Origin of the sequence: Nocardia sp. (assembly GCF_025465275.1) — a bacterium.
Lineage (GTDB): Bacteria > Actinomycetota > Actinomycetes > Mycobacteriales > Mycobacteriaceae > Nocardia.
Window position 1 is genome coordinate 112,879 of sequence record NZ_JAODNK010000051.1, and the last position, 50,778, is coordinate 163,656.

The following is a 50,778-nucleotide window of genomic DNA, read 5'->3' on the forward strand; positions in this document are numbered from 1 at the left end:
AACCGGCCGTACCCCGACCGAGGCCGAGCGCATCAAGGCCATGGTCGCCATAGCCCGCAAGGCCGAAGAGGTCGGCCTCGACGTCTTCGCCACCGGTGAGCACCACAATCCGCCGTTCGTGCCCTCCTCGCCGACCACCATGCTCGGCTATATCGCCGCGAGCACCGAGCGCCTCATCCTGTCCACCGCGACCACCCTCATCACCACCAACGATCCGGTGAAGATCGCCGAGGACTTCGCCATGCTGCAGCACCTGGCCGACGGCCGGGTCGACCTCATGCTGGGCCGCGGCAATACCGGGCCCGTCTACCCGTGGTTCGGCAAGGACATTCGCGACGGCATTCCACTGGCCGTCGAGAATTACGCGCTGCTGCACCGGCTCTGGCGCGAGGACGTCGTGGACTGGGAGGGCCGGTTCCGCACACCGCTGCAGGGCTTCACCTCCACCCCGCGCCCGCTCGACGGCGTCGCGCCGTTCGTCTGGCACGGGTCCATCCGCAGTCCGGAGATCGCCGAGCAGGCCGCCTACTACGGTGACGGCTTCTTCGCCAATAACATCTTCTGGCCCACCGGGCACTTCCAGCGGCTCATCGAGCTCTACCGCCGCCGCTTCGAGCACTACGGTCACGGCTCCGCCGATCAGGCCGTCGTCGGGCTGGGCGGACAGGTCTTCATGCGCAAGAACTCGCAGGACGCCATTCGCGAATTCCGGCCCTACTTCGACAATGCCCCCGTCTACGGGCACGGGCCGTCGCTGGAGGATTTCATGGATCAGACGCCGCTGACCGTCGGCAGCCCGCAGCAGGTCATCGACAAGACGCTGACCTTCCGCGAGCACTTCGGCGACTACCAGCGCCAGCTGTTCCTCATGGATCACGCCGGACTGCCGCTGCAGACCGTGCTCGAGCAGTTGGATCTGCTGGGCGAGGAAGTAGTCCCCGTGCTGCGCAAGGAATTCGACGCACTGCGTCCGGCGCACGTACCGGACGGTCCCACCCACGCTGCGCTGCTGGCCGCACGGAACACCGAGGGCGCGGCAGCCGACCAGACCTCGGAGGTGCAGGCATGACCCGTATCGCGGTGCTCTCCGCAGGGCTCTCGCAGCCCTCGTCGACCCGGTTGCTGGCCGATCGCCTGGCCGCTGCCACCGGGGTGGCGCTGACCGGGACTGATCTCGAATTCGACATTGTCGAGCTGCGCGATCACGCACACGGGCTGGCCGACAATCTTGTCACCGGGTTCGCGGCCGGGGCCTTGCGGGAAGCCATCGACAAGGTGGTGACCGCCGACGGCATCATCGCGGTCACGCCCATCTTCAATGCCTCCTACAGCGGCCTGTTCAAGACCTTCTTCGATGTGCTGGAACCGGATTCGCTCATCGGAAAACCGGTGCTCATCGCGGCCACCGGTGGTACCGCACGGCATTCACTGGCGCTCGAGCACGCGGTACGGCCGCTCTTCGCCTATCTGCGTGCGGTGGTCGCGCCGACGTCGGTATATGCCGCGTCCGAGGACTGGGGGTCCGGAAGTTCCGGCGCGGACACCGGCCTGAGTGACAGAATTCTTCGTGCGGCAGGAGAATTCGCCGATCTGGTGGCACAGCGCCCAGGGCGCGTGACCGCTGATCCGTACGACGAGCCGGTGCCCTTCGCGCAGCTGCTGGGCGGGGACCGGGTGCGAGCCGATCGGCGTACGGATGTTATAGCTACTTAGTAGCTGAGTAGGCTTTGCGGCGGCTGCCCGATACCGGCCGCCCCGCACTGCCGGCCTCGAACACGAACGTCTCGACGAAAGTGGGTAGGGACATGGGCGAGTCCGCGGGAACCAGCACGCTGGGCCCGGCGACGGGGGAGGCGCTGCCCGCGCTGCCGCTCGACGCGTGGCGGCCGACCAAGGAGACGCTGCACCGCTTTGTGCAGATCGTCGGCAAGGTGGCCCTGGCCAAAGGTATCCGCCGCAATCACTGGTGGCATATGACCTACCGCGTCGATGCGCGCGGATGGACCACCGTGCCGCTGGGCACCGCTACCGACGGTCCCGTGTTCACCTGCGCCTTCGATTTCTTCGACCACGTACTGCGCATCTCCAGCGACCGCGGCACCCAGGAGGAGATCCCGCTCGGTGGCCAGTCGGTGGCCGGCTTCTACGGCGAGGTCCTGCGGGCCCTCGACAACCTGGGCATCGAGGTCACCATCGCGCATCCGACGCCTTACGATCTGCCCGATCACGGCCGGCCGTTCGCCGAGGACGAGGAACATCACCACTATGACCCGGTCGCCGCACAGCGCGCCTTCCATGTCACCAGCCAGGTCGCCCGCGTTCTCGAAGAGTTCAGCGCCACCTATTCGGGCAAGATCAGCCCGGTTCAACTCTTCTGGCACACCTTCGATCTGGCGGTGCAGCGCTTCTCCGACCGCAAGATCGAGCTGCCCGCCAGCGTGGATCCCGTGACGCGCGAAGCGTATTCACGCGAGGAGATCAGCGCCGGATTCTGGTTCGGCGACAGCAAGGTGCCCGAACCCACCTTCTACTCCTACACCGCACCGGAACCCGAAGGGCTGACCGAACTTCCATTGCAGCCGGCTGAGGCCCACTGGGTGCCGTCGGGTTCCGCGCACGCCGCGTACTACGCCTACGATGCCGCCCGGCGCAGCGAGGACCAGGTCGGTGCGGTCCTCGATTTCCTGCACTCCGCCTACGCCGCGGGATCGCGTCTCGCAGGGTGGGACGCACCTGCTCTGGCCTGCCCCGGAGGCATTACCGACCCCGTGCTCGAGAGTCCGTGGCGGGGATGGCCGGAATAACTGCGTGCTTCGAATCGTCTCTCCCGCATAGTGTGTTGATAGGGACCGAGGAGGATCACCATGGGGAGAAGACTGGTGAGCGGGCCGCATAGCAAGCAAAGGAAGCGGCATGTCTGATGAGAATATGGCGGTACGGACCTCCGGCCTGACCGCCTATAGAGAGACCGTTTTCACCGCTGGACCGGGCACTCGGGTCCCGCTCATAGGTGCCCTGGTGCTGGCCAGCCTGGTACTGACGTGGGCGGCCGAACGCGCGTCGAGCCAGGGCAACGACCACGGCTGGTTCGTGGCGGTCTCCATTGCCGGACTGTTCGTGGCGCGCGGGCTGTACCTGCGGCGGCCACTCACGCTCCCGCATCTCACCGCGGCCGCCATTGTGCTGGTGATCGCGAACTTCAGCTACCGCACCGACCACGCGGGGGTCGGCTTCCTCTTCCTCGCCGCGACCGGGCTGATCCTGATGGCCCCGCAGAACAGCAAGCCGCAACCCGAGCAGCTGCCGCGCGTGGCCGAACTGGTGCGGCGCAGCACGGACGATCCGGTCGCGCCTTTCGCGCTGCACTCGTCCAAGAGCTACTACTTCAATGCCGATTCCTCGGCGGCCGTCGCCTACCGGACTCGCCTGGGCATTGCCGTCGTCGCGGGCGATCCCATCGGTGACAAGGGCAGATTCCGCGAATTGGTCACCGAATTCTCGGAATTCGCCAGTGATCACGGCTGGCGCATCGCGGTACTGGGAGCGAGCCCGGAACTCACCGAGATCTGGCAGCACCGCGCCCTGGAGCACCGCGGCCTGCACGCCGTCCCGATCGGGCGGGACGTGGTGATCGAGGTCGCGAAATTCGACATGGTGGGACGCCACTACCGCAATCTGCGCCAGGCGGTCAGCCGCACCCGCAACTTCGGTGTCACCACCGAGGTGATTCCAGAGGCCGCGCTCACCGAACCACAGCGGGAAACGCTGCTCGCCATTGTCGACGAATGGGGGCACGGGCGGCAGACCCGCGGTTTCTCCATGATCCTCGACCACCTGCTCGACGGACGGCATCCGGGCATGCTGGTGGTCATGGCCCGCGACGCCGACGGCCAGGTCGCCGGGTTCCAGCGCTACGGCGTCTCCGGCGACGGCCGCGAGCTGAGCCTGGACGTCCCGTGGCGGCGCAAGGACGCCCCCAACGGGCTCGACGAACGCATGATCGTCGACCTCGTCGAGTACGCCCGCGCGCACGGCATCACCCGAATCTCGCTGGCCTTCGCGGCTTTTCCGGAACTCTTCGCGGAGAAGGGGCGCTCCCGGCTCGGGCAGACGGCGTATATGGCTGTGCGACTCGGTGATCCGCTCATCCGGCTGGAATCGCTGTACCGGTTCCTGCGCAAATTCAACGCCTTCGGCGATCAGCGCTTCGTACTGATCCGCTGGCGCGAGGTGCTGATCGCGGCGGTCGCACTGCTCACCCTGGAGTTCGTGCCGCACCGCCGCCAGTACTGAGCCACTGTCCCGGCTCGGTGCCGAGAGCTATTGCGGCTCAGCGCAGGAACTCCACCAGGGCTGCGGCGAAACCGGGATCCGCGGTGGCCACCAGGTGATCGCCGGGCACCGTCACCAGGCGCGCGTCCGGGAACGCGGCGGCCAGCCGCTGCGGTTCGGCCGCGAACGGATCGGCATCACCGGCGACCACCAAGGTGGGGATCGTGATGTCGGCGACGGTCTTGATCGGCGCCTCGTCGAGACCTGCCGCCAGTGCCGCGATCGCCTCGCGATCGGTGCCGAGTACGTCGGCGAGCATGCGGAACATTCGCGCCTGCGGGGCGGCCGTGGACCCGTCGCCTGTCATGGCCGCGGCGATATCGGCGGCCTCGATGACCCGCCAATCGATGCCGCCGCAGTCCACCACGCCGGACCCGATGCCGCCCACCGCCAGCTGTTTGACCCGATCGTCGGCCTGCGCCACCAGGATCGAGATGATCCCGCCCATCGAATATCCGACCAGCGCAACCTCGTCCAGGCCGAGCTCGTCGAAGAGCACCCGCATATCCGCGGTCATGGCCTGCCAGGAGTAGCGCGCCGGATCGTGCGGCTTCTCCGAGCGCCCGTGCCCGCGCGCATCGAGCGAGATGATGTGATGCCCGGCGACCTGCAGCGCCGCCACGATACCGACACTCATCCAATTCGCATTGGTGTCGGCGACAACGCCGTGCTGCAGCACGACGGGCCTGCCCTCGCCCTCCCACACGCGGTAGTTGAGCTGTAAGCCGTCCCAGGTCGTGAACTTCGCCATCGGGCCGATGCTAGTGCTGCGACCGCCGCATCAGGATGGTATTTCAGGCCATTCGCGCCCTAACCTCGCAGGCGGCAATCATGCGGTGCGGCCTAGCTCGGTGACTATCCGCGCCAGATCCGACCACATCACCGGACGATCATGCTGTTCGTCCTGGGCCAGGTCGCGTTCGATCAACGAGCGGATGTAGGCGCTCTGGCTCATCCCGAGCCGCAATGCGCGAGCCTTGCATCGGGTGTCGAGCTCGCCTGGCAGTTTGATCGATCGTGGAACAAGGTCGGCCCCGGTGTCCTGGCCGGTCTGAACCGGCACGTCCACCGGTTCGTCGTTGCGGTAGGTGAGTCGATCCATGATGGCGTTCATATCGTCGGCGTTGGTGGGGTACGGGTCAGTCATTGCGGGTCGCCTCCCATTTCTCGAATTCGGTGACCTGTTCGGGGCGTAGGTAGTTTGCGCCGCAGATGTAGAGATCAGGGCCCATGACGCGGGCCAGGACCGCGAGCGGACGACGCTCTCCGGTGCGTGCCCACAGCACTACGTATCGGATACCTGTAGCGCGGTCGTCCGCAGGCCGCAGCCATACCGGGCGTTCGCCGGCCAGCCAAGCATTCACCAGATCGAATACGTCGTCGATGTCGATCCCGGCGCGGGCCAGTACCTGAGCCAGCGCAAAGTACCACTCGATTGCCACACTTCAGACTACCATAAGACTACCGCTGTTCAGGGGCTGTTTCTGGTTCGAGAGTGGGTAATGAACTGACAATTGTCACTAAGACGAGCCGGTGCTCAATGGATTGGGATCCGGTCGCCAGGCGCCGCAGTTATCGGTGCGGAATGCGACATCGGTAGCTTTGATAACGATATGCAGGGGATGCTGGCGGGTGAAGTCGCTGGCGATCACGTAGTAGTTCGGATCGTTGTAATCGGTATCGGTCTGCACATGCCAGAGCCGCCGCCAGAAACAGGCGTCCGCATTGCCGGTGCCGTCGGAGACGTAGTTACCCGGCTTGATATCGACATTCACCAGGTAGAGGCCATCACCCGGGATCTGGTCCGCCGGGGTGGCGGCGGCCGTTCCGGACATTGACATAAGCACCGCGGAAGTTATGGCCCCCGCGGTCACGAGCGCGCGTGCACGCACAGTGTTTCCCTCCTCGAACTCACAGAATCGGCGCGGCCTCGCGAACGCGCACGGTCTGGGTGATCCCCGTATCTCCCGGGAGGGGTCTATCAGAAATCGGGCGTCCGTTTCGGGCGTTCCGCGTAATTGATTGCGTACAAACCGGTTTCGATTGTGCGATTTGCCGCCGAAAATCCGGTACCGAACTTCGATGCTCTTCTTGCCCCTGCCGACGATATTCAGATATGAGAAGTCTTCGCCCGCTCGCGGACGGTGCCGGTACCGGCCCGCTCACCTGCGCCACCGACTGCGCCCGGCTCTGTACCGACTCCGGTCTTTCCGACGTCCTCACCTCGGACAAGGCGCTACTGCACTGGCGGGCCCTGCGCCGGCTCGGCGATACCGGGCTCGCCGAACATGCTGTTCAGGAGACCTTGCTGCGGGCCTGGAAGGCCTGCGCCAGCTATGACCCGAACCGCGGCAGCGTCCGCACCTGGCTGCTCACCATCGAGCGCAATATCCTCACCGACATCGCCCGGGTGCGCACCGCCCGGCCCGGCGACGCCAACTGGGACGAGATCACCGATGTCGCCGAGGGCCGCTGCGCCGGACCCGACTTCACCGATCGGCTCGCCGACGGCCTCCTGGTCGCCGAACTCCTCGCCCACCTGCCCGGACCGCAGCGCGACGCCGTCGTCCAGGTCATCCTGCGCGACCGCGCCTACCAGGACGTGGCCGCCGATCTGGGCATCCCCGTCGGCACGGTCAAGACCCGCGTGCACTACGCCCTGCGCTCGCTGCGCCGCCTGCCGGTCAGTGCCTGAGTGAACCTCCGGCGGGGCTGCGACGTCACACAGGTGTGGACGGCACTCGTCCGCACTCGATCGAGGAGTAAGCCCATGACCGAACAGCATGTGGCGCCCGGCGGCTTCCGGCTGGATCGCCGGACAGCACTGGTCGTGACAGGAGTGGCCGCTACCGCGCTGACCGTGGCGGCCTGCAGCAGTACCAGCGCAAGCGAAAAAGCATCAGCCGCGCCGAACGGACCGCAGGACAAGCCGAACGGACTTGCGAATACGAAGCAGGACGGCAGTGTCGAACTGGCCAAGACCGCCGAGGTGCCGGTCGGCGGTGGGGTCATCAAGGGTGACACCGTCATTACGCAGGCGAGTGCCGGCGCTTTCGCCGGTTTCTCCTCCACCTGCACCCACCTCGGCTGCAAGGTCAGCGAGGTCACCGACGGGCTGATCAAATGCCCGTGTCACGGCAGCACTTTCCATCTCGACGGCAGTGTCGCCGGCGGGCCCGCACCGCGTGCGCTGGATGCCAGGGCCGTGCATGTCGATGGCGATGCCGTCGTGTCGGGCTAGCGCTACCCGGATACGAATATTCGCTTCCGTGCGGTCGGACCAGCTCTGACGGGAGATCCCCCGGTCCGCGCGCGGTGGCGAAGCTCTGTGTTTGCCCAAGTGGCCGCAAATCGGTTCGGCATATGCATATTGGGCGCTTGACCACAAGTAACAAGTTGATCACCATGCTTGCCAGATGATAACTGGTGGGGCCACAGTGAACTGCTGGGTTTGGTGTTACTAGTGGGAAGGGAGGGGCGCCCCGTGCCCAGGGAGCGCCGCCGCGTATGAAGCCGAACATGGTCAAGGCCGGTATCTTCACCGCCGTAACGGCCGCGGCATTTTCGACAGTGGCCGGGTTGATCCCGGCGACAACTCTCGCATCGCCCGTTTTGCCGGACCTGCCGCAACGGCTGGCCGGGAAAACCGTCTTCCTGGACCCGGGTCATCAGGGCCCCAACCACAATCAGGATGTCGCCAAGCAGGTCAATGACGGCCGCGGCGGCACCAAGGCATGCCAGACCACCGGCATGACCAGCCTGCACGGAATCGCCGAACACACCATCAACTGGGATGTCGCCCAATTGGTGCGCACCTCGCTGGAGGGACTCGGGGCTCATGTCGTCATGAGCCGCCCCGATGACACCGGCTGGGGTGGGTGCGTCGATGAACGCGCCCATGCCGCAAACCAATCCGGCGCCGACATCGCTGTCAGCATTCACGCCGACAGCGCCGCCGCCGATGCGCGCGGCTTCCACCTGATCATCCCGCAGCTGCCGGTCTCGGATCCCAAGGCCAATGAGGTGCAGTCCGGCGCGGGCCTGGCGGCCAGCAAGGCCATGCGAGATGCGTACGCGCAGGCCGGATTCCCGGTCGCCGCCTACAACGGCGCGGTCGATGGGTTGCAGTCGCGCGCCGATATCGCCGGACCGGCACTGACCACGGTGCCGGATGTCTTCCTCGAAATGGGGAACGGCGCCAATGCCGAGGACGCGGCCCTGCTGGAATCGCAGGAGGGTCAGCTGCGGCACGCGGTCACCATCACCACCGGTGTGGTGTCCTACCTGCTCGGCATCGCGATCCCGCCGAGCAGCGCGGAACAGGCCGTCGGGCCGGCCGCGCCGGCGCCGGCGCAGCCCGCGCAATTGCAGGTGCCGTCGGCGAGCGATATCCGCCCGCAGGCATTACCGCAGGGTGGGGCGCAGCTCGCGCCGCAGAGCCCGGAGCCGACGGTGGTTCCGACTACGACGGTGGTTCCGACTACACAGCCGCCGGTGCCGCAGAACGGTGCGGGTCAGCCGCAGCCGCAAGCGGTCCCGCAGGGTGCCGTGGCGCCGTCCGAGCCGCCGGTCCCGTCGGGATCTCCGGCGCCGTCCGAGCCGCCGGTTCCGGCTCAGCCGCAAGCGGTTCCGGCACAGACTGTCGCTCCCACGACCGTGCCGGAGGGTCCGGTGCAGCCGCAGGTTGCCCTGCCGGGTCCGCCCGCGCAGTCGCAGCCGGGCGTTCAGCCGCAGCCTCCGGTTCCGCCGGTTCCGGGTGCGCCGTTCAAGCTCAGCAATGCGGCCGCCGGTCTTCCGGGTGGGGTGCGGCCGATCGCGGCCCCGATCGAACCCAAGGGGCCGGGCTACTCCGCACCGCAGATCCCGCAGTCCAATCCGGGCGCGATTCCCAATCCGGGGCAGGCGAGTCCCGGTGCGCAGACAAGTCCGGGTGCGCAAACGAGTCCCGGTGCGCAGACGGCTCCGTCCACGACCGATAAGAGCTCCAAGGCCGGCGATCTCCTGGACGTCGAGTCGATGAGTGGTCTGGTGCAGGCCGCCATGAAGATGTTCGGCCCGCTGGCCAAGATGCTCATGGGGCAGAACGGTGTCGCCTCGGATCTGGTCAACCTGGCCTACAGCGTGGTGTCCGCGCTGAGCACTTCGTTGCTGCCGTCTGCCGCCAAGTAGTTCCGGCGGCATAGTTCCATCGAATCGCCCTCGCTCCGAATCATTCGGAGCGGGGGCGATTTTCGTAGCAAGTCGGGCAAACACTTCGCGATCGACGTGACCGGCTGCGTGTCCGGTGCCCCCGGCCTGGCAGGCGCGGTTGCACGGCCCAGGAGGTGCACGTGCGGACAACCTCGTGTCCGGTGGTTGGCAAGCATTCGGCGCAGGAGTTGCATGAATCCCGGGTCGGGTCACGACGGCTGACGACAGTGCGGCCGCGTGGTGCGACTGGTCGATCGAGGTGGATGTGATGGCGTTCGGTGTGGGCTTGAGTATCGGCACGGTAAATACGGTGTGTGTGACGGCCGCCGATCGGTCGGTTCGCCGCGGTGTCCAATTAGCGGCTCGCCGCGGTGCCCAATCAGCGGCTCGCCGCGGTGCTCCGCCGCCCACCACCTGGCGCACCACCCTCACCTTCGACAGTTCCGGTACCGCCCGGGTCGGCCGCATTCCGCGGCACGGGCGGGTCATTACCGAATTCGCCGACCTGACCCAGCGCGAGGCGCCGGTCGCGCGGGTCGGTCACCGAGCGTTGTCGGCCGCGGATCTTGTTGCCACCGTGGCCCACAGCGTGATCGAGGAGGTGCTGGGGAAGGCTCCGGCGGGGCAGAACGGTAAGGCGGACATCGCTATTACCGTGACCTACCCGGCCGGGTACTCCGAAAATCTGGTGATCGATCTGCGCACCGCGCTCGACGGCGTCGGGCTGCGGGGTGTCGAGCTGTTGCCCGAACCGGTGGCCGCGGCCGCCTGGCTGGCGGCGCAGCGCGGTCCGCTCATGCCGGGGCTGGCGCTCATCTACGACCTCGGCGGCTCCGGGCTCGATGTGACGCTGGTGCGAGTGGGTGCGGGCGCGCCCAGTAATCCGATCGTCGGATTGCCGTTGCACTCCACCGACTTCGGCGGCCGGGCCTTCGGTGGTTTGGTCGCCAAGCGCTTGCGCCGCATTTCGGATGCGCCGGTGATCTCCCGGGTGAGCTCCGATTCCGATACGGGGGCGCTGCGCACCGAACATGTGGAGAGCTCGCTGAGGCTGGTCTACAAATGCCTGCGCATCGCCGATGTCACCATGGCCGACGTCGATCGGGTGCTGGTGGTCGGAGGTGCGGCCCGTCCGCCGGAGGTCGCGGACGTGCTGGCGAAACAGCTGGCTCGCCCGGTGACCGTGGCGCCCGATCCGGAACGCACCATTGCCGACGGTGCGGCCATCGTGGCCCGGCAGATGGCGCAGTCACAGGATTCTTCGACGCATCGCCATCATGTGCTAGCTGATCTGTTCCGCCGGGTCACCCGGGTGGCAGCCCTGTAATCCGCCGGTTACCAGCCGGTTTGCCCCCGATCATGGATCGGGTGGGGTCGACACGTGCAAGCATCTTGCTAGCACTGGTTGACGCTTCTCCAGTTTGGTGTAACCATTAGATACAGATAACGCCAATGCTGGAAGAGGAGAGGTGACGACGATGTCCCCGACCGCGACCCACGTCGATGACCCCGTAGTTGCCGAAGCTCTCGAATACGCGCAGAAGCTGCTGCTGCTTTCCGAGGGATCGGTCAACAAGAGCTTCGATCCGTACGAGGATATCGACTGGGAGAACCCGGACTTCGATCCGAACGCGAAGCCCGAACGCTGGATTCTGCCCGCCTCCGCCGACACCATCGGCCGCCACCCCTGGTATCTCGCCCTCTCCGAGGAGCAGAAGATCGAGGTCGGCAAGTACCGCCAGGCCAATGTCGCCAAGGTCGGCCTGCAGTTCGAGTCCATTCTGATCAGCGGCATGGTGAACCACACCTTCGGCCTCGCGAACGGTGATCCGGAATTCCGGTACTGCACGCACGAGATGTCCGAAGAGCTGAACCACACCCTGATGTTCCAGGAGATGGTGAACCGCATCGGCGCCGACGTGCCCGGTATGGGCCCGCTGGTGCGGCAGTTCCGTCAGGTCGCCGTACCCGTCGCGGTGCTGTTCCCGAACCTGTTCTTCATGGCCGTGCTCGCCGGCGAGGAGCCGATCGACCACATCCAGAAGCAGATCCTGCGTTCGGGCGAGGAGGTGCACCCGATCATGCGCGGCGTCATGGCGATTCATGTCGCGGAGGAGGCACGCCACATCTCGTTCGCGCACGAATTCCTCAAGCGCCATGTGCCGGAGAAGAATCTGCCCAGCCGGGTGGTGCTCTCGATCGCCATGCCGATCGTCATGTTCATCCTGGGGCGTTCCATCGTGACACCGCCCAAGGCGTTCTTCGACGAGTTCGATGTGCCCGAGCAGGTGCGCAAGGAGCTGTTCTACGGCTCCAAGGACGCCAAGCAGGTCTTCAGTGATTACTTCATCGATGTACGCGCGCTGGCCAACGAGATCGGTCTGATGAACCCGATTTCGAAGCGGGTGTGGAAGCTGCTCGGCATTGCCGGCGCTGCCTCCCGTTACCGCTCGGAGCCGAACCGCTCCAGCAAAGCCGCCTGAGGACAGGGGACGTACAGTGCCGTACGTAGTCACCCAATCATGTTGCAGCGACGCGTCTTGCGTGTACGCCTGCCCGGTCAACTGCATCCATCCCACGCCCGATGAGCCGGATTTCCGGACGGCGGAGATGCTGTACGTCGACCCGCAGGCGTGCGTGGACTGCGGTGCGTGTGCGACTGCCTGCCCGGTGGACGCCATCACCTCGACGAAGAAGCTGACCGATGCGCAGCTGCCCTTTATCGAGATCAATGCCGACTTCTACCGCGAGGAGCGGCCGCGGCCGCTGCTGGCGCAGCCGATTCCGGCGGCGGAGGTCAAGCCCGGGCGGGAGCCGCTGCGGGTGGCGATCGTCGGATCCGGTCCGTCGGCCATGTACGCGGCCGATGAACTGCTGACCCAGCACGGCGTTTCGGTGACCGTCTTCGACCGGCTGGCCACGCCGTACGGTCTGGCCCGCTTCGGTGTCGCGCCGGATCACACCGGCACGCGGCAGGTCGGCAAGCTGTTCGATGTGATCTCCGCGCAGGACGGCTTCGGGTCGTATCTGAATGTGAATGTCGGGGAACATATTTCGCACGACGAGCTGCTGGCGCATCATCACGCGGTGATCTACGCCGTCGGTGCGTCGAGCGATCGCAAGCTCGGCATCGCGGGGGAGGGGCTGCCTGGCAGTGTCTCCGCCACCGAGTTCGTGGCCTGGTACAACGGGCATCCCGACCATGCCGGTCGGTACTTCGAGCTGTCGCAGCGGCGGGCCGTCATTGTCGGCAACGGCAATGTGGCGCTGGATGTGGCGCGCATTCTCACCACCGATCCGGAACTGCTGGTCGGTACGGATGTCGCGCCGCGCGTGCTGACCGCCCTGCGCCGCAGCAAGATCGAGGAAGTGGTTGTGCTCGGCCGGCGCGGGCCCGCCGAATCCGCCTTCACGGTGCCGGAATTCGTGGGTCTGCTCGGTGCCGATGTGGACATTGTGGTCGAAGGTGATATTCCGGAGACCGATGCGACGATGTCGCAGAAGGTCGAGCAGAAGCTGAAGCTGCTGCGCGGGCTGGCCGATCGCCCTGTCGGAGCACGCAAGCGGATCATCTTCCGATTCCTGTCCTCGCCCACCGCCTTCGCGGGTGTGGACCATGTGACCGGTGTCGAGGTGGTGCGCAATACGCTCGTCACCGGCGCCGACGGTGTGGTGCGGGCCGAATCCACCGCGGAGACCGACCTTTTGGAGACCGGCCTGGTGCTCACCTCCGTCGGTTACCGCGGGGTGCCGCTGACCGGGCTGCCTTTCGACGAGCGGGCCAGTGTGATCCCGAACCTCGACGGGCGGGTGCTGGAGGCCGCCGGTGGTTCGGTGGTGCCGGGCGCGTATGTGACCGGCTGGATCAAGCGTGGGCCGACCGGGTTCATCGGCACCAACAAGTCCTGTGCGCAGGAGACGGTGCGGCAGCTGGTCGACGACTTCAATGCGGGCCGGTTGGGCGAACCGGGCCGGGGCGCACATGATTTCGACCGACTGGTCGGTGCGCGTCAGCCGCATGCCATTCGCGGCGGTGCGGTGAACAAGCCGCGGCGACGGCTGCCGCTGCTGGTGCGCAGCCGCTAGCGCGCAGTAACCAACAGACCGCCCCGTATGACCTCAGGTCGTACGGGGCGGTTTTTTTCTTTGTATACGGATTGTGTTGTGTGAGTTGTAATGCTGCGTTTGTCCAGTACGACATGTCTGGTAGTAGGAACGATTTGACTCTGAATCACGGCCGATGAGGCGCTGCGGGTGGGGAACTCAGCAGCAGCAACCGACCAGTGATCGGCAATCTGCGCATTCAAACTGACGTTGCGGTTTTCTTTTCCGGACACTTATCAGCGACCGGTTGGTATGAATTAGCCGTTCGCTGGTCTGTAGCCACAAGGCGCCTGTTTCTCAACTCTCTTGGTGTCCAGTTCGATTCGATCTTGATGCATAACTTGCCTGACCAGTAGATTCGCCAACTTCGCTACTGGACGCGAAATCTTTTCTCCGGATTCGATATTCACATCCGGCATGTGCCAGTTAACCTGAACCAGCTGTTTGGTAAACGACCGCGTCCACATGGTTGGTACGCCTGTGAGGCCGTGGTCTCGGTGCGTTGACGGGATAGCGATGACTGTTGGATTTGGCATGAGCATCGGCACAGTGAACTCCGTATGGGCAACTGCGGCCGGTGGTTCGAACCGGCCCGCCGTTCGGGTTCGGCGGACCGCTGTGACGTTCGACAGCGCGGGCGGTGCACGTATCGGAGGCATTCCTCGCTTCGCCCCGGTGGTCACCGATTTCGCGGATCTCACCGCAGATCCGGACCCGGTGGTTATCGGCGGGCGTATCTGGTCACCGGCTGATCTGATCGCGGCGGTGGTGAACGGATTCATCGAAACCAATGCGCCCGAAGCGCCGGCGGTGACGACCTATCCCGCCTGCTACACCGATAAGCATGTGACGCGGCTGCGCCGGGCGCTGGACTGGTCGGGCGCCGCGGACGTCATGCTCATGCCGGAATCCGTTGCGGCCGTGGAATGGCTGGACAACGAGTACGGCATCTCGAGTTCCGGCATCACCCTCGTCTACGACCTGGGCGGCAACTGTCTCGATGTCTCGGTGGTGCGCACCGAGGCCGATCGTGAGGAACGCGGCATTCTCGGGTACGCCGAACGCTCCTACGACTACGGCGGCCGGCCGCTCGGTGCGCTGCTGGCGCGGTACGCCCGCAGTATCGCGCCCGATGCGGCGCAGCCGGTGTCGGCGGTGGTCTCGGCCTCCGATACGAATCGGTTGCGCAGCTGGCACATTCGCAATTCGCTACGGGTGGTGCGGGCCTGTGTGCACCAGACCGGGCTGGCCATGGAGGATGTCGACCGGGTGCTGCTCATCGGCGGCGCGTCCCGGCCGATCGAGGTGGCGCGGGTGCTCGCCGATCTGGGGCGGCCCGTCATCATGTCGCCCGATCCGGCGCATACCGTGGCGGTAGGTGCGGCCATCGCGGCCTTCCGGAGCGTCGATACCGGCTCCGCCATCGGCAGGTACGCGCCGCGGGCGGCGGTATTCTCCGGCGCCGCAGTCGCTTCCGCGCTCGCCATGTCGGCTGCCACCGTGCTCGGCGGGCCCGTGGCCGGACCGCCCACGCTGCAGGCGGCCCCCGGCACCGACGCGGGCGGTGCGGCGCTCGGTGCGGGCGATGTCCTGCTCCTCGAAGACGCCACCCCCGCTCCCGACGGTATGGTCCGCGTGCATCGTGTGGTTACTGCGGCCGTTATCACCAGCTACGGTCCGATGCCGGCCACCGTCACCCAGAACTGGACCGCGGGCCATCCCGTGGACACCGGTCCCGGCGGCCACTGCGAAACCCGCGTGGTGGAAGACGTTCCCACGTACGCGAACCCGGCTCAATTCATCAATCCACTGCCCTTCGCCTCACCCTTCTTGCTGGGCACCTACCCGGGGCAGATCCCCTCCGTCAGCCTGCCCCGGACCCTCCCCGGGCCACCTGCGCAGCCCGGCAACAGTGCACCTCAGCCCGGTCAGTCCGCACCGGGTGCGCCCGGAACCGCGCCTGGTGGAACGGATTCCGGCGGAACCGCCCCGGCGAGCCCTGGCACAACAATCGGCGGCGGCACCACTACCGGTGGCACCGGTGGCGAAACCTCGCCTGGTGGAACAACTTCCGGTGCTGGCGGGACGACCGGCGGTGGCACAACTGCAGGCGGTGGAACGACCACGGGCGGTACCACCACGGGTGGCACGACCACCGGTGGTTCGACCACGGGCGGAACAACTTCCGGAGCGTCTACCGGCGGAGGAACCACCGGTGGCTCTACGACCGGTGGTGGAACGACTGGCGGCTCTACGACCGGTGGCGGAACCACGGGCGGCTCTACGACCGGCGGTGGAACGACTGGCGGCTCTACGACCGGCGGTGGAACGACTGGTGGCTCCACAACCGGCGGTGGAACGACTTCCGGCGGTGGTGCCACAACAGGGGGTGGCACCACGGGTGGCGGCTCGACCACCGGAGGCGGGACCAGCGGCGGTTCGACATCCGGCGGCTCCACCACGGGTGGCGGAACAACCGGCGGCGGAACAACTTCCGGTGGCGGCGCGACGGGCGGTGGCACAACTTCCGGTGGCGGTACGAGCGCCGGTGGTGGTGGCGCCACGTCCGGCGGTGGCATGGGTGGTGGCGGTGCGACCGGCGGTGGCGGCGGTGGCGCTGCCCACGGCGGCGGAACTGGTGGCGGCGCTGGTGGCGGTGGCGCCGGCGGCGGCGGAGGTCACGGTGGTGGTGGAGGCGGTGGCGGCCATCGCTAGCCGGCTGGGACACGTGGCATCGTGCGGCGGCGGAGGCTCCTGGTCGGGACTCGGTGCAAAACGAGCGGACCCGAGCGATTACGCGTCACGACGTCGAATGCAACTGCTGTGCGTCAGAGGCCAGCTACCCGCGCCGAGCACCCGTTCGGGCCGGGCGGAGCCGTGATGGCCGGACTCGCGTCGAGCACCTGTTCGGGCCGGGCGGAGCCGTGATGGCCGGACTCGCGTCGAGTACATCTTCCGGCCGGGCTCGGCCTTGACCGCCACTGGCTTCACTTGCACAGTGCCCCAATAAAAGACGGCGACGCGGGTGGGTGTGGAACCCCTCGAACCCCCACCCCGGCGTCGAACGGACCGGCCCACCCCGCGCTCAGTGCCCAGGCGCAGGGTGGGCCAGGTCCTTTCCTCAGCGGGCGGTGAAGCCGCCGTCGGCGGCCAGGGCCGCGCCGGTGATGAAGCTGGCTTCGTCGCTGAGGAGGAAGGCGCAGAAGGCGGCGATCTCCTCGGGCTGGGCGATGCGCCCCATCGGGTGCAGGGCGGCGACCATGGCTTCGCCCTCGGGGGTGGATCCCATGGAATTGCGGTAGGCGGGGGTGTCTACCGCGCCGGACACCAGGGCGTTGACTCGGATGTTCTGATCGGCGGTTTCCAGGGCTACGGCGCGGGTGAGGCCGATGACGCCGTGCTTGGCCGACACGTAGGGCGCCACCGAACCCATGCCGACCACGCCCAGATTGGACGCGTTGTTGAGGATCGCGCCCCCGCCGGTGGCCGCCAGTGCCGGAACCTGGTGATGCAGGCCGTAGTAGACGGCGGTGAGGTTGAGCTCCAGGTCGGCGCGCCAGCCCGCCTCGTCGATATCCTGCACGGGGCCGAAGACATTGATCGCGCCGGCATTGTTGAAAGCGGCGTCCAGGCGGCCGAATTCGTGCACGGCGGCCGCGGTCAGGCGTGCCACGTCGGACTCCACGGTGACATCGGTCGGCACGAACAGTGCGCGCCCGCCGGCGGCGCGGATATCCTCGGCGGCCCGGTCACCGGCCTCCTTGCCGCGCGCGCCGAGCACCACCGCGCCACCCTCGGCGGCGATCCGATGTGCCACTGCCGCACCGACTCCCGAGGTGGCCCCGGTGATCAGCACGACCTTCGACGCGAATCGGTTACCCATCATGACCATTCCCCTTGCCTGTGAACTGCTTTCGTTGACATGTCTAGTAAACGAAAGGTTCAAGGCCGGGGCTGGCGGAAATCAGACGTTGAGTTGATGTGTCATGTAAATCGGAAGTCAGACCGGCGCAATCAGATCGGCCAGTGCGTCCAAGCTGTCCACGACAATGCTGTACGCACTCTGCGGCAGCTCCGCGTGCAGGTAGCCCCAGGGTCCGCGGCGAATCAGTACCGGGATCATGCCCGCACCGCTCGCGGGCAGCACGTCGTTGTCCACCCGGTCGCCCACGTAGCAGATCTCGCCGGCCCCGACGCCCGCCACCTCGGCGACCTTCAGGAAGAACTTGGGATCGGGCTTCTCCAGATCCCACTCCGCCGAGGTGTAGATCGCGTCCACGGGCAGCTTCATTTTCTCCAGCGCCGATTTGGCCTGCGGTGGTTGATTGCCCGCGATGATCACCTTGAGCCCGCGCTCGCGCAGCCCGGCCAGGGCGCGCCGCACATCCGGATAGAGATCGTCGGCATCGAAATTGTTGCGCAGGCTTTCGGGTTCGTCCATGGCCCAGCTGACCTGCTCCTTGTCCAGATCCACTCCGGGCAGCAGTAGTTCGAAGGCGTCGGTCAGCGGCCTGCCGGTCGCCGCCATGCCGCCGATCACCCCGAGCAGCGCGAAGCGGGGGATCCCGAGCCGATCGGCCCACCGGCTCCAGATCCGCGTCTCGTCGATCAGCGTCTCGCCCACATCGAACACCACAGCCTTGATCATCGGCCCAGCCTATCGGGCGCCGCCGTGCCGGATGGCCGGGATCTCAGTGCTCCGCATTCACGAATCCGATACCGGTCGCGGCCCACCAGCAGATCTGCCCCGGCCCCCGCGCACGATCTCGCCACTCGCGCACGATCTCGTCGGCCGCGCACGAAATCGAACGCTGTTTCCTGCGCGGCGAACAAGGTTGTGCGCGGCAGCTGCCTGGCCCGTTCCTCTCGGCGTGCAGGTTGTTCAGCCCTTCGGGGTGATCGGGGAGTGGGACCGGGTCAGGCTGTGAGCTTCAGTGGTAGTGCCGATGCGGTGGTATAGCGGTCCAGGATTACATCGGTCAGGAGCGGGTGGGCGCCGATGGTGCGGGCGTGCACGAGGTTCGGCGCGGCTGCTTCGAGCCGATCGGTGAGAAGTCCGGGGGCCAGGAACCAGGGGGCGACCAGGATGTGGTCCACGCTGCGCGCGCGGAGTGCCGAAACCGCTTCGGGCAGGCTGGGTTCGGTGGTGGCGAAGCATATTTCGGTGGGGAGGCCGGTGATTGCCGCCAGTCGCTGTGCGATCTGCGCGGTGCGCGCATTCGCCGCCGCCGAGGACGAGCCGACAGCGGCCATAGCGATACCCAGTCGCGAACGAGCCGGGAGGCCTCGGCCCAACGAGGAGACGGCCAAGGCTTCCCGCGCTCGATCACGCAGGGCCGCAATCACTCGCGTATCGGCCCCGAGCACATCGGCCTGCGTCAGCTGCATTCGCGGATGCCGGGCCCGCGCGGCGGCCAGCATCCCCGGCAGATCGATGCGGGCGTGAAAAGCGCTGCCCAGCAGCAGTGGAACCACCACCGCATGGGAATGACCATCGGCCGCAACGGCATCCACGACCTGATCCACCGAAGGTGCGTTCAGGTCCAGGAAGGCCAGCCGCACATCCAGATCCGGCCGCGCGGCAGCGAGCTGCTCCACGACGGCGTACATGGTCGCCGCCGAGCGCGGATCACGGCTGCCGTGCGCCACCGCAATCAGAGCCGGTCGCGTGCCGATGGTCCGGCCCGCCACGAGCTCCTGCGGTGTCGCCGCGCTGGCAGAAAGTCTCGCCGCTTTTGTGGAGCCCGCTGTGCTCTGCTCGGCCGTATACGTCGGGCGCGGCCGAATGTAGTTCTGTCGCACCGAGACCGGCGGTGCGGCCGCCCACCGCACAGATGCTCCAGGAAGCGGGTTCGCCGATTGCTCGGGTGGGCCGCTGGACCATGTGCCGGTGCTCGGGCGTTCGTCCGCCTTCGAGATCGCGGCGGCCGCGATCACGTCGGTCCGAATGTCCGCCTGCGGCGGCGCGACCGGCGGCGGGGCCGCCGGAACGGCGCCGCTGACAGGCGAATTCATCTCAGGCCCCGACCTCGACCTTGGTCAGCGCGTCACCGACCAGGCCGGCGGCCAGGGTATTGCCGCCTGCAGGGTCGATCAGCAGGAAGCTGCCGGTGTAGCGGTTGACGCTGTAGTCGTCGGCGGCAATGGGTTCGGCGACCCGGATGGAGATGCGGCCGATGTCATTGAGCGCCAGCGACTCCGGGTTCGGGTCGGCGGCCAGGCGCTGCTCGTCGAAGCGCTCGATGAGTGCGCCGACAATGGCCTGCGTGGTGCGGGCGCCGTGCTTGAGCAGCAATCGCGCACCGGGGCGCAGCGGCTTGTCGCCCAGCCAGCACACGGTGGCGTCGAACGTATCGATCGGCTCGGGGGCGTCATCGGCGGCGGCGATGGTGTCGCCGCGCGAGACGTCCACATTGTCGGCCAGGATCAGTGTCACGCTGCGGCCCGGCTGTGCGTACGCCAGTTCACCATTGGGAGTGTCGATGCGCTCGATGGTGGTGCGGGTACCGGACGGCAGGACGACGACCGCGTCGCCCTTGCGTACGGTGCCCGCCGCGACCTGACCCGCATAACCGCGGTAGTCCGGGTATTCGGCGGTGCGCGGCCGGATCACGTACTGCACCGGGAATCGCAGGCCGACCTCGTGGCGGGTGCTGTCCGCATCCGCGGGCACCGACTCCAGGTGCTCGATCAGCGAGGGGCCGGTGTAGTACGGGGTGTTCGCCGAGCGCGAGGCGACGTTGTCGCCGTGCAACGCGGAGACCGGAATCTCCACGACATCCTGAGGGTCCCAGCCGAGTTTGGCTGTGAGCTCGGAGAATTCGGCGACGATGCGTGCGTACACGCCGGCCGGATCATCGACCAGGTCGATCTTGTTCACGGCGAGCACAAGTTTCGGCACACCCAGCAGCGCCATGACGGCGGCATGGCGACGGGTCTGCTCGATAACACCCTTGCGGGCATCCACGAGCAGGATCACCAGCTGCGCGGTGGACGCGCCGGACACCGTGTTCCGGGTGTACTGCACATGCCCCGGGGTATCGGCGAGCACGAAAGACCGTGCGGGCGTGGCGAAGTAGCGGTACGCCACATCGATGGTGATGCCCTGCTCGCGCTCGGCGCGCAGGCCGTCGACGAGCAGCGACAGGTCCGGAGTGGACAGCCCCTTGTCGACCGAGGCGCGGGTGACCGCGTCGATCTGGTCGGCCAGCACCGATTTCGTGTCGTACAGCAGACGTCCGACCAGGGTGGACTTGCCGTCGTCGACACTGCCGGCGGTGGCCAGTCTGAGTAGGTCGGACATCAGAAGTAGCCCTCTCGTTTACGGTCTTCCATGGCGGCCTCGGAGACACGGTCGTCTCCACGGGTCGCGCCGCGTTCGGTGAGCCGGGAGGCCGCCACCTCGGCGAGAATCGCCTCATTGTCGGCCGCATCGGAAATGATTGCGCCGGTGGTGGATCCGTCGCCGACGGTGCGGTAGCGCACCGACTTGACCGACAGCTCCTCGCCCTCGGCCGGGCCGCCCCACACGCCGGGGGTCATCCACATGCCGTCGCGCTGGTACACCGGGCGCTGGTGGGCGTAGTAGATGCTGGCCAGCTCGATGTCCTCGCGGGCGATGTAGCGCCAGATATCCAGCTCGGTCCAGTTGGAGAGCGGGAAGACGCGCACATGCTCACCCGGAGCGTGCTTGCCGTTGTACAGGTTCCACAGTTCGGGCCGCTGCCGCTTGGGATCCCAGCGTCCGAAGGCATCGCGCAGCGAGAAGATGCGCTCCTTGGCGCGCGAACGCTCCTCATCGCGGCGGGCGCCGCCGAAGACCGCGTCGAAGCGGTGCTCGGCGATGCCGTCCAGCAGCGGCACCGTCTGCAGCGGATTGCGGATGCCGTCCGGCCGCTCGGTCAGCCGTCCGTCGGCGAGGTACTCCTCGACGGAGGCGACGTGCAGCCGCAGGCCGTACTTCTGCACCACATGATCGCGGAAGGCGAGCACCTCGTCGAGATTGTGCCCGGTATCCACATGCAGCAGCGAAAAGGGCAGCGGCGCAGGCCAGAACGCCTTCAATGCCAGGTGCAGCAGCACCGTGGAGTCCTTGCCACCGGAGAACAGGATTACCGGTCGCTCGAATTCGCCCGCGACCTCGCGGAAGATGTGGATCGATTCGCTCTCCAGCGCGGCCAGAGTGTCGAACTCTTCGTGCGCGGCGAGGACGGGGGGCTCGGAAATGAAAGCGCTCATGAGGCGTGCAACCCGCATTCGGTCTTGGCGAGGCCGGCCCAGCGGCCGCTTCGCGGATCGGATCCCGGTTCCGGCTTCCGTGTGCACGGAGCGCAACCGATGGACGGATATCCCTCCTCCACAAGGGGATTGACAAGAGTGCCATTGGCCTCGATATAGGCGGCCATCTCATCGTCGGACCAGGCGGCGATCGGATTGATCTTCACCAGCCCGAAGCCCTCGTCATAGGAGATCAGGGGCGCATTGGCGCGGGTGGGGGCCTCCACGCGGCGGATGCCGGTGACCCACGCGTTGTACGGCTGTAGCGACTTGCCCAGCGGCACTACCTTGCGCAGCCGGCAGCATTCGGCGGCATCGCGAGCGAACAGATCCTTGCCCAGCAGCTGATCCTGCTGCGCCACAGTGTTTTCCGGCTGCACATTCACGATGTTCACGCCGTACACCATTTCGACCGCGTCCCGCGTGCCGATGGTCTCGGCGAAGTGGTAGCCGGTATCCAGGAACAGCACATCCACACCCGGATGTACCTGCGCGGCCAGCTGTACCAGCACCGCGTCCTGCATATTCGAAGCGACGATGTAATCGGCGCCGAAGTTCTCTTCGGTCCACTGCAGCAGCTGCTGCGCGGTGGCGTCCGGCCCGAGTTCGGCCGCACCCCGCTCCGCGAGTGCGCGCAGGTCTGCTTCGGCAAGTTTTGTTGTGGTCATTGCTGTCTCCTCCAACTACCGCAGGTCTGCTTCATCGGCGCGGACAGCCCACACCGCGAAACGCTCACTCTCGTCACGGTTCTTGACGAAGTTGCGCACCACGCGCTCGATGTAATCGCCGAGCTCGATGCTCGTCACCTTGTGCTGACGCAGCTTGCGGCCGAAGCCGCTGTCGAGTCCGAGGCTGCCACCGAGGTGAACCTGGAACCCCTCGATCTGATTCCCCTCGCCATCGTCGACGAGCATGCCCTTGAAGCCGATATCCGCGATCTGCGAACGGCCGCAGGAGTTCGGGCACCCGTTGATATTGATGGTGATGGGAACATCGAGCTGGGCATTGATATCGGCCAGCCGCTGCTCGAGCTCCGGCGCCAGCACCTGGGACCGCTTGCGGGTCTCGGTGAAGGACAGCTTGCAGAACTCGATACCACTGCACGCCAGCAGATTTCGCCGCCACTGCGACGGACGCCCGTGCAGGCCCAGCGGCTTCAGCTCCTCGATGAGCCACTCGACCTTGTCCTCGGGCACGTCGAGCACGATGAGCTTCTGGTACGGGGTGAACCGAATCCGGTCGGAGCCGATGGATTCCACAATGTCGGCGACCTTGCTCAGGATGCTGCCCGAGACGCGACCGGCAATGGGGGAGAAGCCGACGGCATTGAGACCGTTGCGCAGCTTCTGCACCCCGATGTGGTCGATGGGACGCTCCGGCTTCGCGGGCGCGGGACCGTCGATCAGCTTGCGCTTCAGGTACTCGGTCTCGAGCACCTCGCGGAACTTCTCGATGCCCCAATCCTTGACCAGGAACTTCAGCCGCGCCTTGGTGCGCAGCCGGCGGTATCCGTAGTCGCGGAAGAGCGAGACCACGGCCTCCCACACATCCGGCACCTCGTCGAGCGGCACCCACGCGCCGACCCGTTGCGCCAGCATCGGATTGGTGGACAGGCCGCCGCCGACCCACAGATCCAGGCCGGGTCCGTGCTCGGGATGCTCGACACCGACGAAGGCGATGTCATTGATCTCGTGCACCACATCCTGCTGACCGGAGATGGCGGTCTTGAACTTGCGCGGCAGGTTGGAGTACTCCTTCTTGCCGATATAGCGCTCGACGATCTGGTCGATGGCCGGAGTCGGGTCGAGCACCTCGCCGAAGGATTCACCGGCGAGCGGCGAGCCGAGCACCACGCGCGGGCAGTCGCCGCACGCCTCGGTCGTCTGCAGGCCGACCGCTTCGAGCCGCCGCCAGATCTCCGGGACGTTCTCGATCTCGATCCAGTGGAACTGCACGTTCTCGCGGTCCGACAGGTCGGCGGTATCGCGGCCGAACTCGGTGGAGATCTGGCCGAGGGTGCGCAACTGCTGCGCACTCAGTGCGCCGGCGTCGCAGCGCACCCGCATCATGAAGTACCGGGCCTCGAGAATGTCGATGTTCTCATCGCCGGTGAAGGTGCCGTCGTAGCCCTGCTCACGCTGGGTGTACAGACCCCACCAGCGCATGCGGCCACGCAGATCGCCCTTGTCGATCGAGTCGAAACCCTGCTTCGAGTAGATGTTCTCGATGCGCGCCCGCACATTGAGCGGGTTGTCGTCCTTCTTGCTCTGCTCGTTCGCATTGAGCGGCTCGCGGTAGCCGAGCGCCCACTGCCCTTCCGATCTGCGCTGCACCGGCTTTCCGGTGCGCTCGCGGGGCGCGGCAGGCGCGTCCGAACGGGGGCGATCCGGGCGCACGCGTCGTTCCGCAGCAGGCCGTTCGGGCCGGGTGGGACGAGCTGATCCGGAACTGTCGGCGTCGGTGCTCGACGTCATAGGGGTCGCTCCTGAAGGTCTTGCGGGCAGGCGAGAGGGGCTGACTCACGCTTCCGATATCAGCGAACCGGCGATTTCGACGTCGAAGAATGACATCGATCCGGGAAGAAGGGGGAGCTGATCTACCGGAGGCTTCCGGGCAGACAGCTCGCGCTGCAGACACGCTTGAAGTCGACGTGGCGCCGCGCCACGAGTCGCACTCCGAGTCCTGTCATGGAGCTTATTGTGCCACCTCAGACAGGCTGTTCCGACCGTCCGCCGATATTTTCCGGACTTTCAAGGGAAATCCCCTGGATACCATGCCCCATTTGTGACAGGTCTCATAGATCACGACCGAATCGAACTACTGGGCGAGCCACTGGCGCCTCGACGTCTGCCTCGGTTCTCCGATCGCCGTCGGCCAGCGGCGTATCGGTCCCGTACCGGACCTCGATCCTCGGAGGCAGCAAACGGACGATCAACACGACGCCAGATCGCGGAGTGTGCTTTGGGACGACAAGCTTGACCAGGGCATAAAAGAACACCAAGACCGCGACCAGCACAATCACAAGTGCCCACGGCGATAATCCGGCGAAAACGTTGTGCCACCGGCCGTGTCGACCGGGCGGCCGAGGTGCCGGTGATGTGACCCACGTGACTCGTCACACTGGAGGCATGACCGAGACCGTCGACCCCGCCATCACCGATCAGTCCGTGCCGGTGCTGAGCGACTTCGGGGGCGGGGCGTTCGGGATCTACGTTCATGTGCCGTTCTGTGCGACGCGGTGCGGGTACTGCGATTTCAATACCTATACGGCCGGGGAGTTGGGGACTTCCGCTTCGCCGCAGTCGTGGTTCGAGGCGCTTCGGGGGGAATTGGCTACTGCGGCAGCGCGATTCGATGCGTTTCCGACGGCGACGCCGCAGGTGGAAACTATTTTCGTGGGTGGGGGGACGCCGTCGCTGCTCGGTGGGGACGGGCTGGCGAATGTGCTGAGCGCGGTTCGGGACAACTTCACGCTGGCCGCTGATGCCGAGGTGACGACCGAGTCGAATCCGGAGTCGACCTCGCCGGAGTTCTTCGAGCGGCTGCTCGAGGGTGGGTTCACGCGGGTTTCGCTGGGGATGCAGTCGGCGGCGTTGCATGTGCTGAAGGTGCTTGATCGGACGCATACGCCGGGGCGGGCGGTCGCGGCCGCTCGGGAGGCGCGGGCGGCGGGGTTCGAGCATGTGAATCTGGACCTTATTTATGGGACGCCGGGGGAGCGGGACGTTGATCTGGATGCCAGCCTGGATGCGGTGCTCGCGGCCGGGGTCGATCATGTGTCCGCGTATTCGCTGATCGTCGAGGACGGCACCGCGCTGGCGCGGCGGGTGCGGCGCGGTGAGCTGCCCGCTCCGGATGACGATGTGCTGGCCGCGCGCTATGAGCGCATCGATTCGCGGCTGGAGGCGGCGGGGCTGCGCTGGTACGAGGTCTCCAACTGGGCCGCGAACGACGGCGCGCGCTGTCGGCACAACCTCGGATACTGGGACGGCGGCGACTGGCTCGGGGCGGGGCCGGGTGCGCACAGTCATGTCGGTGGGGTGCGGTGGTGGAACGTGAAACACCCTGCGCGCTATGCGGATCGGGTGGCGGACGGCGGATTGCCGGCGGCGGGGTGGGAGGCGCTGACCGATGAGGAGCGCTACACCGAGCGGGTCATGCTCACCGCCCGGCTGCGCACCGGATTGCCCCTCGACGACCTCGATGCCGATGGTCGTGTGGCCGCGGCGCGCGTGGTCGCCGACGGCCTGGCACTGCGGCGCGGCGATCGCCTGGTGCTGACCGATCGCGGGCGGCTGCTGGCCGACGCGGTGGTGCGCACCCTGCTCACCTGAGCGCGTTCGGTAATCCCCCACGGGTGCCGGGGTGCGGGGTTACGCTGCGTTCATCGCTATGTTCGACGAGGATATTGTTCCATTTCGGGTCGAGATCTCGCAGGCACAACTGCGGGATCTCCGCCGACGGTTGAGTGAAACCCGTTGGCCTGCACAGGTTCCCGGCGTCGGGTGGGCACGCGGGGTACCGGTAGAATATCTGCGGGACCTAGCGCATTATTGGGCGCGGCGATTCGACTGGCTCGCCTGGGAGAAAAGGCTCAATTCCTATCCCCAATACACAACGGTGATCGACGGCACGCGAATTCATTTCCTGCACATCAGATCTCACCGTTCCGGCGCCATCCCGCTGATCATGCTGCACGGCTGGCCGAGTTCGGTGCTGGAGTTCCTCGAGGTGATCGAACCGCTCACCGATCCCGAGGACGGCGGTCCCGCTTTCGATCTCATCATTCCCTCGCATCCCAATTTCGGATTCTCCGGTCCCGCACCGGATCCGGGCTGGGACAGTCCGCGCATCGCGCTCGCCTACGCGGAACTCATGCGCCGCCTGGGCTATCCGCGCTACGGCGTGCAGGGCGGCGACTTCGGCGCGTTCATCGGCCCCGATCTGGGCCGCCTCGATGCCGACCGGGTGATCGGTGTGCACGTCAATGCCGCCACCTGGGGCTTCATCCCGCACGGCCAGCTGCCTTCGGACGCAGCCGCCGCGCTCACCGAGCCGGAACGCGAAAAGCTCACGCTCATAGGCGAATTCCTCTCCGACGGCGGCGGCTACTACCAGATCCAGGGCACCCGGCCGCATACGCTCGCCTTCGCTCTCAACGATTCCCCGGCCGGACAGCTGGCTTGGATTGTGGAGAAGTTCCACGCCTGGACCGGCGCCGCGGGCACGCTCGAGGAGCGCCTGGATCGCGATCACATGCTGGCCGGAATTTCGATCTACTGGTTCACCGAGACCGGCGGTTCGTCGGCCCAGCTGTACTACGAATCGCTGCACTCCCCGAATCAGCCCACGCACTCCCGGGTTCCGACCGCGGTCGCCAATTTCGCCGGCGATATGGCCATCCGCCGCTTTGCCGAGCAGCTCAATACCATCGTGCGCTGGACCGAGTTCGACACCGGCGGCCACTTCGCCGCCATGCAGACCCCCGATCTGCTGGCCGCCGATATCCGCTCCTTCTTCACCGATCTGCTCGCCTGACGCCATCCGCCCGGCCCTCGCCGGAACGGCGGCGTACAGGCAATCTGCGAACGGCCAACTAAACTGGCGGGAACATCTGGGAATTCCTGCGAATATGCCCCACAGGCCTGCGCGGCGAACCCGACGGCGAGCGAGGAGGTGGGGCCGATGGCGACCACGGAGCAGCGACGGCTCGAAGTCCTGCGAGCGATCGTCGCGGACTACATATCGACCAAGGAGCCGATAGGGTCCAAAACCCTGGTGGAACGGCACAATCTGGGCGTCTCCAGCGCGACTGTGCGCAATGACATGGCGGTGCTCGAGGCCGAGGGCTATATCGCCCAGCCGCACACCAGTTCCGGTCGTATCCCCACCGATAAGGGCTACCGGCAGTTCGTCGATCACATCTCCGAGGTCAAGCCGCTCTCGAATGCCGAGCGGCGGGCGATCATGGAGTTCCTGGAGAGCGGCGTCGATCTCGATGACGTGCTGCGCCGGGGCGTGCGCCTGCTGGCGCAGCTGACCCGTCAGGTCGCCATGGTGCAGTACCCGACGGTGTCGGCCTCCATGGTCCGGCACATCGAGGTGGTCGCGCTCAATCCCGCCCGCCTGCTGCTGGTGGTCATCACCGACAGCGGTCGCGTCGATCAGCGCCTGGTCGATCTGGGCAATGTCATCGGTGAAGAGGATCTGGCCGCCCTGCGCGGCATGCTCGGCAAGGCCATGGAGGGCAAGCGCCTGGCCGCCGCCTCCGCCTCGGTGGCCGAACTGCCCGAACATTCGCCCGCGCGGCTGCGGGACGTCCTCATCCGGGTGTCCACACTGCTCGTGGAGACCCTCGTCGAACATCCCGAGGAACGACTTGTCCTCGGCGGTACCTCGAACCTCACACGCAATGCCGGCGACTTCGCCGGGAACGGATTTCCGGGCTCGCTGCGCGTGGTGCTCGAGGCCCTCGAAGAGCAGGTGATCGTGCTGAAGTTGCTGGCAGCGGCACAGCAGCCGGGTACGGTCACCGTGCAGATCGGTGAGGAAACCAAGCTCGAACAGATGCGTGGAACGGCGGTGGTGTCCACCGGATACGGGAGGCCCGGTACCCTTCTGGGAGGTATGGGGGTGCTGGGCCCGACCCGCATGGACTATCCGGGGACCATCGCCTCGGTGGCAGCCGTGGCCCGGTATATCGGTGAGGTGCTCGCCGAACGGTGAGCAAGCGGAGAGACGAAACGGACTAGAGAGCACAAGTGGCACGGGACTATTACGCACTGCTCGGCGTCGCACGCAACGCGACCGACCAGGAGATCAAGCGCGCCTATCGAAAGCTGGCGCGTGAACTGCATCCCGACGTCAACCCGGAACCGGAGGCTCAGGAGCGGTTCCGCGAAGTGTCGACCGCCTACGAGGTGCTGACCGACGCGGAGAAGCGCCGCATTGTCGACCTCGGCGGTGACCCCATGGAGTCCGGCGGAGCGGGCGGCGGATTCTCCGGCGCCGGTTTCGGCGGCCTCGGCGACGTGTTCGAAGCCTTCTTCGGCGGGATGAACACCTCCAACCCGCGCAAACCACGCGGCCGGGTGCAGCCGGGAGCGGATTCGCTGCTGCGCACCCGCCTCTCACTGCAAGAGTGCGCGGTCGGTGTCACCAAGCACCTGACCGTCGACACCGCGATCATCTGCGATGTCTGCATCGGTGCGGGCACCAATGGCAACTCCAAGCCCGTCCGCTGTGAAACCTGCGGCGGCGCTGGTGAAGTGCAGACGGTGCAGCGGTCCTTCCTAGGCCAGGTCATGACCTCGCGGCCGTGCCCCACCTGCCGCGGCGCGGGCGAGACCATCCCCGATCCCTGCCGCAAGTGCGGTGGCGACGGCCGGGTGCGCGCACGCCGCGAGATCGCCGCGCCGATTCCGGCCGGTGTCGCGAGCGGTATGCGCGTGCGCCTCGCCGCACAGGGTGAGGTCGGCCCCGGCGGCGGTCCCGCCGGTGACCTCTACGTGGAGATCGTGGAGCAGCCGCACGACACCTTCGTGCGCGACAGCGACGACCTGCACTGCACCATCCGGGTACCCGTGGTGGACGCGGCGCTGGGCACCACGGTCGTCATCGACACCATCCTCGACGGCCCGGTCGAGCTCACCATCCCGGCCGGCACCCAGCCGGGCGAGGTATCGGTGCTGCGCGGCCACGGCATGCCCAAGCTGCGCGCCAATTCGCGGGGAGATCTGATCTCGCACCTCGATATCGTGGTGCCGACCAAGATGGACTCCAAGCAGTCCGATCTCATGCGCAAGTACAAGGCCATGCGCCCCAATGAGCGCACCGAGGTGCTCTCGACCCAGTCCGAGCACAACAGTGGGTTGTTCGCGCGGCTGCGAGCCTCCTTCAGCGGACGCTGATCCCTTGGCCGCCACCGTCTTCTACCTCGACGAGATCCCCGAGCCGGGTGCCACCGCCGTCCTCGACGGCCCGGAGGGTCGCCATGCGGCGACCGTCCGGCGCATCCGGGTCGGCGAGCCCATCACGCTCTCCGACGGGCACGGGATTCTCGCCGATTCGGAAGTGGTTGCGGCCCAGAAGGATCGACTCGAACTGAAGGTGCTCGAGCGCCGGGTCGCCGAACCGGCGACCCCGCAGGTGACCGTGGTGCAGGCGCTGCCGAAGTCCGACCGCTCCGAACTGGCGGTCGAACTCATGACCGAGGCCGGGGCCGATGCCATCGTGCCCTGGCAGGCTTCCCGCTGCGTCTCCAACTGGGAGAACAAGGCGCACAAGGCAGTCGAGAAATGGCGTGCCGCCGCGAAGTCCGCCGCCCGCCAGTCTCGCCGCGCGTACATCCCCGATGTGGCCGATCTGCACAGCACCCGCGATCTGGTGACGCTGGTGCGAGAAGCCAAGTCTGGCGGTGCGATTGTCGCCGCCCTGCACGAATCCGGGGCGGGGCGCTTCACCGAGCTTTCCTTCGACAGCGTGGCCGAGGTCGTGCTCATCGTCGGCCCCGAGGGCGGCCTCGACGATTCCGAACTGAAGGCACTGGCCGAGGCAGGCGCGGATATCGTGCTGCTCGGCCCGACCGTGCTGCGCACCTCTACCGCTGCCGCGGTCGCGCTGGGTGCGCTCGGCGCATTGACTAAGCGCTGGTAGGCATTGACTAAGCGCTGGTAGGCAGTGATTCCGCACAAGTAGGCAATTGCCCCGCGCTGATGGAACCGGTCCGCTGAACATCTTCAGCCGCGCGCTATTTCGTCCGCCGAGGCCGCGCGAGATCGGGTGATGAGTACTCCCACCAGTGCGGCGGCGAGTACGAGCAGGACCGCGACGTACGCGGTGAGTCCGGTCCAGCCGTAGCGGCCGTAGGCGATCCCGCCGACCCCGCCGGCGATCGAACTCCCGAGGTAGTACGCGAACAGGTACAGCGCCGAAGCGGCGGCGCGATTGCCGGTGGCCGCGCTGCCGACCCAGCCGCTCGCCACCGCGTGGATGGCGAAGAAGCCTGCGGTACACAGCAGTACGCCGAGCAGAATGATCGGCAGCGAGTCGGGCAGGGTGAGCGCCAGGCCGATGCCCATGGCGAGAATCGATACCGCGAGCACCCGGGACCGTCCGTGCCGGTCGGTCATCCGGCCCGCCGCCGCGGAGGTGACAGTGCCCGCCAGATACAGCACGAACACCAATCCCACGGTGGCAGCGGACAATCCGAACGGATCGCGGGTCAGCCGGTAGCCGAGGAAGTTGTAGACCGAGACGAACCCGCCCATCATGACGAAGGCCAGTGCGAACAGCGGCAGCAGCGTGCGATCCCGCAGGTGACCCGCGAAATCGGCAGTGAGCGTGCGGATATCGAGCGGCCGAGCGCTGAATCGGCGCGACGGCGGCAGCATTCGCACGAACATCGCCGCACACAGCGCCGCCGCCACCGCGACGGTCGCCTGACCCCACCGCCACGATCCCACTTCGAGAGTGAAGGCCGGGATGAGCCGCCCGGCCAGGCCGCCCACGGTGGTGCCCGCGACATAGACGCCCATGGCCGCGCCCAGCCCGGCCGCGCCGATCTCCTCGGCCAGGTACGCCATCGCCACCGCGGGCACCCCGGCCAGCGCCACGCCCTGCACCGCCCGCCCGGCCAGCAGCACCCCCAGCGACGGGCTGAAGGGCAGCAGCAGCCCGATCACACTGGCCGCCAGCGCCGAGCCGATCATCATGCGAGTCCGGCCGAACCGGTTCGACAGCACGCTCATCGGCACGATCGCCACCGCCAGCAGTCCGGTGGTCAGCGATACCGCCAGAGCCGCGTGAGCCGGTGTGGCACCGAAGGCCGCCGACAGACTCGGCAGCAGCGCCTGCGCGCTGTACATCGAGGCGAAGGTCGTCAGCCCGGCGGCGAAGAGCGCGACCGTGATTCGACGCTCGTGCGCAGCGGTGTCGAGGGGAGCGCGAGCGGCTGCGGTGGTCATCTGCCGAGCATGGGCGCGCGGTGCTTCGAAAGGAAATGCATAATGATGTCCGAGCTGATGCGTTGACGGTATTAGCCGAGCTATCGGGAGTGAGGTCGACGATGCCGAGTGATGATCTCCACTGGTTCATCACGCTCGCCGAGCTCGAACGCGTCGGTGCCGCCGCCGAGCGACTGCATCTGACCCAGCCGACGCTCTCCCGCATGCTGGCCCGCCTGGAACGCCGCCTGGGCGTGCTGCTCTTCGACCGGCACGGAAAACGCCTGACCCTCAACGATTTCGGCCGCGTCTACTACGAGCACGCCCGCCGCGCCCAGGCCGAACTCGATGCCGCCGCACGCGAACTCGCCGATCTGTCGAATCCCGCAAAAGGCGTGGTGCGACTGGCATTCCAGCATTCCCTGGGCGCGCGGGTGGTGCCCGAACTCATCGCGGGCTTTCGCCGCCTCTCCGGGCGCATCACCTTCACGCTGAATCAGGACGCCGCCGATGTGGTGACCGCTGCCGTCCTCGACGGCACCGCCGACCTCGGGCTGGTATCTCCGCGACCCTCGGCCGCCGGGGTGGGGTGGCGGCCGCTGCTGCGCCAGCGCCTGGCGCTCGCCGTGCCGCCCGACCACCGCCTCGCTACCCGGCGGCAGGTGCGCCTCGCGGAGGTCGCGGACGCCGAATTCATTGCCATGCATCCCGGATTCGGCATGCGCCGCGTCCTCGACGAGCTCTGCGCCGCAGCCGATTTCCGACCCCGCATCGGTTTCGAGTGCAGCAATCTGGCCACGATCGCGGGCCTGGTCGCAGTGGGTCTGGGGGTTTCGATACTGCCGCTGGAGTACCCGCCGATGGGTGGCCCGCAACCGGATCCCGCGCTGGTGCCGCTCGTCGATCCGGAGGCGATGCGCGAGGTCGGCCTGGTGTGGTCGACCGCCGCGACGCCCTCGGAGGCGGTGCGCCGTTTCCGGGATTTCACCTTCGACTGGGCCCAGGTGCGGCCCGGAATCGAATAACGTCCAGGCCGCGAGGGCGCGACGGTCGCGTGTCACCGCTGCTGGTAGCGATCTATTCACTGGGCGGTGTCGGTGGTCGGCGGTAAACTTCCATCAAAGAAGTAGCGCTCGAGACCGGGAAGCAGGCCATAGCGACTTTTGAGAACACCAGGCGAAATCGGCGATCAGAGTGCCCCTACGGCAGGCATCGGCGCCGGCGACAATGGGTCCGGGCCGGCGGGCCGGACCGTTCGTTCCAGCATCGAATTGGAACCGGAGTCGGTGTTCGGCTTCCTGGGTTCGGCCGATGAGAACCTGCGTGAACTCGAGCGGCTTCTCGATGCTGATATCCATGTGCGCGGCAATTCCGTCACGCTGACCGGCAGACCGGCCGACATCGCCCTCGCGGAACGTGTCATCGCCCAGCTGGTGGCGCTGACCGCCCGCAATAAGGTGGTCACGCCGGAAGCCGTGCGGCACACCTACTCGATGCTCACCGAGGGTTCCTCGGACTCTCCGGCGGAGGTGCTGAGCCTCGACATCCTGTCCCGGCGCGGCAAGACCATCCGGCCGAAGACGTTGAACCAGAAGCACTATGTCGATGCCATCGACAAGCACACCATCGTGTTCGGCGTCGGTCCGGCCGGTACCGGTAAGACGTACCTGGCCATGGCGAAGGCCGTGCAGGCGCTGCAGGCCAAACAGGTCAGCCGCATCATTCTCACGCGGCCGGCGGTCGAGGCGGGTGAGCGGCTGGGCTTCCTGCCCGGCACGCTCAACGACAAGATCGACCCGTACCTGCGCCCGCTCTACGACGCGCTGCACGACATGATGGATCCCGAGGCCATTCCGAAGCTGATGGCCGCGGGTGTCATCGAGGTCGCGCCGCTGGCGTACATGCGTGGTCGCTCGCTCAATGACGCGTTCATCATTCTGGACGAGGCGCAGAACACCACTGCCGAGCAGATGAAGATGTTCCTCACCCGCCTGGGCTTCGGTTCGAAAATGGTGGTGACCGGCGATGTCAGTCAGGTGGACCTACCCACCGGTGCCCGCTCGGGACTACGGGCGGCCACCGAGATCCTGACGGATGTCGACGATATTGCGATCTCCTACCTGACCAGCAGTGATGTGGTTCGTCACCGACTGGTCGCGGAGATTGTGGACGCCTACGACCGGTACGAGAACGACACTCGCCCGCAGGTCGCCCACTACCCGGGCAACCGGGCGCAGCGGCGTGCAGCGAGCCGGGAGGGGCGCCACTGAGCTCGGCCGATAGGCTGGGCGGGTGAGTATCGAGATCGCCAACGAATCGGGTATCGAAGTATCCGAAGAGGAACTGATCAGCGTCGCGCGGTTCGCGATCGGTCAGATGGATGTGCATTCGGCCGCCGAGCTGTCGATGGTGCTGGTCGATCTCGACACCATGGCAGACCTGCACATGCGCTGGATGGACCTGCCGGGTCCGACCGATGTCATGTCCTTTCCCATGGACGAGCTGGAGCCCGGCGGGCGTCCCGACGCCGCCGAGCCCGGCCCGTCCATGCTCGGGGATATCGTGCTGTGCCCCGAATTCGCGGCGCAGCAGGCCGAGAAGGCCGGCCATGCCATGGACCACGAACTCGCCCTGCTGACCGTGCACGGCGTCCTCCACCTGCTCGGCTACGACCATGCCGAGCCGGAGGAGGAGAAGGAAATGTTCGCGCTGCAGGCCTCGCTGCTCGAAGGCTGGTACGAGAGCGTGCGCGAGGCGCAGCACCGCGCCGAGCTCGCCGAACGTGATGCACAACGGGATGCACGACTGCTGGGTAAGACCGGATTCACCGCACCCGGTGATCCGCTGGATCCCGCGTGAATTCGTTCGTCCTCTTGCTGCTGGCGATAATTTTGGTGCCCGCCGGCGGTGTGTTCGCCGCGCTGGATTCGGCGTTGAATACGATTTCCCCTGCGCGGGTGGACGATCTGGTCCGGGCCGATCGGACGGGTGCGGCGCGATTGGCGCGCATCATCGCCGATCGGCCGCGCTATGTGAACCTCATGGTGCTGCTGCGCGTGCTGTGCGAGATCACCTCGACGGTGCTGCTGGCGGCGGTGCTCATGGATTGGCTGCCCGAGGTGACGGCGCTGGTGGTCACCGCGGCCGTCATGGTGCTGGTGGACTATCTGGTCATCGGTGTCGGGCCGCGCACGCTGGGTCGCCAGCACGCGTATTCGCTGGCGCTGGGCGCCTCGCTGCCGCTGCAGGCCATCGGCACGCTGCTCGGCCCGATCAGCCGATTGCTGATTCTGCTCGGTAATGCGATCACTCCCGGTAGGGGATTTCGCAACGGCCCCTTCGCTTCCGAGATCGAGCTGCGCGAAGTGGTGGATCTGGCCGGTGAGCGCGGTGTGGTGGATGCCGAGGAACGCCGCATGATCCAGTCGGTGTTCGAACTCGGCGAGACGGCCGCCCGCGCGGTCATGGTCCCGCGTACCGAGATGGTCTGGATCGAGTCGGATAAGACTGCGGCGCAGGCGATGTCGCTGGCGGTACGGTCCGGTCATTCGCGAATTCCGGTGGTGGGGGAGAACGTCGACGACATTCTCGGTGTCGTGTATCTGAAAGACCTTGTCCCGTATGCGGATCGGGCCAAGAAGGTGCATGTGCGCGAGGTGATGCGGCCGGCGATCTTCGTACCGGACTCCAAGCCCCTGGATGCGCTGCTCGACGAAATGCAGCGCCACCGCAACCATATGGCGGTGCTGGTGGACGAGTACGGCGGCATTGCCGGGCTGGTCACCATCGAGGATGTACTGGAGGAGATCGTCGGCGAGATCGCCGATGAATACGACACCGACGAGACCGCGCCGGTCGAGGAGATCGGGCACGGGAAATACCGTGTCTCGGCGCGACTTCCGGTCGAGGACCTCGGCGACCTGTTCGGTCTGGAGATCGACGACGAAGACGTCGACACCGTCGGCGGCCTGCTCGCGCATGCGCTGGGCCGCGTGCCGCTGCCGGGTTCCAAGGCTGTGATCCACGGCTTGCAATTGCGGGGTGAGGGCGGCTCGGACGCGCGCGGCCGGGTGCGCGTGCACACGGTGGTGGTGCGGCGAGCCCCGGAGAAGACCAAAAACGAAGCGGCCGAAGGTAAGCCGGACGGCGCACTGGAAGATGGAGAGACCGATGACTGAACTGGATGCCGAGGACAACAAGCTGTTGATCCTCGCGCGCGGCGCGATGGGCCGCACCGGCGGCAGCGCGGGCGCGGCGGTGCGCGATACCGATGGGCGCACCTACGCTGCCGGTGAGGTGGGTCTGGCGAGTTTGAAGCTGACGGCTTTGCAGGCGGCGGTGGCGGCCGCGATCTCCAGTGGCGCAGAGGGTTTCGAGGCCGCGGTAGTGGTGGCGGGCCGGTTCTCCGATCCCGGTATCCCGGCGGTGCGTGAGGTGTCGGCGGCGGCGCGGATCGTTTTCACCGATGCCAAGGGCGCGGTGTTCGAGGTAGTGGAGGAGCCGGTCGAAGGCGACCCGGCACAGCGGACGGGCATTCCTGAGGGCTTCGATCTGGAGACCGAGTCGGAGGTATTCGAGTGAGCAGCAGCAAAGACGTATTCCGTTCGGGCTTCGTGTGTTTCGTGGGACGGCCGAATACCGGCAAGTCCACACTGACCAATGCCATGGTGGGGCAGAAGATCGCCATCACCTCGTCGCGCCCGCAGACCACCCGGCACACCATTCGCGGCATCGTGCACCGCGAGCACGCGCAGCTCATTCTGGTGGACACCCCCGGCCTGCACCGGCCGCGCACGCTGCTCGGTCAGCGGCTCAATGACCTGGTGCGCGATACGTATACCGAGGTCGATGTGATCGCCCTCTGCATTCCGGCGGATGAGAAGATCGGCCCCGGCGACCGCTGGATCGTGGAGCAGATCCGGCTGATGGCTCCCAAGACCAAGCTCATGGGGGTGCTCACCAAGATCGACAAGGTGAGCCGCGATCAGATCGCGCAGAAGCTTTTACTGCTCTCCGAACTACTCGGTCCGGCCTCGGAAATCGTGCCGGTCTCGGCGGTGAAGGGTGAGCAGGTCGAGGTCCTGGTCGATGTCATCGCCTCGCAGATGGCCGAGGGCCCGGCCTTCTACCCCGACGGCGACCTCACCGACGAGCCCGAGGAAACCCTCATGGCCGAGCTCATTCGCGAGGCGGCGCTGGAGGGTCTGGACAACGAACTCCCGCACTCGCTCGCGGTCGTGATCGAGGATGTGCTCGAGCGCGAGGAGAACGAGGACACGGCGACCGACGGCACGCGCACGCACGAGGGCATGCTCGACGTGCACGCGCTGCTCTACGTGGAGCGCCCCAGCCAGAAGGCCATCATCATCGGCCGCGGCGGCGCTCGCCTCAAGGAGATCGGCACCAACGCCCGCCTGCAGATCGAAAAGATCCTCGGCACCCGCATCTTCCTGCACCTGCACGTCAAGGTCGCCAAGGATTGGCAGCGCGACCCCAAACAGCTCGGCAAGCTCGGCTTCTGATTCCGCCGCAGCCCCCGGACTCACGGAACCTGCGGAATCTGCGGAAGCTTGGGGGCATCCCCGCCCGTCATCCCGGCATGCTTTTGGCCGGGATCCACCCAACTCGGCTGAGCCGCATCGGGTCTGGATCCCGGCCAAAAACGCGCCGGGATGACGGGGTGGGTCAGGCGGCGGGGTGACTCATGCGGCGGGGTGGGTCAGGCGGCGGGGTGACTCATGCGGCGGGGTGACTCATGCGACGGGGTGGGTCAGGCGGCGGGGTTCCACCAGGGCGTCGGCCGGTGTTTGTGCCACTCGAGTTCGGCTTCGAGTTGGGCTGCGACGGAGACGAGTAGGGGTTCGGAGTTGGCGGGGCCCATGAGTTGGGCGCCGACCGGGAGGCCGGTGTCGGTGAAGCCTGCGGGGACATTGACCGAGGGCCAGCCGAGGACGTTCCAGGGCCAGGTGTAGGGGCAGGCGGTGGTGATGAGCTGGTCTGTGGCCCAGGAGCTGATGTTGTCGATGTCGTGGACACCGGGCGGCGGGGTGGCGGTGGTGGGGGCCAGGACCACGTCGTAGTTGTCGAAGAAGCGGCCGATTCGCCTGCGCAGCAAGGGTTCTGCCCGGCGGGCGGCGAAGAGCGCGGGGGAGAGGATGCGGCCGGTGAGCGCATTGTGTGTGGTGCGCGGGTCGACCTCGGCACCGGGCATGCGGTTCAGGACCTCGCGGATGCCGACCATGGAGCGGGGGAGGAAGGTCGCGCCGAGCAGTACGCCGTAGTGCAGATCCGCGATGGTGACCTCGTGGCCGAGGCGGCGCAGGGCATCGGCGGTCGCGTGCACCCGCGCCTGTACCTCACGATCGAGTTCGGTCTTGATGGCGGTGAACGGAGTTCGCAGCGAGAGCGCGATGCGCAGCCGGCCCGGATCGCGGCCGACCGCCTCGGAGACGCGCACGGCGGGCGGGGTGTGCAGATCACCCGGGTGCGGTCCGGCGGCGATGTCCAGCAGTAGCGCGGCATCGGCGACGGTGCGCGCCAGCGGCCCGTTCACGGTGAGGCCGTAGAACGCCTCGGGCAGCGGCCAGGTGGAAATGCGCCCGCGCTGCGGTTTGATGCCCACCAGATTGTTCCAGGCCGCGGGGATGCGCACGGAGCCCGCACCGTCGGAACCCAGTGCGGCGGGCACCAATCCGGCCGCGACGGCCGCCGCCGAACCGCCGGACGAGCCGCCCGGCGTGTGCTCGGCGCTCCACGGATTCCGGGTGTGCCCGAAGGCCTCCGCACTGGTGAACGGCAGCTGCCCGAGCTCGCAGGTATTGGTCTTGCCGACGATCACCGCACCGGCGGCCCGCAGTCGCCGAACCGATTCGGCGTCTTCGGTTTTCACCGGGAAGTCGCCGCCGCATCCGAAAGCCGTTGGGCTACCGGCGATATCGGTGTCGTCCTTGATGGCCAGCGGAACTCCGAGCAGCGGCGCGCGCTCCCCGGCGGCGAGCCGGCGGTCGGCGTCAGCGGCTTCGATCAGCGCCTGTTCGCGCCGCACGATCCGAAATGCATTGAGCCCGGCCTGACTTGCGTCGATCGCATTGAGCGCGGCGGTCGTCGCCGCTATCGAGGTGATCTTCCCCTGTGTCAATGCTGTCGCGAGTTGCGCCAGCCCGAGTTCGTTTACCGACGCCGTCGTCATGGTGAGTCCCGTCTCCCTGCCGTTCGCTGGGAAACGTAGCGCGATTCTGGTCACACGTCCAGCGAGGATGGCGCCGCGCATTCACACAGGCAGGAGGACCTGCTCGAGCTCGAGCAGTTGCTGTTTGCGTTCCAGTCCGCCGGAGTAGCCCGTGAGTGAACCGCCCGCTGCGATCACCCGATGGCAGGGCCGCACCACGAGCAGCGGATTCGCGCCGATTGCGGCCGCCACGGCGCGGACGCGCTCACGCGGCGCTCCGATCCGTGCGGCTATCTCGCCATAGGTGACGGTGACGCCGTACGGGATCTCGTCGAGCGCCCGCCATACGCGCCGCTGGAAATCGGTTCCGCTGTCCGCGAATTCGATATCGAAGCGGGTGTCGACGCCGGCGAAGTACGCCCGCAGCTGAACCGCGATCGGGACGAACGCGCAGGCGTCCTCGATCCATTCGGGTCGTACGGCGATTCCGCCTCGCTGTCCCGGCACGGACAGAGAGGTCAGGGCGATCCCACCCGGCGCGGTCTCCGAGCGTTCTCCGGCCAGCAGCAGGGCGCCGAGCGGGCTGTCGATTCTCGCGTACACGGTCATGTCCGGTCTCCTCTCGATTGTCGTTCCGCTATCGAATCTGCCCCAGCCGGCCGGGCTTGACCGGCGGTATTCGGACATGTCGCTGGCCTCACGAACAGCGGTTTCGAAGACGCGAGCGGTGCGGGCGCATTCGGTCGGGAGGGCGTGCGAGACTGTTGCGGTGCAGTTGTACAGAGACCATGCGGTAGTGGTTCGCCAGCACAAGCTGGGCGAGGCCGACCGTATTGTCACGCTGCTCACCCGCCAGCACGGTCTGGTGCGCGCGGTCGCCAAGGGTGTGCGCCGGACCAGGTCCAAATTCGGGGCGCGGCTGGAACCCTTCGCCTATATCGATGTGCAGCTGCATCCCGGTCGCAATCTCGATGTTGTCACCCAGGTGCACACAGTGGAGGCCTTCGCCTCCGATATCGTCGCCGATTACGGCCGCTACACCACCGCCTGCGCGGTGCTGGAAACCGCGGAACGCCTCGCCGGTGAGGAGCGCGCCCCCGCGCCCCGCCTGCACACCCTCACCGCGGGCGCACTGCGCGCCATCGCTCTCGGTCATCGCCCGCACGAGTTGATCCTGGACGCATTTCTCTTGCGCGCCATGGGTTTTTCCGGCTGGCCGCCCTCCCTCGACGAATGCGCCCGCTGCGCCACCCCCGGCCCGCACCGCGCCTTCCACGTGGCCGCAGGCGGCGCGGTCTGTGTCCACTGCCGTCCCCCCGGCTCCGCCACCCCCATGGTCGGCGTCCTGGAACACATGAGCGCCCTCAATCGCGGCGATTGGTCCGGCGTACAAGCGGTTCCGGACAATATGCGCCGCCAGGCCAGCGGCCTCATAGCCGCCCACCTCCAATGGCACCTGGAACGCCAACTCCGAACTCTGCCGTTGATCGAGCGCACCCGCCCCCACGAAGCAGTCGAATCCGCCGCAGTCGGCTGATCCACAGTTGTCTCAGGGCTCGGACCCGCCATTTCTTCCAGGCTTGGGCGAGTTGGGGGGCTTCGGCCGGATAACCCTGGGAGTCTCACTGGGTGGTACTCGGATGTGGTTCAGGATCAGTGAGATTCGATACAGCGACTATCACCATTAGCGAGCCTAAAGTTCTCTACGTGTTTGCCTCCCGACAGTCCCCGCGCGGCTCGCTGCGCCGCATACCGATTTCCCTCGCCGCCGGCGCCCTTGCCGCCGCTATCGTCGCCGTTCCCGCTGCGGCCGATCCGGTGCCGCCGAGTTTGCCGTTCGGCGGGCTGACCTACTCGGTCAAGGTGCAGCAGCCGGGGATTGCCGACGGCTACATCTACTACACCAGCGGTGTGAGTGCGGCAGCGCTGGTGCCGGGGCTCGGGACTGTCGCGCAGGTGCTGCCGGGTGGGCAGCCGGCGAATGTCATCGCCGATCGCTCGGGGCGGGAGATCAAGCGGTTCACTCCGCCTGCGGGACAGGATGTTTCGAACTTCCGCAGCCAGGTGTATCAGGGCCGGAAGGTGCTCACCTGGTGGCAGGGCAGCACGGTGGCCGGGCACGGGTCGGGCGTGGGCGTGATCGCGGATGAGAACTTCAATGTCATCACCACGGTGGATCCGGGTGGGGCGGGCGCGGATGTGCACGAGTTCCGGCTGACCCCGGACGGTCGCGCCCTGCTGACCTCCTATCCGCAGGTGAATGCCGATCTCACCGCCATCGGCGGGCCGGTGGACGGCAAGATGTTCGACACCGTCGCCGTGGTGATGGATGTCGCGACGGGTAAGGAAATCTCGCACTGGAGTGCGGCCGAGCATGTGCCGCTGGCCGAGTCCGAGACGCCGGGCAAACTGGGCGGCGACGTGTACGACCCGTACCACATGAATTCCATCAGTCTCGATTCGTCGGGCAATCTGGTTGTGTCACTGCGGAATACGGCGGCGGTCTACGACATCGACCCGCGCACCGGCACTATTCTCTGGCAGCTTGGCGGTAAGAATCCGACCCTCACCGCGAGCCCGGATATCGAATTCGCCTTCCAGCACGATGCCGAATTCAGCGATGCCTCCACCCTGCGGCTGTTCAACAACAACTCCGACGGCCTGGAGTCGCGCGGCCCCTCCAGCGTCGAGTGGATCCACATCGATCCGATCGCCAAGCAGGCCACCCTGGTTCGCAACCAGCAGCATCCCGACAAGCTGACGACCTTCGCCATGGGCAATGCCCAAGCCCTTCCGAACGGCAATACGCTGGTCAGCTGGGGCATGGTCCCGCGCATCTCCGAGTTCTCCCCTTCGGGTGAGCTGCTCTACGACGCGTCCCTCCCCTTCGGCTCCTACCGCGCCTACCTGGACACCTGGCCGATCTCCTGACACCGGGGGATCGGACAGCCGCTGTCGGTGTCGAGCAGCGTCTGCCGGGGCTGCTCGACACCGGCGCGGACTGTGTGGTCAGGGGAATGCGGGTGATTCGTGGAGATGATGCGCGAATTCCGTGGGCGTGGTCGAGCGGCCGGAGGCATCGGGCAGGATGGGGGTCGTGATCGGTACTCGCAAGCCTTCCGCAGCCCAGCGCACGGTGCGTCCGCCCTCGCCGCACCCCTCCGGGGCCACGCCGCCGGGGATTCCCCTGGAGTTCGTGCCCAGGCATGTGGCCCTGGTGATGGACGGCAACGGCCGCTGGGCGCAGGAGCAGGGCCTGCCGCGCACCGCCGGGCACGAGCGCGGCGAGGCGGTCCTCATGGATACCGTCGAGGGCTGTATCGAAATCGGCGTGAAGTGGCTGTCGGCGTACGCCTTCTCCACCGAGAATTGGCGGCGCAGCCCGGATGAGGTCAAGTTCCTCATGGGGTTCAACCGCGATGTGATCCGCCGCCGCCGCGACGAAATGCACGAGATGGGTGTGCGGGTGCGCTGGGCGGGTCGGCGACCGCGCCTGTGGCGCAGCGTGATCAAGGAATTGGAGATCGCGGAGGAGCTCACCCAGGACAATACGGTGATGACGCTGACCATGTGCGTCAACTACGGCGGCCGCGCCGAGATCGCCGATGCCGCAAGGGAAATCGCGCGCCGGGTGGCCCGGGGTGAGATCGATCCGGAGAAGGTGACCGAGGCGACGGTGGCCCGCTACCTCGACGAGCCGGATATGCCGGATGTGGACCTGTTCCTGCGCCCGTCCGGTGAGTTCCGCACCTCGAACTTCCTCATGTGGCAGTCGGCGTACGCCGAGTTCGTTTTCCAGGAAACGCTTTTCCCCGATTTCGACCGCCGCAATCTCTGGGCTGCCTGTCTGGAGTACGCCAAGCGCGACCGCCGTTTCGGCGGCGCGAAGTGAGCGACGAACTGTCCCCGGCGGAGGACCTGCAGGCGCGCGCCGGCGCAGCGCTGGCCCGCTACGAGGTAAACGTCCGCGTCGAAGAGGGCGGCGGCCTCGGCTTCGAATTCGACGGTTCGCTGTGCTCCCTGCGCGGCGTGAACCTGGCCCCGGGCCTGGACGTGCTGACCCTGACCTGCGTACTGGCCTGGGATCGTCCGCTGAAACCGCAGTTGCACAAGCGAGTTGCCGAACGTAATGCCGCGCTGCAGTTCGGCTCGATCACCATTGTCGGCCACGACAAACTGGCCGACATCATCCTGCGCTACACCTTCCCGGCCGCGGGGTTGGAGGGCGAGGCGCTCGCCACCATGCTGCTGCTGGTGCTCTCCGGTGCGGGCCGCGCCCGTCAGGGTCTGGTACTGCCCTGACCGCTCGGTCGAATTCTGCTCAGCCGAATCTTGTTCAGTTGGGCGAGATTTCGGCGATGGTGGTAATCGGGCCGTAGGCGGGCAGCAGCTGTGCCACACCGCGACTGAAGGATTCGGGATCGGTGTCGCCCAGGATCAGGTGCTGCAGAATGAAGCCGGGGAGCAGCCCGAGGAAGGCCTTGCCCACCGCATCGGTATCGGCATCGATTGGCAGCCAGCCGATTTCGCGCATGCGAATGGCATAGTCGATCCAGAGTCGGCGGATACTGCTGATACTGGTGCGGACATAGTCGCCGATATTGGCGTCGGTCAATGCCAGCGCCCAGGCTTGCGGAATGACGCGGACAGGCCCGCTGGTACCACTCAGGCGGACAATCGTTTCGGTAATGGAGCGAACGAGTTCCGCCGGAGTGGGCAGCGGATCGCTGTAGACGGCCTCACTCAGGGCGGCGCGCAGATCCACGGTCGACTCGCTGGTGAGGGCCGCGATAATGTCGTCCTTGGATTTGAAGTAGCGGTACACCGCACCTGCGGAGAGGCCGGATTCGGCGAACACGTCCTGCATGGTGGTGGTGTGAATACCCTTGCGGGCGAAGCACATTTGCGCGGCGTCGAGGATTTGCAGTCTGCGTCGTTCGAGGTGTTCTTCGCTGACTCTGGGCATGGACCCCAAACTAAAACGAATATCCGTTCGCAACAAGATGACAGCTCGATGTCCGGGTTGTCCCAAAGCTCGGGCATCGAGCTGTTTCGCGCGTCAGCTCTTGCGGCTGGAGCAGCTGCGGCAGGTGCCGAAAATCTCCATGGTGTGGCTGATATCGGAGAAGCCGTGTTCGGCGGCGACGGAATCCGCCCAGGCTTCGACGGTCGGCCCTTCGACCTCCACGGTGCTCCCGCAGCTGCGGCAGACCAGGTGGTGGTGATGTCCGGTGGAGCACTGCCGGTACACCGATTCGCCTGAGTCGGTACGCAATACGTCGACCAGCCCGGCCTCGGCCAGCGATTGCAGCGTGCGGTAGACGGTGGTCAGACCGATGCCCTCGCCGCGCCGGCGCAGCTCATCGTGCAGTTCCTGCGCGGAGCGGAATTCGTCGATATCGGTGAGCAGCGCCGCGATGGCGCTGCGCTGGCGGGTGCTGCGGACACCGACCGTCTTCTCGGTTGTTCCCACGATCACCCTTCCTCGGCATGTGCGACGGCGTCGATGACGATATGCGCCAGATGCTCGTCGACCAGTTCGTAGATCACTTCGCGCCCGGTGCGTTCACCGCGCACCACGCCCGCGGATTTGAGGATCCGCAGGTGCTGGCTGATCAGCGGCTGGGTCACACCGAGCGTATCGACCAGTTCGTGCACGCAGCGCGGCGATTCCCGCAGCTGCAGCACGATGGCGATGCGCACCGGTGCGGCCAGGGCGCGCAGCAGCTCGCCCGCCGAGTCCAGGATGGTGCGCGAGGGCACGATCGGCGGCATGGGCGATCGGTACGGGTACGGGTCGTGCGGAATCGCGGCTGGGGCCTCCGTCGCGACGCGGGAGCGCCGCAGAGGGGCACCGCTGTCCGTGGTCATCGAACCAACTCCTTATTGGAAACCGATGCCATTCTTATATGCAAGCATATGCATGTCAAATGGGCGCGCGGTGGAGTCGGCCGCAGGAGTCAGCAGTCGTGTTCGGTGGGCAGCGGAATCGTCGGGTCGAAGTACTGTTCGGTCGGTCGCACCGGCAGCCCGACGCCGGACTCGCCGTAGGAGGGTGCCAGGAACCCCTTCCGGAACCAGGAGCAATCCCCGGCATAGGTGAAGGCATTGATCTCGCCGAACCACACGCCCTGCGAAGCGGCGTCGTAGCCGGAATCGTCGATCAGGGTGTACTCGGTCTCCTGGCGCGCGACCACGATGATGTCCATCGGATCATGCACCTTGCTCTGATCTGGAGCCGAGAAGGCGTAGGCCACAATGTAATTGGTCTTGATCGTCAGCTCGCCGTCCTTGTCGAGCGCCTCCGACATCGAGCCGTTGACGCGCGGCGCCGCCGGCAGCAGCTGGAATCCCGGTGCGAGCTTCGCGGTGACCCACCAGTTCTGGCTCTCATTGCCCGGAGTCAGTTTCGGCCGGAGATCGGCCACCTGCCCGGGCGCCAGCAGCGCCAGCACCGGCTCCGCGTCGCCGGTCCCCAGCACGTGCTGATCCAGCCGCGCGAGCACGATGAGCTGCTGGGCGCGCGTCATGGCCGTCGTCACCTGCTCGGCCGAGAAGCGGCCGATCGGTGTGGCAGGGGGCAGGACGATGCCCGCGGCGCCCGAGGCCCAGTTCGCGGCGGGTGTGTTGTCGAAGGGGCGGGCCTGGTCCACCTGGAAGGCCGGCTTCGGGGCGGACGTCAGGGGAACGTTCGCCACCAGGTTGGTCGAGTGTGGGCGATAGAGCATGGCGAAGGTGAGTGCCAGTGCCACCGCCCCTGATATGCCCACCCACGGGAGGTATCTGCGCCGCCGCTGTCGCCACACTTCCCGGCGCTCTACGCGCTTCGCCCAGTCGTCTCCCGATAAATCGGTCGGAAACTCGTGCATGGCAGCCACCCCCGGGGTGCAGCTCGTCGCCTTCGCCGCGACCGCTCGTCGACATCGGCGTACCCGACCGGTCGCGATTCCATCATCTCGCGATCGGGGGTGCCTGGTGCATCCCCGAATAGTGGGGGCAGCGGCAAGCCCTGCTCCCGGCGTAAAACGGCTGGCTCCGTACCGATAGGCTTGAGGACGTCCCTTGTAGTTTTCCGGACCGGATGGAGATTTCTTCAGTGGCACCCAAGTCGAAGGTGGACACCGTCGCCAACCTCGCCAAGCGTCGGGGTCTCGTGTACCCGAGCGGTGAGATCTACGGCGGCACCAAATCGGCGTGGGATTACGGCCCGCTCGGAGTCGAGCTCAAGGAGAACATCAAGCGGCAGTGGTGGCGTTCGATGGTCACCAGCCGTGAGGATGTGGTCGGCCTCGACTCGTCGATCATCCTGCCCCGCCAGGTGTGGGTGGCCTCCGGTCACGTCGCGGTGTTCAACGATCCGCTGGTGGAGTGCCTGAACTGCCATAAGCGGCATCGTCAGGACCACCTGCAGGAGGCGTACGCCGAGAAGCACAAGGGTGTCGAGGACCCGGATTCGGTGTCCATGGAGCTCATCGTGTGCCCCGATTGCGGCACCGTCGGCAAGTGGACCGAGCCGCGCGACTTCAACATGATGCTCAAGACCTATCTGGGCCCGGTCGAGACCGAAGACGGCATGCACTACCTGCGCCCGGAGACCGCGCAGGGCATCTTCGTCAATTACAAGAACGTCGAGACCACCGCGCGCAAGAAGCCGCCGTTCGGTATTGCCCAGATGGGCAAGAGCTTCCGCAACGAGATCTCGCCCGGCAACTTCATCTTCCGTACTCGTGAGTTCGAGCAGATGGAGATGGAGTTCTTCGTCAAGCCGGGCGAGGACGAGCAGTGGCACCAGTACTGGATCGACACGCGCCTGGCCTGGTACACGGATCTGGGCATCGATCCGGAGAACCTGCGGCTGTTCGAGCACCCGAAGGAGAAGCTCTCGCACTACTCCACCCGCACGGTGGATATCGAGTACCGCTTCCGCTTCCAGGGCAGCGAGTGGGGCGAGCTGGAGGGTGTCGCCAACCGCACCGACTTCGACCTGAAGACCCACTCCGAGCATTCGGGGCAGGATCTGAGCTACTTCGATCAGACCACCGGCGAGCGCTACACGCCGTATGTGATCGAGCCGGCGGCCGGTCTGACCCGTTCGCTGATGGCCTTCCTGGTGGATGCGTATCACGTGGAGCAGGTTCCGACCGCCAAGGGCGGGCTCGAGGATCGCACCACTTTGCGCCTGGATCGTCGGCTGGCTCCGGTCAAGGCCGCGGTGCTGCCGCTCTCGCGCAATGCGGATCTCTCCCCCAAGGCGAAGGATCTCGCCACTCAGTTGCGTAAGAACTGGAATGTCGAGTTCGACGATGCCGGTGCCATCGGCCGCCGTTATCGCCGTCAGGACGAGGTCGGCACCCCGTTCTGCATCACGGTGGACTTCGATACTCTCGAGGATCACGCCGTCACAGTGCGTGAGCGTGACTCCATGGCACAGGAGCGAATTGCTCTCGATCAAGTAGAGGGCTACCTGGCAGCACGCCTCATCGGCGCCTGACTCCCGACAACCCCGAGAAGACCGGTCAATGCCTGACCGGTCTTTTCTTTATTCTGTTGCCCCTGAAATTTGGGGCGCTGATTAATAATTCAGGTATCGCACTACTCGTGTTAACGACTCCCGATCGGCGCATATTTATATGTATGGGGCAACGGCGCCTGCCGCTGTGCTCGATCTGCCGAGGTGAGTCATGAGCGAGCGTGTTATCGGCCCCCGCTCGGGGCTGCAATGGGTCTCATTGGGGGATTCCGGATCATCCTGTCCTGCCGCCAGGTCTACAGTGGCGGCTTTTCGATCTTGGGCTGAATCCTTTCTGACCCAACCCAGTGACGAACTGGGACGAGACGGGCCCGTATGCCCGTACGTACGACCGTCCATACGGCGGGACCTGCTGTGGATCGCACAGGTCCCCGCTGTGGAGCCGCAGCCCGTATGGTTGCGCGCCATTATCGAGGACGCACTCGAGGTTTATCCCGAATTGCCTACGGGGAACGGCAGTTCCACATCGGTCTTGCGCGCGTTGATAACCGTGTTCCCGAATCTGGCCGACTTGTCGCTGATCGATGAGATGCACGAGGAATTCAAGACCAGATTCGTGGAACGCGGTGCGATGCTCGGCCAATTCTACCCGGGATGCGATCAGCCGGGCCTGTGGAACAAGGACTTTCGGCCTTTGGATGCACCGATGCCGATGCTGGTCGTTCGATCCATGATGACAACTGATTTCCCATTCCTATTAGACCGACCGGAATGGATGAATGCTTACGTGCGCAAGTTCGCACCTGGGCTGCCCGCACATGTGCGCGCAGTCATGGTGGGGCGGTTGACAGCTCGCCCCGACAACTGGGTTCCGGCGTATCACGAACAGCCGCAAGACGCCCAGTCTCTTTCGTGACCGTGTTCGACTCGATGAGGCGTTATGACGCGCGAATTAGCGGCGGAACAGACCGCCACGGTTTTTCCACTCTCTCCCGCCCAGCTCGGCATGTGGTATGCGCAGCAACTGGATCCGAGCGTGCCGCTCTCGGAGGCTCAGTACATCGAGATGCGCGGGCCACTGGATCTCCCGGCGCTGCGTAGCGCCGCGTTGATCGCCGGGCGCGAATTCGGTTCCGGCGTACTGCGACTGGCGGAGATCGACGATTGGCCGTATCAGGTGGTCGACCCCGGTCTGGCGCCCGCGGTGGGATTTCTGGACTTCCGGGACAAACCGGAACCGATTGTGGCCGCGCTGGAGTGGATGCGCGCCGATGTCGCCGCACCCATCGATCTGCTCGGTGCGCGCGCCGGAATCTCCACGGTGATCCGGGTCGGGGACGACCACCACCTGTGGTTCACCCGCGCCCACCACATTCTCATCGACGGATTCGGTTCGGTGACCATGCTGTACCGCGTTGCGGAGCTGTACAACGCCGCGGTCCGCCACGAGCCCGCGCCCGCCGGAACCGCCGCCTCGCTGCTCGCGGTGCACGAGGCCGAAATGATGTACCGGGAGTCGAGCCGCTTCGCGACCGATGAGCAGTATTGGCGTGAAGTGACCGCCGGCATGCCGCAGCGATGCAGCCTGGTATCCGCCACGGCCCCCGCGTGCGCGCTGGGACGAGCGGCCCGCGAACAGCTGGGGGAGGGGACCGCCGCACGCCTGGAGAGCGCGGCGCAGCGCTTCGATGCCAGCGCGGCCATGGTGGTGATGGCGGCGGTCGCGCTGTACTACGCCCGGCTCACGGCCACCGAGGACGTGGTGCTGAGCCTGCCCGTATCCGGGCGGACCACCGCCGTACTGCGCCGCTCCGGCGGCATGATCGCCAATGTGGTGCCACTGCGGGTGCGAGTGCCGCGCACGGGCCGGGTCGGTGAGGTGCTGGACGCGGTGCGGGTAGCCGCGTCGGGCGCCCTGCGGCACCAGCGCTTCCGCGCCGAGGACATGCGCTGGGGCGCTGCGGGGCCGGGTGGTGCCGGGCGAGGAGAGGCTGGGCAAGGGCCTGCGGGGGAGAGGGCGGCCGAGCCAGGCGTTGCCGATCCGGGGGTGGCCGGTGGGCCGGAGTTCGGTGCCGCTGAGCAGGGGGTGGGCGCTGATGGGCAGCCGGAGCTCGGGCGGGGGTTTGTCGGGCCGGTTATCAATATCATGCTGTTTCCGGCGGGGATCGACTTCGCGGGTGTGCGGTCGAGCTTGCATGTGCTGACGTCCGGGCCGATCGAGGATCTGTTCGTCAACTTCTATCAGCACGGGGCCGGTGCGCCTATTCATGTCGACTTCGCGGCGAATCCTCGCCTCTATGACGAGGATTCGCTCGGGCGGCACCATCGGCGGTTCTTGGCACTGCTGGATTCGCTGCTCGCGGCCGAGGTTGATACGCCGCTGGCCGAGTTGGCGTACTGCACCGCGGACGAGCTGGGAGTGCTCGCGGGTTCCCATGGTGCGCAGGCGCCGGAACCGCAACTGCTGCCGGAGATTCTGCACGCTGGACTACGGCGCGCGGGCCAGGATGCGGTGGCGGTGATCGGTGGTGGCCGGCAACTGACCTATGGCGAATTGGACGAGTTGTCGAATCGGCTGGCACGCAGGTTGCTGCGGAGTTCTGGGAACTCGGAGCGGGTCGGTCCGGAATCGACTGTGCTGCTGACACTTCCGCGATCCGTCCAAGCGGTGGTTGCGCTGTGGGCGGTGGCCAAGACCGGCGCGGCCTTCGTGCCGCTCGGTACCGGTATGCCCGGTGATCGCGTGGCACGCATTGCCGCCGAATGTGGAGCCCGGCTGGGGCTGACTCTCGGGGAGGTTCCTGATCTCCCGGCTACGGTGCAGTGGATCGCCCTTGATGACCTCCTGTCCGAAACAGCCTGGACCGAGGTGTCATCCGAGCCGTTGGACGCACATGAGCGGCCAGGTCATCAGCGCCTGTCCAACCCGGCGTACGTAGTATTCACCTCCGGTTCCACGGGTGTGCCCAAGGGCGTCGTGGTGACCCACGCGGGTCTCTCGGGTTTGGCTGCGGCAATTGTGGATTCGTATCGTGTTGCTCCGGGCTCGCGGGTGCTGCAATGCCTGAACCCGAGCTTCGACGCATCAGTCCTGGAATGGCTGATGGCCTTCGCCGCAGGTGCCACACTCGTTGTGGCCGAGGCGGATCCGATACTCGGCGCCGAACTGGCCGCGCTGGTGCGCGAGCACGGGATCACCCAGGTCTGCTCCACCCCGGCGGTGCTGTCCACGCTGGAACCGGATGCCCTGGACGGGGTGCGCGCGGTGTCGTCAGGCGGTGAACCCACGCCGC

The 50,778-nt window shown here is 66.6% G+C and carries 48 protein-coding genes (1 of these 48 only partly in view); 29 read left to right on the plus strand and 19 right to left on the minus strand.

Annotated elements, in window-relative coordinates; all coding sequences use genetic code 11:
* The 4 genes from JWN03_RS11770 to JWN03_RS11785 form a co-directional block, all read left to right on the plus strand.
* Positions 1–1,069 carry the 3' portion of an LLM class flavin-dependent oxidoreductase gene (locus JWN03_RS11770; protein WP_297613748.1) on the plus strand. The gene continues 47 nt to the left of window position 1, outside the view, so 1,069 of the gene's 1,116 nt are visible here — the last part of the coding sequence; the start codon falls outside the window, past its left edge; the stop codon is at positions 1,067–1,069.
* Positions 1,066–1,713 carry an FMN reductase gene (locus tag JWN03_RS11775; RefSeq protein WP_297613749.1) on the plus strand — a complete coding sequence of 216 codons (648 nt, stop codon included), beginning with the start codon at positions 1,066–1,068 and terminating at the stop codon, positions 1,711–1,713. Before JWN03_RS11770 ends, JWN03_RS11775 begins: the two co-directional genes overlap by 4 nt.
* A gap of 92 nt (positions 1,714–1,805) precedes the next feature.
* The gene (locus tag JWN03_RS11780) at positions 1,806–2,804 is read left to right on the plus strand and encodes a DUF5996 family protein (RefSeq protein WP_297613750.1); all 999 of its coding nucleotides are present in this window, start codon (positions 1,806–1,808) and stop codon (positions 2,802–2,804) included.
* 109 nt (positions 2,805–2,913) lie between these two features.
* Positions 2,914–4,293: a bifunctional lysylphosphatidylglycerol flippase/synthetase MprF gene (locus JWN03_RS11785; RefSeq protein ID WP_297613751.1), complete on the plus strand. Its 1,380-nt coding sequence runs from the start codon at positions 2,914–2,916 to the stop codon at positions 4,291–4,293.
* Between the two features lie 37 nt (positions 4,294–4,330).
* On the opposite strand, the gene JWN03_RS11790 is transcribed toward JWN03_RS11785, so the two are convergent.
* The 4 genes from JWN03_RS11790 to JWN03_RS11805 all read right to left on the minus strand — a co-directional run bounded on the left by JWN03_RS11790 (position 4,331) and on the right by JWN03_RS11805 (position 6,167).
* Positions 4,331–5,083 carry an alpha/beta fold hydrolase gene (locus tag JWN03_RS11790; protein ID WP_297613752.1) on the minus strand — a complete coding sequence of 251 codons (753 nt, stop codon included), beginning with the start codon at positions 5,081–5,083 and terminating at the stop codon, positions 4,331–4,333.
* Between the two features lie 78 nt (positions 5,084–5,161).
* Positions 5,162–5,479: a hypothetical protein gene (locus JWN03_RS11795; protein ID WP_297613753.1), complete on the minus strand. Its 318-nt coding sequence runs from the start codon at positions 5,477–5,479 to the stop codon at positions 5,162–5,164.
* The gene (locus tag JWN03_RS11800; protein ID WP_297613754.1) at positions 5,472–5,774 is read right to left on the minus strand and encodes a hypothetical protein; all 303 of its coding nucleotides are present in this window, start codon (positions 5,772–5,774) and stop codon (positions 5,472–5,474) included. Before JWN03_RS11800 ends, JWN03_RS11795 begins: the two co-directional genes overlap by 8 nt.
* A gap of 78 nt (positions 5,775–5,852) precedes the next feature.
* A complete protein-coding gene (locus JWN03_RS11805; protein ID WP_297613755.1) occupies positions 5,853–6,167 on the minus strand; it encodes a hypothetical protein in 315 nt (104 codons plus the stop codon).
* Positions 6,168–6,448: 281 nt separating this feature from the next.
* Between JWN03_RS11805 and JWN03_RS11810 the strand changes: the two genes are divergently transcribed.
* The 7 genes from JWN03_RS11810 to JWN03_RS11840 all read left to right on the plus strand — a co-directional run bounded on the left by JWN03_RS11810 (position 6,449) and on the right by JWN03_RS11840 (position 16,341).
* The gene (locus JWN03_RS11810) at positions 6,449–7,027 is read left to right on the plus strand and encodes a sigma-70 family RNA polymerase sigma factor (RefSeq protein WP_297613756.1); all 579 of its coding nucleotides are present in this window, start codon (positions 6,449–6,451) and stop codon (positions 7,025–7,027) included.
* A 75-nt stretch (positions 7,028–7,102) separates the two neighbouring features.
* Positions 7,103–7,573: a ubiquinol-cytochrome c reductase iron-sulfur subunit gene (locus tag JWN03_RS11815; protein WP_297613757.1), complete on the plus strand. Its 471-nt coding sequence runs from the start codon at positions 7,103–7,105 to the stop codon at positions 7,571–7,573.
* A gap of 266 nt (positions 7,574–7,839) precedes the next feature.
* On the plus strand, positions 7,840–9,501 hold the full coding sequence (locus JWN03_RS45795; RefSeq protein WP_441342971.1) for an N-acetylmuramoyl-L-alanine amidase: 1,662 nt from the start codon (positions 7,840–7,842) through the stop codon (positions 9,499–9,501).
* Positions 9,502–9,790: 289 nt separating this feature from the next.
* On the plus strand, positions 9,791–10,849 hold the full coding sequence (locus JWN03_RS11825; protein WP_297613758.1) for an Hsp70 family protein: 1,059 nt from the start codon (positions 9,791–9,793) through the stop codon (positions 10,847–10,849).
* 151 nt (positions 10,850–11,000) lie between these two features.
* Positions 11,001–12,005, plus strand: a complete 1,005-nt coding sequence (locus JWN03_RS11830; protein ID WP_297613759.1) for an AurF N-oxygenase family protein — start codon at positions 11,001–11,003, stop codon at positions 12,003–12,005.
* Between the two features lie 16 nt (positions 12,006–12,021).
* Complete coding sequence (locus JWN03_RS11835) at positions 12,022–13,608, plus strand: FAD-dependent oxidoreductase (protein WP_297613760.1); 1,587 nt, start codon at positions 12,022–12,024, stop codon at positions 13,606–13,608.
* A gap of 552 nt (positions 13,609–14,160) precedes the next feature.
* A complete protein-coding gene (locus JWN03_RS11840; protein WP_297613761.1) occupies positions 14,161–16,341 on the plus strand; it encodes an Hsp70 family protein in 2,181 nt (726 codons plus the stop codon).
* Between the two features lie 406 nt (positions 16,342–16,747).
* Here the strand turns inward: JWN03_RS11840 and JWN03_RS11845 are convergent, their stop codons facing one another.
* From JWN03_RS11845 to JWN03_RS45465, 8 genes are all read right to left on the minus strand, one after another.
* A complete protein-coding gene (locus JWN03_RS11845; RefSeq protein ID WP_297613762.1) occupies positions 16,748–17,512 on the minus strand; it encodes an SDR family NAD(P)-dependent oxidoreductase in 765 nt (254 codons plus the stop codon).
* Between the two features lie 114 nt (positions 17,513–17,626).
* Positions 17,627–18,274, minus strand: coding sequence for an HAD family hydrolase (locus tag JWN03_RS11850; RefSeq protein ID WP_297613763.1), 648 nt, complete (start codon positions 18,272–18,274; stop codon positions 17,627–17,629).
* Between the two features lie 269 nt (positions 18,275–18,543).
* Positions 18,544–19,317, minus strand: a complete 774-nt coding sequence (locus JWN03_RS11855; protein ID WP_441342973.1) for a sirohydrochlorin chelatase — start codon at positions 19,315–19,317, stop codon at positions 18,544–18,546.
* A 325-nt stretch (positions 19,318–19,642) separates the two neighbouring features.
* A complete protein-coding gene (locus tag JWN03_RS11860; protein ID WP_297613764.1) occupies positions 19,643–20,929 on the minus strand; it encodes a sulfate adenylyltransferase subunit 1 in 1,287 nt (428 codons plus the stop codon).
* Positions 20,929–21,864, minus strand: a complete 936-nt coding sequence (cysD, locus tag JWN03_RS11865) for a sulfate adenylyltransferase subunit CysD (protein WP_297613765.1) — start codon at positions 21,862–21,864, stop codon at positions 20,929–20,931. Before cysD ends, JWN03_RS11860 begins: the two co-directional genes overlap by 1 nt.
* Complete coding sequence (locus JWN03_RS11870; protein ID WP_297613766.1) at positions 21,861–22,571, minus strand: phosphoadenylyl-sulfate reductase; 711 nt, start codon at positions 22,569–22,571, stop codon at positions 21,861–21,863. Before JWN03_RS11870 ends, cysD begins: the two co-directional genes overlap by 4 nt.
* A 15-nt stretch (positions 22,572–22,586) precedes the next feature.
* Positions 22,587–24,377, minus strand: coding sequence for a nitrite/sulfite reductase (locus JWN03_RS11875; RefSeq protein ID WP_297613767.1), 1,791 nt, complete (start codon positions 24,375–24,377; stop codon positions 22,587–22,589).
* A gap of 122 nt (positions 24,378–24,499) precedes the next feature.
* Positions 24,500–24,592 carry an Ms4527A family Cys-rich leader peptide gene (locus JWN03_RS45465; protein WP_354835468.1) on the minus strand — a complete coding sequence of 31 codons (93 nt, stop codon included), beginning with the start codon at positions 24,590–24,592 and terminating at the stop codon, positions 24,500–24,502.
* Between the two features lie 439 nt (positions 24,593–25,031).
* Here JWN03_RS45465 and hemW point away from each other — a divergent pair, with 439 nt between their 5' ends.
* The 5 genes from hemW to JWN03_RS11900 all read left to right on the plus strand — a co-directional run bounded on the left by hemW (position 25,032) and on the right by JWN03_RS11900 (position 30,558).
* On the plus strand, positions 25,032–26,237 hold the full coding sequence (hemW, locus tag JWN03_RS11880; RefSeq protein ID WP_297613768.1) for a radical SAM family heme chaperone HemW: 1,206 nt from the start codon (positions 25,032–25,034) through the stop codon (positions 26,235–26,237).
* Between the two features lie 58 nt (positions 26,238–26,295).
* Positions 26,296–27,441 carry an epoxide hydrolase family protein gene (locus JWN03_RS11885; protein WP_297613769.1) on the plus strand — a complete coding sequence of 382 codons (1,146 nt, stop codon included), beginning with the start codon at positions 26,296–26,298 and terminating at the stop codon, positions 27,439–27,441.
* Positions 27,442–27,588: 147 nt separating this feature from the next.
* The gene (hrcA, locus tag JWN03_RS11890) at positions 27,589–28,629 is read left to right on the plus strand and encodes a heat-inducible transcriptional repressor HrcA (protein WP_297613770.1); all 1,041 of its coding nucleotides are present in this window, start codon (positions 27,589–27,591) and stop codon (positions 28,627–28,629) included.
* A gap of 35 nt (positions 28,630–28,664) precedes the next feature.
* Entirely contained in the window at positions 28,665–29,813 is a 1,149-nt protein-coding gene (dnaJ, locus tag JWN03_RS11895) for a molecular chaperone DnaJ (protein ID WP_297613771.1), read from the plus strand.
* A 4-nt stretch (positions 29,814–29,817) separates the two neighbouring features.
* On the plus strand, positions 29,818–30,558 hold the full coding sequence (locus JWN03_RS11900) for a 16S rRNA (uracil(1498)-N(3))-methyltransferase (RefSeq protein WP_297613772.1): 741 nt from the start codon (positions 29,818–29,820) through the stop codon (positions 30,556–30,558).
* An 83-nt stretch (positions 30,559–30,641) separates the two neighbouring features.
* Here JWN03_RS11900 and JWN03_RS11905 read toward each other — a convergent pair whose 3' ends face one another.
* Positions 30,642–31,868 (minus strand): MFS transporter, encoded by a 1,227-nt coding sequence (locus JWN03_RS11905; RefSeq protein WP_297613773.1) that lies wholly within the window; start codon positions 31,866–31,868, stop codon positions 30,642–30,644.
* A 101-nt stretch (positions 31,869–31,969) separates the two neighbouring features.
* Between JWN03_RS11905 and JWN03_RS11910 the strand changes: the two genes are divergently transcribed.
* The 6 genes from JWN03_RS11910 to era all read left to right on the plus strand — a co-directional run bounded on the left by JWN03_RS11910 (position 31,970) and on the right by era (position 37,369).
* On the plus strand, positions 31,970–32,872 hold the full coding sequence (locus JWN03_RS11910; RefSeq protein ID WP_297613774.1) for a LysR family transcriptional regulator: 903 nt from the start codon (positions 31,970–31,972) through the stop codon (positions 32,870–32,872).
* A gap of 186 nt (positions 32,873–33,058) precedes the next feature.
* The gene (locus tag JWN03_RS11915) at positions 33,059–34,117 is read left to right on the plus strand and encodes a PhoH family protein (RefSeq protein WP_297613798.1); all 1,059 of its coding nucleotides are present in this window, start codon (positions 33,059–33,061) and stop codon (positions 34,115–34,117) included.
* 22 nt (positions 34,118–34,139) lie between these two features.
* On the plus strand, positions 34,140–34,706 hold the full coding sequence (gene ybeY, locus JWN03_RS11920) for an rRNA maturation RNase YbeY (RefSeq protein WP_297613775.1): 567 nt from the start codon (positions 34,140–34,142) through the stop codon (positions 34,704–34,706).
* Complete coding sequence (locus JWN03_RS11925) at positions 34,703–36,025, plus strand: hemolysin family protein (RefSeq protein WP_297613776.1); 1,323 nt, start codon at positions 34,703–34,705, stop codon at positions 36,023–36,025. Before ybeY ends, JWN03_RS11925 begins: the two co-directional genes overlap by 4 nt.
* Positions 36,018–36,428 carry a cytidine deaminase gene (locus tag JWN03_RS11930; protein ID WP_297613777.1) on the plus strand — a complete coding sequence of 137 codons (411 nt, stop codon included), beginning with the start codon at positions 36,018–36,020 and terminating at the stop codon, positions 36,426–36,428. The genes JWN03_RS11925 and JWN03_RS11930 overlap by 8 nt, the downstream gene beginning before the upstream one ends.
* A complete protein-coding gene (era, locus tag JWN03_RS11935) occupies positions 36,425–37,369 on the plus strand; it encodes a GTPase Era (RefSeq protein ID WP_297613778.1) in 945 nt (314 codons plus the stop codon). Before JWN03_RS11930 ends, era begins: the two co-directional genes overlap by 4 nt.
* 248 nt (positions 37,370–37,617) lie before the next feature.
* On the opposite strand, the gene JWN03_RS11940 is transcribed toward era, so the two are convergent.
* Positions 37,618–39,036, minus strand: coding sequence for an amidase (locus tag JWN03_RS11940; protein ID WP_297613779.1), 1,419 nt, complete (start codon positions 39,034–39,036; stop codon positions 37,618–37,620).
* Between the two features lie 81 nt (positions 39,037–39,117).
* Positions 39,118–39,624 carry a methylated-DNA--[protein]-cysteine S-methyltransferase gene (locus JWN03_RS11945; protein ID WP_297613780.1) on the minus strand — a complete coding sequence of 169 codons (507 nt, stop codon included), beginning with the start codon at positions 39,622–39,624 and terminating at the stop codon, positions 39,118–39,120.
* Between the two features lie 160 nt (positions 39,625–39,784).
* On the opposite strand from JWN03_RS11945, the gene recO reads away from it, so the two are divergent.
* The 4 genes from recO (at position 39,785) to JWN03_RS11965 (ending at position 43,317) form a co-directional block, all read left to right on the plus strand.
* The gene (recO, locus tag JWN03_RS11950) at positions 39,785–40,552 is read left to right on the plus strand and encodes a DNA repair protein RecO (protein ID WP_297613781.1); all 768 of its coding nucleotides are present in this window, start codon (positions 39,785–39,787) and stop codon (positions 40,550–40,552) included.
* Between the two features lie 170 nt (positions 40,553–40,722).
* Entirely contained in the window at positions 40,723–41,946 is a 1,224-nt protein-coding gene (locus JWN03_RS11955; RefSeq protein ID WP_297613782.1) for an arylsulfotransferase family protein, read from the plus strand.
* 157 nt (positions 41,947–42,103) lie between these two features.
* Positions 42,104–42,907 carry an isoprenyl transferase gene (locus JWN03_RS11960; protein ID WP_297613783.1) on the plus strand — a complete coding sequence of 268 codons (804 nt, stop codon included), beginning with the start codon at positions 42,104–42,106 and terminating at the stop codon, positions 42,905–42,907.
* A complete protein-coding gene (locus JWN03_RS11965; RefSeq protein WP_441342972.1) occupies positions 42,904–43,317 on the plus strand; it encodes a hypothetical protein in 414 nt (137 codons plus the stop codon). The genes JWN03_RS11960 and JWN03_RS11965 overlap by 4 nt, the downstream gene beginning before the upstream one ends.
* A gap of 34 nt (positions 43,318–43,351) precedes the next feature.
* On the opposite strand, the gene JWN03_RS11970 is transcribed toward JWN03_RS11965, so the two are convergent.
* The 4 genes from JWN03_RS11970 to JWN03_RS11985 form a co-directional block, all read right to left on the minus strand.
* Entirely contained in the window at positions 43,352–43,981 is a 630-nt protein-coding gene (locus JWN03_RS11970) for a TetR/AcrR family transcriptional regulator (protein ID WP_297613784.1), read from the minus strand.
* Between the two features lie 93 nt (positions 43,982–44,074).
* Positions 44,075–44,488 carry a Fur family transcriptional regulator gene (locus tag JWN03_RS11975; RefSeq protein WP_297613785.1) on the minus strand — a complete coding sequence of 138 codons (414 nt, stop codon included), beginning with the start codon at positions 44,486–44,488 and terminating at the stop codon, positions 44,075–44,077.
* Between the two features lie 2 nt (positions 44,489–44,490).
* Positions 44,491–44,790, minus strand: a complete 300-nt coding sequence (locus JWN03_RS11980) for an ArsR/SmtB family transcription factor (RefSeq protein WP_297613800.1) — start codon at positions 44,788–44,790, stop codon at positions 44,491–44,493.
* Positions 44,791–44,975: 185 nt separating this feature from the next.
* Positions 44,976–45,785 (minus strand): hypothetical protein, encoded by an 810-nt coding sequence (locus JWN03_RS11985; RefSeq protein ID WP_297613786.1) that lies wholly within the window; start codon positions 45,783–45,785, stop codon positions 44,976–44,978.
* A 326-nt stretch (positions 45,786–46,111) separates the two neighbouring features.
* Here JWN03_RS11985 and JWN03_RS11990 point away from each other — a divergent pair, with 326 nt between their 5' ends.
* The 3 genes from JWN03_RS11990 to JWN03_RS12000 form a co-directional block, all read left to right on the plus strand.
* The gene (locus JWN03_RS11990; RefSeq protein WP_297613787.1) at positions 46,112–47,506 is read left to right on the plus strand and encodes a glycine--tRNA ligase; all 1,395 of its coding nucleotides are present in this window, start codon (positions 46,112–46,114) and stop codon (positions 47,504–47,506) included.
* A 190-nt stretch (positions 47,507–47,696) separates the two neighbouring features.
* A complete protein-coding gene (locus JWN03_RS11995; RefSeq protein WP_366914388.1) occupies positions 47,697–48,401 on the plus strand; it encodes a DUF6875 domain-containing protein in 705 nt (234 codons plus the stop codon).
* A 24-nt stretch (positions 48,402–48,425) separates the two neighbouring features.
* Positions 48,426–50,778 (plus strand): AMP-binding protein (locus tag JWN03_RS12000; protein ID WP_297613789.1); only part of this gene is annotated, 2,353 nt, incomplete at its 3' end.

What these genes read in the sequence shown, in the direction of transcription:
- JWN03_RS11775 (WP_297613749.1), top strand. Translation starts at nt 1,066, where the DNA reads ATGACCCGTATCGCGGTGCTCTCCGCAGGGCTCTCGCAGCCCTCGTCG.
- JWN03_RS11780 (WP_297613750.1), top strand. Translation starts at nt 1,806, where the DNA reads ATGGGCGAGTCCGCGGGAACCAGCACGCTGGGCCCGGCGACGGGGGAG.
- JWN03_RS11785 (WP_297613751.1), top strand. Translation starts at nt 2,914, where the DNA reads ATGTCTGATGAGAATATGGCGGTACGGACCTCCGGCCTGACCGCCTAT.
- JWN03_RS11790 (WP_297613752.1), bottom strand. Translation starts at nt 5,083, where the DNA reads ATGGCGAAGTTCACGACCTGGGACGGCTTACAGCTCAACTACCGCGTG.
- JWN03_RS11795 (WP_297613753.1), bottom strand. Translation starts at nt 5,479, where the DNA reads ATGACTGACCCGTACCCCACCAACGCCGACGATATGAACGCCATCATG.
- JWN03_RS11805 (WP_297613755.1), bottom strand. Translation starts at nt 6,167, where the DNA reads ATGTCCGGAACGGCCGCCGCCACCCCGGCGGACCAGATCCCGGGTGAT.
- JWN03_RS11810 (WP_297613756.1), top strand. Translation starts at nt 6,449, where the DNA reads ATGAGAAGTCTTCGCCCGCTCGCGGACGGTGCCGGTACCGGCCCGCTC.
- JWN03_RS11815 (WP_297613757.1), top strand. Translation starts at nt 7,103, where the DNA reads ATGACCGAACAGCATGTGGCGCCCGGCGGCTTCCGGCTGGATCGCCGG.
- JWN03_RS45795 (WP_441342971.1), top strand. Translation starts at nt 7,840, where the DNA reads ATGAAGCCGAACATGGTCAAGGCCGGTATCTTCACCGCCGTAACGGCC.
- JWN03_RS11825 (WP_297613758.1), top strand. Translation starts at nt 9,791, where the DNA reads ATGGCGTTCGGTGTGGGCTTGAGTATCGGCACGGTAAATACGGTGTGT.
- JWN03_RS11830 (WP_297613759.1), top strand. Translation starts at nt 11,001, where the DNA reads ATGTCCCCGACCGCGACCCACGTCGATGACCCCGTAGTTGCCGAAGCT.
- JWN03_RS11840 (WP_297613761.1), top strand. Translation starts at nt 14,161, where the DNA reads ATGAGCATCGGCACAGTGAACTCCGTATGGGCAACTGCGGCCGGTGGT.
- JWN03_RS11845 (WP_297613762.1), bottom strand. Translation starts at nt 17,512, where the DNA reads ATGATGGGTAACCGATTCGCGTCGAAGGTCGTGCTGATCACCGGGGCC.
- JWN03_RS11850 (WP_297613763.1), bottom strand. Translation starts at nt 18,274, where the DNA reads ATGATCAAGGCTGTGGTGTTCGATGTGGGCGAGACGCTGATCGACGAG.
- JWN03_RS11860 (WP_297613764.1), bottom strand. Translation starts at nt 20,929, where the DNA reads ATGTCCGACCTACTCAGACTGGCCACCGCCGGCAGTGTCGACGACGGC.
- cysD (WP_297613765.1), bottom strand. Translation starts at nt 21,864, where the DNA reads ATGAGCGCTTTCATTTCCGAGCCCCCCGTCCTCGCCGCGCACGAAGAG.
- JWN03_RS11870 (WP_297613766.1), bottom strand. Translation starts at nt 22,571, where the DNA reads ATGACCACAACAAAACTTGCCGAAGCAGACCTGCGCGCACTCGCGGAG.
- JWN03_RS11875 (WP_297613767.1), bottom strand. Translation starts at nt 24,377, where the DNA reads ATGACGTCGAGCACCGACGCCGACAGTTCCGGATCAGCTCGTCCCACC.
- JWN03_RS45465 (WP_354835468.1), bottom strand. Translation starts at nt 24,592, where the DNA reads ATGACAGGACTCGGAGTGCGACTCGTGGCGCGGCGCCACGTCGACTTC.
- hemW (WP_297613768.1), top strand. Translation starts at nt 25,032, where the DNA reads ATGACCGAGACCGTCGACCCCGCCATCACCGATCAGTCCGTGCCGGTG.
- JWN03_RS11885 (WP_297613769.1), top strand. Translation starts at nt 26,296, where the DNA reads ATGTTCGACGAGGATATTGTTCCATTTCGGGTCGAGATCTCGCAGGCA.
- hrcA (WP_297613770.1), top strand. Translation starts at nt 27,589, where the DNA reads ATGGCGACCACGGAGCAGCGACGGCTCGAAGTCCTGCGAGCGATCGTC.
- JWN03_RS11905 (WP_297613773.1), bottom strand. Translation starts at nt 31,868, where the DNA reads ATGACCACCGCAGCCGCTCGCGCTCCCCTCGACACCGCTGCGCACGAG.
- JWN03_RS11910 (WP_297613774.1), top strand. Translation starts at nt 31,970, where the DNA reads ATGCCGAGTGATGATCTCCACTGGTTCATCACGCTCGCCGAGCTCGAA.
- JWN03_RS11930 (WP_297613777.1), top strand. Translation starts at nt 36,018, where the DNA reads ATGACTGAACTGGATGCCGAGGACAACAAGCTGTTGATCCTCGCGCGC.
- JWN03_RS11940 (WP_297613779.1), bottom strand. Translation starts at nt 39,036, where the DNA reads ATGACGACGGCGTCGGTAAACGAACTCGGGCTGGCGCAACTCGCGACA.
- JWN03_RS11945 (WP_297613780.1), bottom strand. Translation starts at nt 39,624, where the DNA reads ATGACCGTGTACGCGAGAATCGACAGCCCGCTCGGCGCCCTGCTGCTG.
- JWN03_RS11960 (WP_297613783.1), top strand. Translation starts at nt 42,104, where the DNA reads ATGGGGGTCGTGATCGGTACTCGCAAGCCTTCCGCAGCCCAGCGCACG.
- JWN03_RS11970 (WP_297613784.1), bottom strand. Translation starts at nt 43,981, where the DNA reads ATGCCCAGAGTCAGCGAAGAACACCTCGAACGACGCAGACTGCAAATC.
- JWN03_RS11980 (WP_297613800.1), bottom strand. Translation starts at nt 44,790, where the DNA reads ATGCCGCCGATCGTGCCCTCGCGCACCATCCTGGACTCGGCGGGCGAG.
- JWN03_RS11995 (WP_366914388.1), top strand. Translation starts at nt 47,697, where the DNA reads ATGAGCGAGCGTGTTATCGGCCCCCGCTCGGGGCTGCAATGGGTCTCA.